The sequence below is a fragment of the Lederbergia citrea genome (genome assembly GCF_018343525.1).
In the GTDB taxonomy this organism is placed as follows: domain Bacteria; phylum Bacillota; class Bacilli; order Bacillales; family Bacillaceae_C; genus Lederbergia; species Lederbergia citrea.
Genome location: NZ_JAGYPH010000004.1, coordinates 115,343 through 173,013, shown reverse-complemented (window position 1 = coordinate 173,013; position 57,671 = coordinate 115,343). Strand labels below are relative to the sequence as shown.

Here is a 57,671-nt window from a genome sequence, read left to right as displayed (position 1 = left end):
TTAATTGTACAAGTACCTGTCATGATCATTTTGGCACTATTTATTTCCGTATTATTGAACGATCGGACATTGAAATTTAAAGGTTTTTTTAGAACGGCAATCTTTTTACCGTGCGTAACCTCTCTAGTAGCATATTCCGTTATTTTTAAATATTTATTTTCGTTAGACGGTCTAATAAATACAATGTTATTGAAGCTTCACTTAATACCTTCTGCAATTAATTGGTTGACAGATCCATATTGGGCAAAAATAACGATTATTATTGCGATCACTTGGCGTTGGACTGGATACAATATGATTTTCTATTTATCAGCTCTGCAAAATGTTGACCAATCTATTTATGAAGCGGCAAAGATTGATGGCGCTTCCCCATTCCAACAATTCTTTAAAATTACTATACCGATGTTAAAGCCAATTATCTTATTTACGTCGATTACATCAACAATCGGTACTTTACAAATTTTCGACGAAATCATGAATATTACAAAAGGGGGACCAGGAAACGCGACTACTTCAATCTCTCAGTATATTTATAATCTTTCCTTTAAATATACGCCGGATTTTGGATACGCAGCGACTGTTTCTTACGTAATCGTGTTCCTCATCGTGATTTTCGCAATTCTTCAATTTAAAGTGGCAGGTGATCGAGATGTTTAATTTGAGAAGAATGTTTGTTTATCTTTTTTTGATCATCGCAACTGTGGTCTCTGTTTTTCCTTTCTTTTGGATGATCATTAGTATGACCAATAAGTCTGTTGACATCACAAAAGGAAGATTACTTCCTGGCAGTCATTTGATGGATAATGTTACTTCACTATTCGGGTCAGTAGATATCGCTTCCGCATTAATGAATTCGGCAAAAGTATCGATTGCAACGACAGTGCTAGGTCTTATTATTGCATCATTAGCTGGTTACGGATTCGAAATATATAGAAGCAAGGCAAAGGATATCGTTTTTAATATTCTTTTATTATCAATGATGATTCCATTTGCAGCATTAATGGTTCCACTCTATCGCATGTTTGGAACCATCACGCAAACAATGCCGTTTATTGGTATCGATACATTATCAGCTGTTGCATTGCCAACGATGACAACTGCATTTTTAATCTTCTTCTTTAGACAAAGCACAAAGATGTTCCCGAAAGAAATGATTGAAGCTGGACGAATTGATGGCTTGAACGAACTAGGAATTTTCTTCCGGATTTTTGTGCCGACGATGAAGACGACATATGCTGCAGCGGCAATCATTACATTCATGGCTAGTTGGAATAACTATTTATGGCCGTTGGTTGTTTTACAATCACCTGAAAAACAAACAATCCCATTGTTAATTTCCAACTTAGGTTCTGGATACTCTCCAGACTTCGGAGTCATCATGACAGCCATCGTCATTGCCACATTACCAACAGCAATCGTCTTCTTCCTCATGCAAAGACACTTCGTTGCTGGAATGATGGGCTCAGTCAAATAAAGAAAATTCGAGTTAATTCGAGCGGTGCCTGTCACGCCCCGAGTTATGTCGAATGCAAAAACTCCCGTTGCACTTTGTTTGCAAGTGCAGCGGGAGTTTTTTATTTGATCTATTTAGCTGTAAACAAGTGGTTTACTGTAATGTTCTATTGTCTGTCTGTTGAGCGGTTCATTATCTGAAAATAGATCAGGCATATCGCGTAACATTTCCATTAGAACTTCGGTTAATAGTTTTGCATCGCATACTCTAGTTTCCGCATCGCCAAATTTACCGATTGTCATTGCTCCGCGATTCACCAAAATTTCGTCTACTTTCCAAAAATGATAGGACCAAGATAAGCCGCAATGTCTCCGGGAAGGGACATCAACTACCGTTCCGTCCTCTAATACGGATTGCAGCGGCTCAAATGTATCTGTCAACCGTCCAGGAATATCGGCCCATTCTTCGATCCCATGAATGAATGTATTTCTTATTAAATCTACTCCAACGAGCATTATCTGTGCATTTCTATCAAGAAGCCTTCCCCATGCTGAATTGCGTGCGCAAGGTGTATCGCAGTATTCATCACCTGTTGTAAATGCAACAGAGCCATTTCCAATCGCAGCAACAGAGTGGGTAGGGTGTGCAGAGCGTACCACGTTTTCACGCTTACGAAACAACTCTGTTAAAATACCAACGCATGTAGGTGAATCTTTAACTGAGAAAACTGGATTATCTGCATTAATATATTTCCAAGTATGAGTAGGTAAAGTAAGCAGCCCGTCCTCCATATATTCTTGAAAAGCATCTAAAACAGTGTCGGCTCTTCCATCAACATCACCAATGCTTTTGTAAGAAGAATGGACCATAAGCGTTCCCTTATTATTAATCCCTAAATCTTTTAAATCTTGAAGTAAACTTTCTTTTGTATGCATTTCCTCATCATGTCCTTTTTTCAGGTAGTAACTCTATTGTAGCTGAATTTTGGAAGTATTACGATAGATTTAGCCGTTCGAATACTTTTACTGAAAAATAATAAGATAGATAGAATAATATAATCGATAATAAAAAGATTGGATGAAAGTGAAGCTCTAAATGTCCGATTGTTTCACGAGTAGTCATTATAAAAATGACTATAGCAAGGCCAAACATAAATCCCGCTGACCTATAAAACAAGCTAAATGGCACATAAATCGCGATGAAAACAAGAGTGATTAATAATGTTGTTATCCACATTTCAAAGGAAAAAAACGCTAAACTCCGGTTAAAAACAAGGGCAAAAAGCGTTGTAACAATCGAAGAGACGAAAAACCAAGCTACAGCAAGTAAGTATTTAGCCCCTATATATTCTTTTCTAGTAATAGGTAGACTAACGACTAAAGGTAGCACTTTTTCTTGCCTTTTTCGATCGACTGATCCGCTGCAAAGTCCCAATGTTAAATAGAAAATCCACATATAATATGGATGCACGAAATTCGCGCCTACAAGCAAAGCAAAAAATAATACAGCTGGGATCAGAATCATATACTCCCATGGTTTTATACTTCTCATATCAGCCTTGATGATATTTAGCATGGCTATGCCTCCTCATAAATCCTTTTTCTCAAAAATCTTTACTGAAAGTAGGTAGGAAAGGCGTGTGATAATCACACTTGCCAATACAAATAAAATATTAGAAAGATAGTCTGTCGGAAAAAGTTCCCATGGCAAAGGTTCACCCGATATGTCATCAATTGTTATAGTCATCATTACAAAAAATCCTAACATAGGGAAAATCATCGTGATACCTGCTGCTATTTGATAGCCAAGTAAAAAGTAGAGTGGATAAAAAAAGGAAATAATGATAAAAGTTACACAAAGCGACAAAATCATACTAGAAATAAATCCGATATTAAATGTATTACCTAAAAGTAAGCTGATGAGAAACGCCATTGTTCCATATAGGACGAAGCCGATTCCCCACCACATGAAAGCCGCCCCGTATTTCGCTTGAACTACATTTTTTCTCGTAATAGGAAGACTCGAAATTAGCTTTAAACCCATTCGATTTGATTCAGCTGTACCGAAATTTGAATAAACGGTTAACCAAATGGCGGCATACGTCACATAAATAACAAGATAATTTACACCAGTTAATGAACTCATATAGAAAGGTAATAAGAAAAACAGTGGAAAAGCATAACCAAATAATCTTTGAGTATATAAATCTTTCAACATTAATTGTTTCATAGGGAGACTCCCCTAACAGTGTAATACATGATGTCTTCAAGAGAAGGGCGCTCAATGTATAATTGCTGAAGAAGGTGTGAATCAGCCTTTTCCAAATTAGTAACGAGTGCTTCAAATCCGACATCTGTTTTTCTAACCCCAACTGGTTCAAGGCTCTCAATATTTTTACACAAATCCCTAGGACCCTTTACAAGTCGATACTCCTTAAAAATCTCATCTTTTTCTTTGCTGAAAATAAGCTCGCCATTATTGATGAATGTAATGTAATCAGCAATCTGCTCTAAGTCTGTAGTAATATGAGTCGAAAAGAAGATAGACTTGTTTTCGTCTTGTATGATCTCTAACAATATATCAAGCAATTCTCTTCGAAAAACTGGATCGAGCCCTGATGTTGGTTCATCTAAAATAACTAGCTCAGGATGATGTGAAAGGGAGATTGCGATCGCAAATTTCATTTTCATCCCCTTGGATAAATGTTTCACTTTCTTTTTCATGGGGAGATCGAATTTAACTGTATAGGCTTTGAAAGCTTTCTCATCCCAATCCCGATAAAAAGGGGCAATAATCCGCTTGTTTTTTTCTAGTGTGAGATCTTCGTAAAAATGGCTATCATCATAAACAAAGCCAATCCGTTGTTTTATTTCTTTCGTATTTTCACTATGAGTAGTCCCGAATAATTTAATTTCTCCATTATCAATTTGCATTAAGTCCATCAAACAGCGAATTAAGGTACTTTTTCCAGCGCCATTTGGTCCAATTAACCCCATAATATAGCCTTTTTTAAAATTAAATGAGACGTTTTTTAATTCAAAATCCTTAAATTTCTTGGAGAGGCCATTAATTTCAATAATATTTTCCATACCATTCACTCCTCATACAATAGCTTTAACATCTGAATGATTTCTTCTATACTAATATTGAAAGTCTTGCTGTCATCAATAATTTCACTCAATTTTTCTTCAATTAACTTCATTTGTTTCTCTTTCAGCAGCTCCTTGTTTTGAGCAGCAACAAATGAGCCTTTTCCGGGAAATGTTTCGATAAAGCCTTCACTTTCAAGTTCGTCATACGCCCTTTTAGTGGTGATGACACTGATTTGCAACTCCTTGGCAAGTTTTCTAATGGAGGGAAGAGCAGACATTTTCGGCAGTTCCCCTCGTAAAATCTGTTCTTTAATCTGCTCTTTGATTTGATTGTAGATCGGCTGATCGTTGCTGTTAGAAATGATGATATTCATGTGAACACCTACATTTTTGATTATTTTTAACTGTTAATAACGAATATACACAGTATGAACAGTTTCGTCAACTGTGTATTTTTCTCAATATTTTGTTATAGTGAAGAAAATATGGGATATGAGGTGAATGGAATGAAATTCGGTACATATCTTAACGGGCAATATAGTGAAGCTGCCAATTATTATGATTTGATCAATCCCTATAACGATAAAGTCATTGCAGAAGTGGCGGATGGAACGGTAAAAGAGATGGAACGTGCCATAAATGCAGCATATAAAGCATTTCAAACGATGAAAAAAATGCCTGCTGTAGACCGTGCTGCAAGTTTATTTAAAGCAGCGGAATTACTGAACGAGAAGAAAGAGGAGTTTGCTAAACTAATCACCGCTGAGGCGGGAAAGCCAATCACTGCCTCACGGGCAGAAGTTGATCGTTCCGTTCAAACGTTACAATTTTCCGGAGAAGAAGCGAAAAAAATTGGCGGGGAGTATATTCCGATGGATGCGGCTGTTGGTGGGGCAGGTCGTGACGCTTATACAATTTTTGAACCAATCGGTGTCATTGGTGCTATTACGCCGTTTAACTTCCCGCTAAATCTTGTCGTCCATAAAGTCGGACCTGCGATCGCTTCCGGAAATTCGATTGTCGTTAAACCAGCCGAAAAAACGCCACTTACTGCTTTGAAATTAGCAGAGTTATTTACAAAAGCTGGCTTACCAGACGGTGCCTTAAATGTTGTACCAGGTGATGGGGCAACACTTGTGAAAGTACTATTGGAGGATGAAAGAGTTCAAAAAATTTCATTTACAGGAAGTCCAGCAGTCGGTAAGGAAATCAAAAACAAGGCCGGCCTTAAAAGGATGACGCTTGAACTTGGAAGTAACTCGGCGTTATACGTGGATGCTTCTGTCAGTGACAAGCTTGCTGAAGTGGTGGATAAATCGGTTGCCGGTGCATTCGCCTATAACGGCCAGGTATGCATCCATACCCAAAGAATTTATGTACACGAGAAAATCGCAGATGAATTTCTGAAGCAATTTGTGGAAAAGACAAAGCAACTTACATTCGGAGACCCGCTTGAAGAGAGTACAATTGTGACTGGGATGATTAACAAAAAATCTCAACAGCGTGTGCTTGAATGGGTGAAGGAAGCAGTTGAAGGCGGAGCAGACCTACTTACAGGAGGAGAAAAACAAGAAAATGGCATTCATCCAACAGTGCTGACAAATGTCAAAGAGACGGATAAAGTCGCTTGTGAGGAAGTGTTCGGTCCTGTTGTGATTATTAATCGAGTGGAATCTTCTGAAGAAGCGCTCGAACTGATGAATGATAGCCAGTATGGCCTCAATGCTGGAGTGTTTACAAATAATTTAAAACAGTCAATGCTTTTCGCTCATGAACTTGAGGTTGGCCAAGTACTGATCAACGATGTACCGACATTGCGTTTTGATCATATGCCATACGGCGGAGTGAAATCGTCAGGTTATGGTCACGAAGGTGTAAAATATGCAATTAGAGAAATGACAAGAATGAAAATGATTAGTTTAAATTATTCTTTTTAGAAAGAAAAAAATCTCCTGCAGACAACTGCAGGAGAACTTCATTTTTCACATATTCTGATCAAAATCATTAGGGGGAACTTTATCAACCCTGTGGGAATCATCAAAATTTAGACCGGTACTAATAAAGTAAGCTAGAAATGTTGCGATTGATCCTAATACACCTACTAAACAAAGGGTAACCCATAAATCCATTCCAATCCCTCCCAATTTGTAAAAATGTATGCTATTCTTGGAGCACTTCCGTGAAAAAGCAAAGAGGCATTATTTGATTTACCCTATTATAACAGGAAATAACGTAAAATTCAGAATATTTATCGCCTTTTTGTAAAAAAAATAAAAATCTCCTGCAGAATAAGTAATCTGCTGAAGATTTTTAAGAATGTTTTTCATTTATTGATTAAAATCATTTTTTGGCAATTCGTCAATTGTGCTGGAGTCACTGGAGTTTAGAGCTGTTCCAATAAAAAAACTGAGAAACACTGCGACTACTCCCATTAATCCTAATAAACCAAGCAATATCCCAAGCTGCATGTAAAATCCCTCCTACATAAATTATTCACGAGGTTGAAAAAAGAAGAGGTATGTATTCTTTTTTCCAGCGGATAAAATACATATAATTGAACATACATTATAGTTAATTATAGGAGAATTAATTCTATTAATCAAAGAAACTTTGTAAAAATAAGCAATACAATGTAAAATTTGTGTCAGAATCATGACTTAGTAAAACATGGGAGGACTGAAACATTGGACAAACAAGTAATCGTATATACAACGGATGATTGTATCGAATGCACATTGGTCAAACAAGTACTCACTCAAGAAGGAATCCCATTTGAGACAAGAAACGTATCTACAAGCGAAAAATATCAAAAAGAAGTAGAGAAGTTCGGTTTTCTCGGAGTACCTGTAACGGTAGTAGAAAATCGAGCCGTAAAAGGATTTACGAATGAATTAAAAGAACTAATTGAAATGGTGAAAAGCAAAAAGTAAAAGCCGTGACTCATTAAGTTACGGCTTTTTCGTTGTTTGTAATTCTTATAGGTCTAGAGTCGTAGTGAAAAATCAACCCCGCGCTTCATTCACTAACTTGAAAATTTTTATAAGATGGTGAAGAAAGTTATGGTAATCCTCCCAAAAATTGCTCATAATGGGAAAGGGATATAATGGAAAAAGTGAAATTTTTAAAAAAGAAAAATAGGAGTAAGGGGGTATGGTTTTATGATTAAATCTGTGATTCGTTTTAGTATGAAAAATGCAGTAGCCTTATTTTTAATGATGCTTCTAATTGTCGGTGGGGGAATTTATTCTTTAAAAGAAATAAATATAGAGAAATATCCGAATGTGGATATCCCTTATTTGACAGTCGTGATTGCCTATCCGGGGGCGTCGCCTGAGCAATCGATGAAAGAAATTGGGGAACCTGTAGAAAGAGAATTAATGAATATTAAAGGTGTGAAAAATGTCTATACCGATGGTGTTGCAAATGCCGTTTATTCCACAATGGAATTTGACATGTCTGTAAAGATGAAGGATGGAGAGCAATTAGTAAGATCGGCAATCGATAAAATAAAGATGCCTGATACAGCAAAAAAACCGGAATTTATTTTACAAGGGCCTGATCAGGATCCAACCATCTTTTCGATGGGGGTTTATGGAGAGGAAAATAGCACCGATGTTCAGAGATTTGTAGCAGATAAGATCATTCCGAGGCTTGAAGTCATTGATGGCGTAAGCAAAGTGGATGTCGGGGGAATTGAAGAAAAGTCTGTTTCCATTCGACTTCTGCCTAAAGAACTTGAGAAAAAAAGCATTACACTGGATGATGTAAAAGCAGCAATCAATACCAACAACTTAAGCATTCCTACTGGTGATCTTAAGCTTTCAGACGAAGTTTTGCCTGTAAGGGTCGGAAAAGAACTTAAAACTCTTGATGATGTGAAAAACATTCGATTATTTACAATGGGGACCCCGTCTGAGCAAGGGGCTATGCCGCAGCTAAAAGATATTAAACTGAGTGAAATCGCTGATATAACGTATGAAAATGAAAACGTAAGCGATTTTACTAGAATAAATGGAGAGCCAGGTGTCCGTTTCGGGATAGTTGCGGAAGGTGGAGCAAATGTCGTTGCGATCGTAGATAAAGTGAAAAAAGAAATGGAAGATATAAAGCTTCCTAAAGGATATAAAGTGGAAACACTTCGTGACCAATCGATAGAGATTAAAGATTCGGTTTACTCTATGCTCAAAGAGGCGTTATTAGGCGCGGCAATGGCCGTCATCGTGACGTTGTTGTTTTTAAGAAATATCCGCTCAACGATTATTGCAGTCATATCCATTCCACTGTCGATATTAGCATCTTTTACAGTCATTAATATGCTTGGATATACGCTGAATATTATGACGCTCGCGGGAATTGCTGTTGCTGTAGGGCGGGTAGTGGATGACTCCATTGTTGTCATTGAAAATGTATTTAGAAGGGTAAGAGCTGCGAAAGACCGCGATGATAAGCTAGTCGAACAGGCAACAAGAGAAGTGGCATCGGCAATTACTTCTTCCACCCTTACAACAGTTGCTGTATTTTTGCCAATGGCTTTTGTGCCTGGTATTGTTGGGAAGTTCTTTGCTCCACTTGCCTGGACAATCGTCATCTCATTACTGTTTTCGTTGATTGTAGCGATTACGATCGTACCACTCATGGCGAGAATTTTCTTATTGGATATTAAACTAAAGGCGCATAAAGAAAATGGTTTGCAAAAAGGATATCGTAAAAGTTTAAATTGGGTTCTGAAACATAGATTAGTTACACTTTTGATGGCCATTGTGCTACTTGGTGGGACTGTAGGACTGATTGCTCCTAAGTTAGGCACGACATTTTTACCTCAGGAAAAAATGACGAACTTTGATGTCAATATCTCTATGGAAAAAGGAACGGCTCCGGAAAAGACAAGTAAAGTAGCAAGTGATGTAGAGAAGATACTTTTAGATAAAGAGGAAGTAAAGCTTGTTAGCACAAGTGTAAGGGGACATTCAGAGTACGCTTCCACATCGTTTGTCGTAAAGGATTCTGTAAAAGATATCGATGGATTTATTAATGATTTGCGTGACCAATTTGCAGATTTGAAGGAAGCAAAGGAGATTACTGTTACTGGGGTGGGGAATTTCGCAGCTGGAGCACAGTCGCAATATGTGCTTGTTGTAAATGGTCCTAACATTAAAGATATTAAAACAGCGAGCCAACAAATTGTCAGCGAACTTAAAGGAATGAAGGGAATGGCTGATGTACATTCTTCCCTTGAAGGTGACAGGCCAGAAATAGAAATAGAACTAAATGAAGAAAAATTAGCCGAAAAAGGGCTCATGCCGGCAATGGTTGGGAAAAGTATTCGTGAGTTTATTAACGGAGATGTTGTAACAACAATGACTCTAGAAGATAAGAGTACAGATGTTAAGCTCGGATTGAAGATGAACGATGTTGTTGAACTTAAAGAATTGGGAGAGCAAAAGATTAATAATGTAATGGGCATGCCTGTTGCGCTTAATGAAGTCGGTAAATTAAAGCGGGTCACGAACAGAACAGTCATTACCCATCTGAATCAAAATGAGTATGTCATGGTTGCTGGACAAATTACCGACGCAAAAGCAGGAGAAGTAACGAAAAAAGCAGATGAATTAATAGCCAAGCTGAATTTGCCTGAAGGCGTAAATTATTATAAGGAAGGCGCAGCAGCTGCGATGGATGAAGGCTTTAAAAATATGGCAATTGCAATTGTAGTCAGCATCCTTTTCGTCTACATGGTAATGGTCATCGCATTTGGAGAAGGAAAAGCACCTTTCGTTATCTTATTCGCAATTCCATTCTCGGTCATAGGTGCATTACTAGGACTTTTTATCGTCAAAGAACCGATCGGAATGCCGGCGATGATTGGGTTGCTTATGTTGAATGGGATCGTTGTCACAAATGCCATTGTTCTCATTGATAAAGTGAAACAAAATGAAAGAACGGGAATGACAACGCATGAATCACTAATCGAAGCAGGAGTGATTCGAATTAGACCAATCTTGATGACAGCAATTGCTACAGTCGGAGCATTATTCCCAATGGCGATGTCTACAAGCGCGGGAATTGTCTCATCATCACTCGCTGTTGTCGTAATCGGGGGATTGACAACATCGACAATGCTCACTCTCTTTATTGTTCCGGTTTTATACAGTCTGTTTAACCCGGTGAAAAAAGAGAAAAATGTAAAGAGGCAAATGCAAACGAGAGCGATATAAGTGTTTAACATTGGAAAGGGAGGAACATTTCTCACTTTATCATTTCGTAAAAACTTTCAGAAAAAAAAGGTGCGAGTTTCAGAATACTGAAACTCGCACCTTTTTTATTTTACGGCCCCGGCAGGAATCGAACCTGCGACGCACGGTTTAGGAAACCGACGCTCTATCCTCTGAGCTACGGAGCCACGTGTTAGCAACACTTTTTTTATTATACAGTACGCTGGTTAAATATTAAAGAAAAAATTACTGGATCCTCAATACTACCCAGGGCTAATCAAGGCGATTGCGCTTTTCTTGAGAGAATCAGGGGAATTCCCCCCCTGAATAAGGAGTTTCCCTGATGGGGAAGAAAAACAATTCATCTTACAATAAAAGCAAGGTAATTTTTGCTATGGAGGAGGAAGAATTATGCAAGCTAAGGTTGCAGCAAATGAAAAAACAAGAAATTCTATTAATAATGCTTTTGCATCTAATTTTGCTAAATCAATGTTTTTATCTGTGAGCGGACTTATTATTTTATCTTTTATTGGTACGAGGATGTTTACTCATGTCGACTTAAATCTGTACGGATACATGGTTGGTACGATCGTATTCATCAGCGGATTCTTTTATCGGTTTATTGCTTGGGGAGAAAGGCCTCCAACGAAAATTTTTATTAAAAAAGGTATCAAATTATTATTTAGAAAATCCACACCAAAAACATCGGTAGAGCATCTTGCTACCCACAAATTTATTTGGAATCGGGGAATTTACCGATGGACGCAACACTTTTTGATCGGCTGGGGTTGTATTCTTTCTTGCTTTGTCACTTTCCCACTCGTGTTTGGCTGGATGTATTTCACGATGGGTGACAATGGCTACTATACAGTTGTAGGCATGGGAATGAATTTAATGACGGTAAAAGCAGATGGCATCATCGCATTTTTCTTTTATAATGCATTAAATTTTACAGCGATTATGGTAATTTCCGGTGTATGTATGGCTATGTATCGTCGGATGAAAAACATGCAGGCAAGAGCTGAGCAAAAATTTGTATACGACTTTTTACCACTATACTTATTACTATTTGTAAGCATTACCGGTTTGGCTTTGACGTTTATGAACGTTTTTTTGCACGGGGCTGGTCAACCAGTGATGTCTCTTATCCATCAATACTCAGTAATCGTCACGTTAATTTATCTTCCTTTTGGGAAGTTGGCCCATATTCCATTCCGTCCATTAAGTGTATTTGCCAAAAACTATCGTGAACATTATCAGGAGCAGGCTCCCTTCAAATGTAAAGTTTGCGGCGATACATATGTTTCGACTGAGCAAACACAAGATGTTGTTGGGGTCCTTTCGGTAAACGACATTAGCTTTCAAACGAAAGAGGGCCATCAATTAGCTGAAATGTGTCTCCCTTGTAGAAGGAAGTATCGCATTGCTCAGTTTTCGGGAATACAGACGCACGAAATCAAATACAAGGAGGCCAACCAAAATGCAAAGGGATAAGTTTTTTAAAGAAATCGAGAATTTAACTCATCCAAATGAAAAGTTAATTAAAACACATTGCAGTTATTGTGGAATGCAATGTGGGATGAATTTACGTGTGAATACGATGACAAATAAAATTATCGGGGTTGAACCTCGTTATGATTGGCCAGTTACATTAGGAAAAATGTGCCCGAAAGGGGTAACAGCATACCAACAAACGAATCATTCGGATCGACTTTTGAAACCACTCATTCGTGATGATGCTTCCTTAAAAGGAACGAAAGAAGGCTTCCGTGAAGCGAGCTGGGATGAAGCGTATGACTTAATTGCGAAAAAGTTCACGGAGCTTCAGAAAGAATACGGAAAAGATTCACTTTCAGTCTTTAGCGGTGTATCGATGACGAATGAAAAATGCTATTTAACAGGGAAGTTTGCGCGAGTTGGTCTCCAAACACGCTACATCGATTATAATGGTCGTTTTTGTATGTCGAGTGCAGCTGGAGGGTTCCTTCGTACCTTTGGAGTAGACAGAGGCTCAACAGTACCTTGGACGGATGTTCATGAAACTGACTGCCTATTTATCGCCGGAAGCAATACGGCAGAATGTCATCCGACCTCAATGTTCCGAGTATGGAATGTCCAGGAAAGAGGCGGTTACATCATCGTCGTTGATCCAAGGGAAACACCACTTGCACGTAGAGCAGATGTACATCTTGACTTAAAACCAGGTACTGACCTTGCGATTGCAAATGGTATTTTAAACTTACTTATTCAAAATGGGTTTGCTGATGAGGAATTTATTAATAATCATACAAACGGTTTTGAAGAAACGAAAGAGCTCGTAAAGGAGTTTACACCTGAATATACGAGCATGATCACAGGAGTGGCACCGGAAAAAATCATTAGAGCTGCCGAGATATACGGAAAGGCTCCGAATGCGATTGTGATGTTCGCCCGCGGTATCGAGCAGCAGCATAAAGGTGTCGATAATGTTTCCGGATATACGAATATGGCGTTAGTCACAGGTAAGATCGGTCGACCTAAATCAGGAGTAGCAACATTTACTGGACAAGGGAATGGCCAAGGTGGTCGTGAGCATGGCCAAAAATCCGATTTGCTGCCAGGTTACAGAAAAATCACGAATCCAAAGCACGTTGAAGAAGTAGCTAAAGTGTGGGGGATTGAGCCTGAAGAAATGCCACAACCAGGTGTATCTGCCTTTGAAATGTTCGAAATGATGGAGCAAAAGACGATTCGTGCTATGTATTTATTATGTTCAAACCCTGCGGTATCAGCACCTGATCTGAACTTTGTCAGAAAAGCGATGAAAAACCTTGATTTTATGGTATGTGCTGACTTTTACTTATCTGAATCCGCCGAATTCGCTGATGTCGTTCTCCCAACCGTTACATGGTCGGAAGATGAAGGAACAGTAACAAACCTTGAAGGCCGGATTATTAAAATTAATAAAGCACAAGAGCCAATTGGCGAGTCAAAGCCGGATTGGCAAATTCAAGTGGAAATCGCAGAGCGCTTAGGGAGAGGGAAATACTTTTCAAATCTGAAAACAGCAAGAGATGTAGCAGACGAATTTAGACTCGCTACAAAAGGCGGCGATGCAGATTACTACGGTGCGACGTGGGAAAAAATTGATAAACAAGATGGGGTCTTCTGGCCTTGTAAAGACGAGAATGACAAAGGGACACCACATATGTTCCTCGATAAAAAATTCTATCATCCGGATGGAAAAGCGAAAATATTTGCACTACCATATCGTCCGCCGGCTGAGGAGCCATGTGAAAAGTATCCGCTTCGTTTAACAACCGGAAGAGTCGTTTACCACTATCTATCTGGAAACCAAACGAGAAGGATTCCGTTTTTACAAGATATGTGCCCTGAACCATATGTCGAAGTGCACCCGGAAACAGCCAAGATATACAACATGGAGCATGAAGAAGTCATTCGCCTCTTTACTCGCAGAGGTGAAGGAAATTATAAGGTGAAAATTACCGAGGCTATCAGAAAAGATACTGTCTTTGTTCCGTATCATTTTGGCCATGATCAATCTATTAACCTATTGACGATCGCTGCGCTTGATCCGCTTTCGAGAATGCCAGAATTCAAGGCATGTGCGGCGCAAATGGAGAAAATTGAAGTAAAAGAAGGTGTACGGAAATGAGTAAAAGATTGTACTTAGAACTTGAAAACTGTATTGGGTGCAGGGCATGTTTAGCTGCTTGTACACAATGTGGCGGCCATGATGAGAGAAACAGGAACTATGTATATGATGTAAATCCATTTGTTAATCGACAAACGATGCCACTTATGTGTCTACACTGTGTAAATCCAGCATGTGCAAGAAGTTGCCCGGCTCAAGCCATTCAAATACATGAAACAGGTGCAGTATTATCAGCGCTCGTGGAAAAATGCATCGGCTGTCAAAATTGTACCATTGCTTGTCCATATGGCATTCCGAAATTCGATACAGAACAAAACTTAATGTATAAATGTGATCTTTGTATTGACCGGACGAAAGATGGTATCCCGCCAATGTGTGCGAGTGTATGCCCGTCCAATACGATTCAATGGTTATCAGATGAAGAGATTGCTAATAAAAAGCAACAATACAATCTTGATAATGATAAATGGGTCACAAGCATGCCTTATCTTGAAGGCGAAACAAATGTAAAAATTAACCTCCCTGGAATTTTACAGGGTGTGGAAAAGCTGTTTTAGGAGGGATGAAAGTTGAACGATAAAAATAATAAAGTCCCCTTTGCCGAAGATAATTACACGCATAATATCAATCGTAATATGGAAAGAAAACTGGATCGACGCGGGTTTATGAAAACTTTGGTCGGAGCTGCAGGTTTATTCGCAGTATCTTCTCTACCTTGGGGAGCAGTTGCTGCCAAGGAATTGATGGGTCTTGACGATAAGGAATATCCTCATAAAAAAATCGTTGATGTAAGTAAAATTGCTGTCGGTGAAGCAGTTGATTTCAAGTTTCCGGCTGAGCATGATAGCGCCATTCTCATTAGGCTCTCAGAGAAAAAGTTTGTCGCTTATCAAAATGCCTGCACGCACCTTCGTTGTCCAGTGTTTTGGGAAAAAGATGCTGGCAACATGATTTGCCCTTGCCATCATGGCGTTTTCGATGCACAGACTGGTGTTCCGACGGCAGGTCCACCAAGAAGACCGCTTCCTGGAATTGAAATAAAAGTGGAAGGCGGCACTGTATATGCTGTCAGGGTGAAGCGTTATGAAGCGTAATTACCTCTTCTTCGCAATCCTTTGTATCATCTTATTTTTAAATATTGTTTTTACACAATATGTGGTACATCAATATTACTTCGAAAATTATTTGAATGTATTAATCTTTTGTGCTCTAAATATCGCGTTATTTCCAATCGCTTTATTCATTTATAAGAAAGATGTGAAGACTCATGAATAGTGAAACATATATTGACTTTTGCTTCATCCGTAATGCCGCCGGTAATTTCGCAGCAGAAATTGATAACCTATTACGAGAGCTCTTTAAAGGGATTCGGCTCAATTGGTATCTTGAAGAAAAGACGGAGGACGGGATGGAGCTTGTAGTTGCAGAAATTAAAGGCATGAGTAGATGGCAATCAGAAGAGGATGCGATTGATTTTATCGAGTCCCATGCAGCGGAAGATTTTTGGGAATACTTGCAAGGATTTCAACTGAATGTATACCCTGCAATGAGAGGATGCGGCAGCTGTGGAACTCATTAATACCGAAGATTTACAACCATTTCTAAAGAGTACAGTCGGGGTCACCATATACGATCATACTTGGGAAGATCAATCTCCAATTACCGGTAAAAGTATCGAGAAACTAGAGACATGTCCGGACGGTACACATTTAAGAATTTACTTTGATAAACTCCGTTTTTTTGCAATACCTCACACCGCGATCGTTTCGATTAGTGAAAAAGAGTGGATCGCTTTTGATCAAGAAGCTTGCTTACATTATGTGATTAGAAAGGAGCGTGGCTAATGTGATTAAAAAAGTCCAATTGCCATTACAAACAATGAATTTGACACTAGGTTTTATGGTATGGGTAATTATCTCATCATTGCTGCCATTTATTAAAGAAGACATTATCATTCCAGCGAATCAGCTTGCACTTGTTACAGCGCTGCCAGTCGTTTTGGGATCGATTCTCCGAATTCCGATTGGATATTATGCGAATCAATTCGGAGCCAGGATTATCTTTTTAATTAGTTTTATTGCCTTATTATTCCCTGTTTACTTTATTAGTGTTGCAGATTCGTATACTGATTTATTGATTGGCGGATTATTCCTTGGGATAGGCGGTGCTGTGTTTTCCGTTGGTGTGACATCATTGCCTAAGTATTATCCAAAAGATCGCCATGGTTTTATTAACGGAATATATGGTGCTGGAAATTTAGGTACGGCGTTATCAGCCTTTGGTGCACCATTTTTTGCAGCAAAATTAGGCTGGAGTACTACCATCCAACTATATCTTGTCATTCTAGCCGTCTTTATTTTAGCTAACTTCTTTTTTGGCGATAAGCATGAAGTAAAGGTGAAAACACCGCTTGTAAAACAAATTAAAGCCGTCTATAAAAATGAAAAACTATGGCTGCTATGCTTATTTTACTTTATTACCTTTGGTTCATTTGTGGCATTCACGATTTATTTACCGAACTTCCTTGTTGCCAACTTCGGTTTAGAGAAAGTGGACGCCGGCATGAGAACAGCTGGATTTATTGTCCTTGCCACTGGGATGAGAACAGTTGGCGGCTGGCTCGCTGATCGATTTAACCCTCTCGTTTTACTAATGTTTGTGTTTGGCGGGTTTACATTTTCAGCCGCACTCCTATCTTTCGCACCATCGATTGCATGGTACACATTTGGCTGTTTAACGATTGCGTTTTGCGCTGGTACAGGAAATGGTGTCATTTTTAAACTTGTACCTATGTATTTCCAACAACAAGCGGGAATTGTGAACGGGATCGTATCTGCGATGGGGGGGCTTGGTGGCTTCTTCCCACCACTCCTATTAACCTTTTTGTTCGGCCTTACGGGCCATTATGCAATTGGATTTATGGCATTATCTCAAGTGGCGTTAGCAAGTTTAATATTAATTATTTGGATGTATTACCAAGATAAAGTCGGGTTTGCCAACCAAGTGATTAAAAATACCGTAGAAGGAATTATGATTACGGATAAAAGAGGGAAAATTATTTCTGTAAATCAGGCTTTTACACAGATTACCGGCTATCTGGAGCAAGATGTGCTTGGAAAAAATCCTAGCGTACTAAAATCTGGTAAGCAAGCACCATCTTTTTATCAAGATTTATGGAAATCAATCGACCAAAAAGGATTTTGGCAAGGAGAAATCTGGAATAAGCGCAAGGATGGACAGCTTTATCTTGAATGGCTGACAATCAGTGCCATTAAAAACGATGCAGGCGACATTGTCCAATATGCAGGAATGTTTAGTGATATTTCCGACCATCGGATGAATCAATTTATATAAGCGAGGAGGCATGAAATGAGCGTACTCCCTATCGAAAAAAAGATTAGTTCTAAAATCATCCAAATCCAAGAAGATGAAATCAAACGAATTGCTGTCGAGCTCCATGAAGGGGTAGGTCAGACACTTTATAGTCTTTATACCGGTTTACAAGTGATTGAATCGGGAATTGATCATCCTGAGATGAAAGATTATGTTGGCGAAATGGCTGGCCTGCTTGAAAAGACTATCCGAGAAATCAGGTTTTTGACCGTCGAATTACATCCACCATCGCTTTCAACATTTGGTTTGGTCGCTGCGTTGAAAAATTACAGCCAACTTTTTACTACGACTTATGGAATCGTGGTCGATATTGAGAGCAACGGAGAGAAAACAAATCTATCAGAACGCGAGAGAATTACGCTTTTCAGAGTGTGTCAGGAGGCATTGGGAAATATCGCAAAGTATGCTGATACAGCAAAAGCAGCCATTCGGTTAAACTGGACTTCGACTAAACTTTTCATCACCATTCAAGATAAAGGAAAAGGTTTTATCATTGAGGATGAGATGAATAAATCGTCAGGTCTCGCCGCAATGAGAGAAAGAATCCACTTGATTGGCGGAGAATGGGCAATATCCTCTACAATAGAGGAAGGGACTATGATAGAGATGTCTCTTCCTCTTTGAGGAATCTATTATTTTCAAGGTTATGAAGGGGGCGCTTGCTTGATTAAAATATTACTTTGCGATGATCATGCAGTTGTAAGAATGGGCTTGAAAATGCTATTAAACAATCATCCGGATATGGAAGTGATCGGAGAGGCCTCGGAAGGAAATGAGGCTATTCAAAAATCATTAGAGCTTCGACCAGATGTGGTTATTATGGACTTAAGTATGCCTCATGGGAAAGATGGGTTGTCGGCTACATCCGAATTGAAAAAATTATTGCCTGATACAGCGATATTAATTTTAACTATGCATGATGATGAGGAATATTTATTCAGAGGAATTCAGGCAGGCGCATCAGGAAGTATTTTAAAAAGCGCACCCCATGAAGAGCTTGTCGCTGCTATTTATTCGGTCTCTGAAGGTAATGCGTATTTACATCCATCTGCTACAAAAAGGCTAATGGAAGAATACTTGGGAAGTGTAAAACTAGGAAATACAGATACTTTCAATCTTCTCTCTGACCGTGAAAAAGAGGTGTTAACCTTAATCGCAAAAGGCTATTCGAATAAAGAAACTGCTGAACAACTTGTTATAAGCGTAAAAACTGTAGAAACACATAAAGCGAATTTAATGGAAAAACTCCAAATGAAAACGAGGCCGGAGCTGGTCGCGATCGCTCTGAAAAAAGGGCTGTTAGGAATATAAAGGATGAGATCAAAGATGGAAGAGCGAGCAGTGAAGCAGATTTGTGAAAAATTATTACTGGAAGTCAACTGTGAATTTGTCGGATTTGCTATCCAAAATAGCCATGGTCCAGATATAACATGGAGAATTGCAGCTGGCAATAGTAATGATAAATACAAGAGAATTACTGTCCGTTATGGAAAAGGAATTGCCGGTAAGGTTATTGCAACAGGCCAACCAATTGAAATTGAAAATTTTCCAGATAATATTTCCGGAAAGGTTCTCGATTATCCAATTATGCTTGCTGAAAAGTTGCTATACGCATTTGCGATGCCTATTCGGATTAAAGGAATTCCAAAAGGTGTTTTATTAGTAGGCAAACGAACGATAAATCCGATTTCTGAAAGTGATCAGCAATTAGTAAAGCTAGCTGCGACCGAAATAGAAGCGTTGTGATTTTAGCACAATTAAACAACTATGGGAGGAAGCAAATGGATAGGAAAGATCCGATAAATGAGTTGACTGATTTTAAATTTGCCCTTGATGCATCCTCAATTGTTGCCATCACTGACCAAAGAGGAAGAATTAAATATGTAAATGATCAGTTTTGTCGAATTTCTAAATATTCGATGGATGAGTTAATCGGCCAAGATCATCGAATTATTAATTCAGGGTATCATTCAAAGGAGTTTTTCCAGAATTTTTGGCGGACGATTGCCTCAGGGAATGTATGGAAAGGGGAAATAAAAAACAAGGCGAAGGATGGCTCCTATTATTGGGTGGATACGACAGTAGTTCCCTTTTTAAATGAACAAGGAAAGCCTTACCAGTATTTAGCCATCCGTCATGAAATTACCCAGCGTAAGAAAATTGAAGAAGAATTGCAAATCATGATGACTAGAATTATTGACGTTCAAGAAGATGAGCGTAAGAATTTATCAAGAGAACTTCATGATGGAATTGGACAAAATTTATACAGCCATCTAATAACAATCAGTCGCTTAAAGACTGAAATAAGCCATCCGCTTTTAGATCAAATGGAAGAAGAAGCAACGAATATTATTGCAGAAGTAAGAGATATCTCATGGGAACTCCGCCCGTCTGTGCTTGATGATTTAGGTTTGATTCCGGCCATCCGCTCTTATCTAGCTTACTTTTCAGAGCATTATCAAATTAATGTCCATTTTGATTGCTATTTGAATCGCCGACTTTCCGCAAATAAGGAAATTGCCATTTACCGGATTATTCAGGAAGCATTAACCAATTCTCGTAAATATGCGGATACGAAAGAAGCTACCGTTACTATCCGTGAAATGGATGATGGGATTCGGATCATGATTGACGATTACGGTAAAGGTTTTGAAATGGATAAAGTAAAACGCGGTGTAGGTCTATTCAGCATGGAAGAGCGTGCTCGTGCTGCAGATGGTGATATTTCGATTCAGTCGGCTAAAGGGATGGGAACAAAAGTAATATTGGAGATTCCGATTTGATTGCAACACAATCGGATGGATGAACCGAACTAAGGTGTCGAAACGCGGTTTGACGTCTTCAAAAGTTGAAACTCAAAAACTGAAGGCGTCCAAATGCGGATAGACGTCGTCAAAGGTGAAAAATCAAAAGCTGGAGGCATCCAAACGAGGATAGACGTCGTCAAAAGTTGAAAAACAAAAACTGGAGGCATCCAAACTAAGATCGACACCTCCATTAATAAAAAGGCTATAAAACTACTTTCTCGAAGAATAAATGAATCCCCTTCATTAAAAGGGGATTCATCTGATAGTTATTTCTTATAACCGTCTACCACTAAATCTAGCTCTCCTGTTACTGGGTCAATTACGAGCCCGTGCACTGGGATTTCATTTGCCATAAGCGGATGATTTCGGATCATGTTGACACTATGGGCAACGCTATCTTCCACGCTATCGAAGCCCTCAAGCCATTTGTCAAGGTCGATTCCTGAGTTCGTAATAATGTCCAGGGTTTCTTTTGAAATTCCGCGTTTTGTCATTTTGTCCAGCATTTGCTGGCTTTCAATGACACTCATACCACAGTCATGGTGGCCAATTACATACACTTCATCTGCTTTCAACTCGTATACCGCAATCAAAAGGCTGCGCATGATACTACCAAATGGGTGGGTGAGAATGGCTCCAGCATTTTTCACCACTTTGACATCGCCGTTCTTCATGTTCATTGCTTTATGAAGGAGCTCGACTAATCGAGTATCCATGCAAGTAAGAATGACGAGCTTTTTGTCTGGAAATTTAGTCGTTGCATATTGTTCGTATAATTTTTCTTCAATGAAATTTTTGTTGTAATCAAGAATTTCTGTTAACAGTGACATCTTTCTCACCCTTTCTCTATTTCTTATTTTACTGAAAAGTTATGAGAAAAAAAAGCAATAAACCCTAATTGACTAATAATGTATACTTCAGTATGATGAAATATGCAATTACATAGCCCTAACAGGAGAGGTTCATAGCGTATACCCTCTATAAAAAACTATGGATGATGAAAATGCACCATATCCATTCGCGATATGGCTTTTTTTATTCTCATATGTTTATGAACCTCCTTCCGCAATGGGTAAAAATAGGAGGTTTTTAATTTGGCTGGAAGAAATGAAGATACATTGCATGACTTATCACTTCTAGGAAATCAGGAAACAAAATATTTATTTGAATATTCTCCAGAGGTGCTGGAATCAATTGATAATCTTCATCCGAACAGGGATTACTTTGTTAAGTTCAATTGTCCGGAGTTCACATCACTTTGTCCACAAACAAGGCAACCTGACTTTGCGACGATGTATATTAGCTATATTCCTGATCAGAAAATTGTCGAAAGTAAATCATTAAAGCTTTATTTATTCAGTTTCCGAAACCATGGTGATTTCCATGAAGACTGTGTGAACATTATCATGAATGATTTAATCAAACTATTGGATCCTCGCTACATCGAAGTGTGGGGGAAATTTACTCCACGCGGCGGACTTTCAATCGATCCATATTGCAACTACGGAAAGCCTGGAACGAAGTATGAGCAAATGGCGGATCATCGTATGTTGAATCATGATATGTATCCGGAAAAAGTAGACAATCGTTAAGGGAGAACTGACTATTATTATTATACCTAAACTGAGCGTTTAGAATGGTATGGTAGATTAGAAAGCATGTGTTAAAAAAACTTTGCACTCCTATGGCAAAACCATTATTCTAAAATAGGAAGTTGGACTCATTTCCAGCTTCCTATTTGTATTAATGGAGGTAGCACAATTGCATCAATTAAAATATTTGTTATTTATATTAGTTGGAGCGAGCAGTTATGGAATTTCCGCTTCCATGATAAAACGAACGATAGGCGCAGGTTTTTCCGCCCAAGAATCAATGGGAGGACAATATTTATTTGGTTTTCTAATGCTAGCTGTAATTTTTCTTTTTACTAAAAAAACGAAAATGACGATCAAACAATCAATTGAATTGTTATTGGTTGGGATGGTAGTAAGTTTGACGAGCATTTTCTATGCCTTATGTTTACGGAGTGTACCTGCTTCACTTGCAGTTGTACTTCTCTTTCAATTTACCTGGATTGGAATCTTAATCGAAGCGATATATCTTAAAAAGCGACCTTCGCGTGCTAAACTTATTGCGATTCTGTTGTTATGGATTGGGACCTTGCTCTCAGGTGGAATTGGTTCACAAAGCTTCGAATGGTCGCAAAATATTGAAGGAATTGTGTTTGGATTATTATCGGCGATTTCCTTTGCTATATTTTTTTTCATAAGTGGAAAAGTTGGGGCGGAAATCCCGGCCATTCAAAGAAGTACAGTGATTTCAGCTGGAGGATTACTACTTGTCTTTTTTACGATTACACCTTTACAGATTATGCATGAGACAGTAGAACATGGATTATGGGAATATGGAATTTTGCAAGGAATATTCGGGATTATTCTACCAGTAGTATTCTTTGCACTTGGAACACCAAAAATTGATTCAGGTACTGCGACTATCGCTGGGGCAGCAGAATTACCTGCAGCAATTTTTGCTGCCATGCTTATTTTAGGTGAAAGCATTTCTATTTATCAGACTGTCGGTATCGTTATTATTATTATTGGTGTGGCTGTTCCGCAAATTAACTTACTTGACATGAAAGGGAAGTGGCGTTTACTACGAGGGTAAGGATTAATCGTAGTATAAATTTTTCGAAAAAATTTGAAACTATTTAAGCCCCTCATCCGTATAGAAATTATCGGAGGGAGGAAGACGATAACAAAGCGGGCATGGTAAAATGAAATTAAAACAATGTAAAGGGATTGATGTCCATGACACTGTTTGGCATGTCGATCGAAACACTCTATCTCACATTGCTTATTGTTTCGGGAAGCTTGACGATTTTATACTTATTTTTTGGTGACGCTTTGGAAGGTCTTGGGGAGGCAGCCGGATTTTTAAGCCCTGTATTGATTCTCGCTTTTATTTCCTTTTTTTCCGCGGGGGGCTATATTCTTGAAAAAGTCACTGCGATTCATAGTTTCATAATTATTGCCATAGCAGCAATCGCGGCCGTTCTTCTCGATATTCTTTTAAATGTATTTGTACTTGTTCCAATGAAATCAGCGGAACAATCGCTCAGCTATACGGAAAAATCACTGGAAGGCCGTGTAGGTAAAGCGATTATCTCTATTCCTGAACAAGGATTCGGAGAAGTGGTGATTGAAAGCTACAGTGGGATGATTTCTAAACCTGCTGCCAGCTTTGAAGATACTCCGATTTCTGAAGGCACAGAAGTGTTGGTCATCGAAGTGAGAAATGGAGTTTTGTATGTTACACCGTATCAGCCAAGTTTTAAATGAAGAAAGATTAAAGGGGGAACTTAAATGATGGAATTTGGGATTTGGATTGTAGTAGGTATTGTTGCATTTATTCTTATCGCATTACTTGGTGTGTTTGTCACAAAATATCGGACAGCAGGACCAGATGAGGCATTGATTGTGACAGGGAGCTATCTAGGTGGGAAAAACGTCCACACAGACGAAGCAGGTAATAAAATTAAAATTATTCGCGGTGGCGGTACGTTTCTACTTCCTGTTTTTCAACAGGCAAAGCCACTTAGTCTATTGTCGAGTAAACTTGAAGTAACGACTCCAGAAGTATATACGGAGCAAGGTGTGCCGGTTATGGCAGACGGAACGGCGATCATTAAAATAGGTGGATCGATCGGTGAAATTGCAACAGCAGCTGAACAATTTTTAGGGAAAACGAAAGATGATCGCGAGAATGAAGCAAAAGAAGTCTTGGAAGGTCATCTACGTTCTATACTAGGTTCGATGACTGTCGAGGAAATTTATAAAAACCGGGATAAATTTTCCCAGGAAGTGCAGCGGGTAGCTTCACAAGACCTTGCTAAAATGGGTCTAATCATTGTTTCTTTTACCATTAAAGAAGTTCGCGATAAAAACGGTTATCTGGATTCATTAGGAAAACCTCGAATTGCGCAAGTGAAGCGTGATGCGGACATGGCAACGGCTGATGCTGATAAAGAAACACGAATCAAACGTGCGGAAGCTGCCAAGGAAGCGAAAAAAGCTGAGTTGGAGAGGGCAACAGAAATTGCTGAAGCAGAAAAAATCAATCAATTGAAGATGGCAGAATTTCGCCGTGAACAGGATATTGCCCGTGCGAATGCTGACCAAGCGTATGACTTAGAAACAGCTCGTGCAAAGCAGGAAGTTACAGAACATGAAATGCAGATCAAAATTATCGAGCGTCAGAAACAAATTGAGCTTGAAGCAAAAGAAATTCAACGTCGCGAACTACAGTACGATTCAGAAGTGAAGAAGAAAGCAGATGCTGATCGTTACTCCGTTGAGCAGTCTGCGACAGCGGAGAAAATGAAACAAATGGCTGAAGCGGATGCCCATCAATACCGGGTGGAAGCGACTGCCAAAGCAGAAGCAGAACGAGTACGTCTAGATGGTGTAGCGAGAGCCGATGCACAACGGGCTCAAGGGGAGTCTGAAGCAGAAGTTATTCGGTTGAAAGGGCTCGCGGAAGCCGAAGCGAAACAAAAAGTAGCCGAAGCATTTGAAAGATTTGGTCAGGCTGCGGTTCTCGATATGGTCTTGAAAATGCTTCCTGAATACGCGAAGCAAGTTGCAGCACCACTTGGCAACATTGATAAAATTACGGTGGTGGATACAGGCGGCAACGGTGAAGGCGGGGCCAATAAAGTGACGGGCTATGCGACGAACTTAATGGCAACAATGCAGGAAACACTAAAAGCATCATCTGGCATTGATGTGAAGGAACTGCTCGAAAACTTGTCGGGTAAGCATAATGTCCGAGAAAGCATCGATGCTTTAACGTATGAAATGCGAGAAAGCAAGCATAAAGAAGAGGCACGTGAAGAGGAGCCTGTTTAAGCAAAAAAGTAAACCCCCGAGAGTTTAATAGCTCTCAGGGGTTAATTTTTTTGATTTCCAAAAAAATGGCGTGGATACTAAATCGGTTTATGTCGCAGCCTTTTGGAGCTTATTTATAAATTTAAGCGAACGTCCAGTTCCGATTGCAACTGATTCGAGTGGGTTTGGTGCAATATGAACAGGAACGATAATTTCTTTACTAAGCCATTCTTGGAATCCGTTCAGGAGAGAACTTCCTCCGGTTAAAACGACTCCACGGTCAACGATGTCGCCGCTTAGCTCTGCAGGGGAATTTTCCAAAGTTGCCCTGATCGCTTCTAAAATATGAAGTAATGATTCTTTTAAAGCATTTTGAATTTCAAGTGAGCTGAGTGTAACTGTTTGAGGCAGTCCAGTCACAAGATCGCGTCCGCGAACGTCCATCTTTTTTTCTTGATGCTCGATTAGCGCGTAGCCAATTTCTATTTTAATTTGCTCGGCTGTTCGTTCTCCAATTAGTAAATTGTAGTTTTTTCTAACATGTTGAATGATATTATCATCCAATAAATCACCGCCGACTCGCACAGTGTTACTTGTGACTACGCCTCCGTACGAAATAATAGCAACTTCAGTCGTCCCGCCGCCGATGTCAACAATTACATTGGCTACTGGCTCTTCAACAGGCAGATCTGCCCCAATCGCTGCCGCAACAGGTTCTTCAATGAGATGCACATTTTTGGCACCACAAGCTTTAACTGCATCATGGATTGCACGTCGTTCCACAGATGTAGCCCCTGATGGAGTGCAAACAACTACATCAGGTTTTCTAAGCGCGAATCCGATTGTTTTCCCTGCTTTTTTCATAATTTCCTTTAGGAGTTGACTCGTAATATCAAAGTCTGCAATGACACCATCACGCAACGGACGGACTGCAACAATATTACCAGGTGTTTTTCCGATCATACTTTTTGCCTCTGCACCGACCGCAAGAACTTGATTTGTTTTTGTGTTAACTGCGACTACTGATGGCTCGTTTAAAATAATTCCCTTGTTTTTTGTATACACAAGTACGTTTGCCGTACCTAAATCAATACCAATTTCTGTATTGGAAAACATAATTTTCACCAAACCTTTGATTTATTTAATAGAAAACCGAAATATAAGTTTATGTACAGTTTTCCATAAGTATAGACAACTTTTTAATAGATTGCTTGCAACAGATTATGGAAATTGAGAAATGTTACAAACATATCACGTTAAATAACGCTTCAAACCGTTGGTACTAAAGGGATTGGGGCTTTGGTGTTCAAACGTCTTGTTATGAAAACTTAACCATTCTGTAAAAAACAAATGTCGACTTTTTTGTAAATAAGAAAAAACAGCCAAAGGAATCCAGCTGTTTATTCATTAATTGAGTTATTGGAAAAAAATGCGGCGAGGTCTTTGCTTTCTTGTTTGCGTATTTTCCGGTGAGCTGCTCTTGAACTTGCTGTTTCATTCAACCAGCGTTCTTCTTCTGTTTCTGGAACTACTTCCGGAACAGGTGTAGGCTTTCCAGTGTCATCTAATGCAACAAAAGTTAAAAATGACAATGCTGCTATTGATTGTTCTCCCGTTAACAAATGTTCAGAAGTGATTTTTACGAATACTTCCATCGAACTCCTTCCAGTCCAGGTGACCATTGCTTTTAATGTGACCGCATCACCAGTCCGAATAGGTTTAATAAAATCAACTGAGTCAGTTGATGCAGTTACAACCATATTTCGAGCAAATTTAACCGCTGCGATCGAGGCCACATCATCAATATACGACATTAATTTGCCTCCGAATAATGTGCCGTGATGGTTCGTATCTGGTGGCAAAACATGGCTTGTTTTAATCGTTACAGTTTCTTTCATAAATTTCTTTGTTGGCTGTTCCATAACTTTCACCTCTAAAAATAATGATCTGTTGATTCAGTATACCACTTTCCCGGTATTGGAAACACGTCTCTATTTTTGTTGAAAAAAGTTTAAATCTATGGTTTAGGTTGAAAATAATAGGGAATAGTAAAACACAGAGATTTACCTAGGACATTCAAAACATGGTTCCTCAAGGATGAATGTATCGTTTTAAGGAAGATTTTCAACTTTTTAATCGAGGGGGAAGACGAGCTATGGACAAGATGACAAGAAGGATTAGATGTAATCCGGACGGTACAGTAGTCTTTAAACGTTGGGACAATACCCTTGTAATAAAAGGAAAATCTGAAACGATTCATGAACCTGAAAATGGTTATATGGAACAGGATGGCATGCGAATTGATTATTATTCCGATTACGCTGGGGAGTTGCAGAACGATCAAGGGATGACGGACAGTACAGATGCTATTGATAAGGGATTGGAAACTGAATCTTACCTCAGTACTTTTGACGACCATTTGATTCACGGATGGGAAACCGAAATAGAATATTAATAAAGGTCAATCATATAAAAAGAGCCCGCATTTTGTGCTGAACCCCATAAGTTAGACTTAAATATTTAAGCAGCTAGTTGACTGGTATGAAGACGGTATTCAACCGGGCTCATGCCAGTCAATTTTTCTTTTATCCGTTCATTGTTATAGTAAAAAATATAATCAGTCACTGCTTGCTTAAGCTCTTCAAATGAGCGATAAACTTTACCATAATACATTTCCTGTTTCATTATGCCGAAGAAATTTTCCATTGGCGAATTATCCAAACAGTTACCTTTTCGGGACATACTTTGAAATATATCATTATCTTTTAGTTTCTTTACATATTTTTTCATTTGATAACCCCATCCCTGATCAGAGTGTATAGTCGTTCGATAGGGGCAATCTTTTGTTATTTCAATTGCTTCATCTAAAGCATCCATGATTGCTTTTGCGTTCGGGCGTTCTGAGAACCGAAAGGATAATATTTCACCATTAAACATATCTAGAAACGGATCTAAATAAGCCTTCTTGATGATTATTTTTCCATTAGAATCGGTCGTGTAGTATTTGAATTCAGATGTATCAGTTGTTAATTTTTGATGTGGAATGCTTGTATTGAATCTACGGTTGACAAGGTTTTTTGAAATCTTACCTACAGTTCCTTTATAAGTACTGTATTTACGAGATTTGCGTGTGTATGATGTACAAGTAATACCAAGTTTATTGGTAATCCGTAGGATTTTTTTGTGATTTACGATATAACCTTTTTTACGCAATTCCAAATCAATTCGGCGATAGCCGTAATTTCCATTATGTTTGTCTACAATATCTTTGATAATCTTTTCAATCTCTTCATCTGGATTTGGTTCAATAAATCGTTTTTGCCAATACATATAGGTTGCCTTTGGAAAACCTGTTGCTTCAAGGATAACAGCTAATTTGAATTCTTTTCTGAGTTCGTGGATGACCCTAGATTCTGTTTTAGCAGTCGGCTCGGAATATTTATCCCTAAAGCTCGGAGCTTTTTTAAATAGGCATTCTCCGCACGAAGTAATTCTATTTCTTTTAAAAGTTGTTCTTCCTTCGTCAATTTCTTCTCATTCTTTTTCTTCTTTGGTTTGTTGGACATTGATGGACGCCCCTTTGATTTAGAGAGCCCTTCAATGCCTTCTTTTTGCCATTTTCTCAACCAGTCATGAACCATAGGCGGGTCAGTAATGCCAAATTTTCTAGCAACTTCTTCAAAGGAATCTCCTGTTTTTACCTTATAGTTTATGACATCTATTTTAAATTGAACAGGATAATTCGTATTTACCTTTTTAGTAGCCAAGCCCTGTTTCCCAAATTGTTGGAACGCACTGACCCATTTTCTTATATTCGTTTTACTTCGAATTCCAAATCTAATGGCCAAGGAAGCATATCCACCTTCGCCAGCTAAATAAGCGTCAACCACTTTTTGTTTGAATCCTTCATCATATTTGACCATAAAAAACACCCCAAAAGTTAGATTTGGTTCGTCTAACTTTTGGGGTGCACATCATTTCAATTTGCTGGGCTCTTTCCTTATCAACATTTAAAATGCCCAATCACCTTTACGGAAGATTGGCTCGGCTTCACCTGTTTCTGTAATGCCGTCAATATCCATCTCAGCAGACCCAATCATGAAGTCCACATGGGTGATACTTGAATTCAGTCCATTTTCTGCGAGTTCTTCTTGAGTCATTTGTTTTCCGCCTTCTAGACAGAACGCATAGGCGCTGCCAATTGCAAGGTGATTAGAGGCATTTTCATCAAATAAAGTATTATAAAATAAAATATTTGATTGTGATATTGGTGAATTAAAAGGGACGAGTGCTACTTCACCTAAGTAGTGCGAACCTTCATCTGTTTCAACAAGCTGTTTTAAAATTTCTTCGCCTTCTTTTGCTTTCACATCAACGATGCGGCCATTTTCAAACGTTACCGTAAATTCATCGATGATATTTCCTCCATAGCTTAAAGGCTTTGTACTTGAAACATAGCCGTTTACCCCATCTTTATGAGGGACGGTAAAAACTTCCTCGGTCGGCATATTAGCCATAAATTCATGCCCTTTTTCATTTACGCTTCCAGCCCCAGCCCACAGATGTCCTTTTGGCAATTCAATCGTTAAATCTGTGCCAGGCGCTGTATAATGAAGCTTTTTATAGCTTTTCTTATTTAAATATTCCACCTTCTCATGAAGGGTCTCGTCATGTCTTTTCCACTCATCAACAGGGTTGTCAAGGTCCGTTCTTGTTGCTTTGAAAATGGCTTCCCAAAGTTTTTCGACCTGCTCTTCCGGTGCTGCATCTGGAAATACTTTTGCAGCCCAATCTTTAGACGGAGTAGCAATCACTGTCCAACTGACTTTATCAGATTGTATATACTGGCGATACTTGTCCAACGCCTGGCCTGCGGCTTTTTGGAAATTGGCTATGCGCTTCGGATCTACGCCTTTTAAGAGGTCCGGACCAGAAGAAACAACAGACATAAATGCTGCACCGTTTTCCGCCAACTCTTCCATTTCACGTGCACGCCATTTCGGATATTCTTGGAATGCTTCGTCGGGAGCTAAATCATATTTTAGTCTGGAAACTACATCATCATTCCAGTTGACAATTACATTCTTTGCCCCAGCTTCATAGGCTTTTTTTACGACAATTCTAATGAATTCTGCATTATCTATTGTTGTATTGATCGCAAGCGTTTGTCCCACCTGCACATTCACACCGACTTTAACTGCAAGTTCAGCATATTTTTCGAGTTTTTCCTGGAAATTGGACATAAGCACTCTCCTTTAATTTGTTCAGAATCTTCTAATCCATTTTAACAAGACATATGAAGAATGCCAATTAACAACACACCATATAAAACTAATGTCCTCTTTCCTAAAAGAAAAGAGGACATTAGTTTTTATCTATGCCTAGCAACATACGGTAACCAAGGGGATCTGATACGAGGTCGGCGATCGTGTATTCATCGAGGACAGCCAAGTAGGCAGTAAGTGCACGACCGAGAGCATGTTTTAAACCGCAAACCGGCGAAATAACACACGGGTTTGGACTATCTCCAAAGCAAGGAACGAGTTTAAAATCATCCTCTGTCTTACGGACAATCGCACCGACATTAATTTCTTCAGGTGGAAGGGCAAGCCTAATTCCACCGCCTCGGCCACGAATCGTAATGATAACCCCCATTTTTCCAAGTTCATGGATGACTTTCGTTAAGTGGTTCCTCGAAATGTTATATGCTTCTGCAATTTCGGTTATATTGGATATTTCATCTGCCCGTTTGGAGGCTAGATAAATTAATACGCGTAAAGAAAAATCTGTATAATTTGTTAATCTCAATTTCATCACCTGCCTCTCATTTAATTATACAACTTTAAAATGGATAATAACGATAGATAGGCTTATTTAAGCTGTTCGTGACCATTCAAAGGAGATTTTGTGACAGCTTTTTTAAACATGCATTCAATTTATATCTTTAAAAAAGATCCTAGTGTACACTAAAGGTGTATTTAAAATACATCTTAAAAAGGAGTCTTTAAAATGGCACTTTCGAAAAAAACAATCGACATTATTAAATCGACTGCACCAGTATTAGAAGTTCACGGTGTAACAATTACATCAGTTTTTTATAAAAATATGTTTGCAAATCATCCGGAATTATTAAATATATTCAATCATTCTAATCAATCACAAGGCCGCCAACAAACAGCTTTAGCGAATATGGTATATGCAGCTGCTCAAAATATCGATTGTCTCGAATCATTGCTTCCAGCTGTAAAAATGGTTGCTCATAAACATCGTGGCTTAGGTGTTAAGCCTGAACACTACCCAATCGTTGGACAACATTTGCTTGGAGCTATTAAGGAAGTACTTGGCGACGCTGCTACAGATGAAATCATTGATGCATGGGCTGATGCCTATGGAGTCATTGCTCAAGTATTTATCGATGTCGAAGCTGACATGTATGAAGCGGCGGAAGAACAGGCAGGAGGTTGGGATGGTTTTAAAGAGTTTACAGTTGCCGACAAAGTGAAAGAGAGCGATGTTATTACTTCTTTCTATTTAAAAGCAGTAAACGGAAAAGCTATTCCTACTTTTAAACCTGGGCAATATATTACCGTTCGAATTCATATTCCAGGTGAAACATACGCCCTCAATAGACAATATAGTCTTTCGTGTGCACCAGGCCGCGATTATTTTAGAATTTCGGTTAAAAGAGAAGCGGATTTCAAACCGAACGGAAAAGTTTCTAATTTCTTGCATGACCATATATTTGTTGGCGATAAAATTGAAATTAGCGCTCCAGCAGGAGATTTCTATTTGGAAATTGAGGAAGATGCGCCTCTTTCATTGATTAGCGGTGGGGTTGGCCTTACACCTATGATGAGTATGCTGGATGCAATAGTTAACACTAATTCAAACCGGAAAGTAACTTTTATTCATTCAGCAAGAAATGAGGCATTACATGCGTTTGCAGCTGAAGCTATGGAAATGACGGAAAAGCTTGCAAACGGAGAAATATACTATGGCTATGAAAACCCAATAAACGCTGCAGGAATTCATCATTTTACAGGTTACATCAGCCAAGAATTTTTGGCAGAGAAGGTAGATAAAGATACCATCTGCTATATATGTGGTCCAGTCCCATTTTTGAAAAATGTCGTGAATATGCTCGCTAGTTTGGGCATTCCCGAAACAAATATCCGTTATGAATTTTTCGGTCCAGCGATGGCTTTGGAAAAGGAAAAGCAAGAAGCAAAATAATGAAAAATTATTAAAAAGTCCAGGGACGGCCACATTGGCACGTTCCTAGACTTTTGTTTTTTACTTAATTGGATAAAGCTGTTTTAAGACCTTCGATATTTTTATTCATAATGCTAAAGTAGTCTTCCTGATTTTTAAGATCATTTTCCGTAATATATTCCAAATTATGCAACGTAATAGCTTTTGTTCCGGTTTCTTTTTGAACCGCAACCGCAACCTTTGTTAATGGATTTTGATCATAAATAATATATGAAATATTATGCTCTCTAGCTGTTTCAATAATGGTTTGTAACTGTTTTTGCGAAGGTTCATTTTCAGGGCTTAATCCCGAAATGCTGATTTGTTTAATGCCATATCGATGTTCCCAGTAACCATATGAAGCGTGGGAAACCAAAATTTCCTTACGATCGGAAGCTTCGATCGTTTCCTTTAAATTTACATCAAGTTGTTCAAGCTTCAATTTTAAATCAGCGTAATTCTTCTCAAACTCTTCTTTTGCAGAAGGCATGGATCCAACTAGGGCATCTTTAATATTTTCGGCCATTTTGCTGGCATAGATTGGATCTAACCAAATATGTGGGTCTTTATCATGGTGATGATGTCCATCGGGATCTTCACTTGAATGATCTTCATCGTGGCCATGTTCATGTCCGCTTTCGTCGTTTCCGTGATCATGATGATCTCCTTCGCCACTCAATAATTCAATACCTTTAGAGGCTTCTACCATGGTTACCTTTTCCTTAGATAAAGTCTTTTTCGTTTTATCAATAAAAGATTCAAGACCAGCCCCATTGTAAATAAATAAATCAGCATCAGCGATTTCCATCATCAATCTCATCGTCGGTTCGAATGTATGAGCATCCGCTCCCGCAGGATATACGCTTTTTACCTCCACATGCTTTCCGCCAATTTTCTTCGTAAAATCCTCAATCGGAAAAATCGTAGTGAAGATTTTTAGCGTTTCAATGTCTTTGTTAGTCTCTAATGGTGGATTCGGTTGATTCGTATTACACCCGCCTAGAAATGCAGCAGTAAGTAATGCAAATATAAAAAAGATAGATTTTAATTTCATAGTATTCCCCTTTATTTTCAATAAATCGTAATCGTTACGATTTGTATAATATAATAAAAAATGAAAGTTGGCAAGAGGGGAGTTCTTTAAAAGAGATAGACCAGCCCGAAATTCCATGTGTGTATGGAACACAATTCATGATCACTATTTTATTCCTATGAAGACAGCTTTATGTTTTTTGAATAGTAATCTGTCTTCATACATCCCCAATGAAGACAGCTTTATCCTTTTTGCATATTACTCTGTCTTCATGAACGAATGCCCCTATCCAGTATCGTGAAATCGTTGCTGTATCTATTCCTGTTAGCAGGCTAAGCTTCAGGATCGAAAGCTAGCGTTCTTTTTTTCAAGATACCAAAATTTTCACTGCTCCTTATTGACATTATCAATCTCCTATTTCAATATTAACAACAGGTGTTGACTTATTTTCAACGGTTTTAAATTGGATAAGCACATTTAGTCAATTTGAACAATACCATGTAAAAAAATATAGGGAGTGTTTTTTAAAATGACGATTTGGGCGACATGGCTTATCATTTTGGCATTTGCTGTTTCATCAAGCATAGATAATTTAGGAGTAGGAATTTCTTATGGTATTCGAAACATCCACATTCGAATAGGTCCAAACTTTATGATTGCTGTCATCTGTTTTCTTTTTAGTATGGGGGGAATTTCATTTGGACTTTGGCTCTCAAATATTCTTCCTGGCATGCTTCCTGTAATCTTCGGGTCGTTCTTACTGTTTGTTATCGGGATTAGAATTATTTTATTGGCTGCCCCTCGAAAAAAAAGGACGCCAACTGTAAATAGTAAACAATCCCGAAGCATTGCAGGTATATTAAAAAATCCTGAGTTAGCGGATGTTGATCAGTCAGGGGAAATTGGTTGGGGGGAAGCTGTGCTTCTCGGCATTGCATTATCGGCGAATGCACTTACTAATGGTCTAGGTGCCGGTTTGCTTGGTTTATCACCACTTGCTATTTCTTTAACAGCAGCAATTGGCAGTTTCATCAGTGTATGGGCGGGTGTGAATTTAGGAGTCAAATTAGCAAATGTTCGGATTGGTTCTTTTACTGTAGGGCAATTTGGAACCGTGTTAAGCGGAGTTATCATTCTAGTAATCGCTATTACAGCATTCATTTAGTCTAGGAATTTGGTAAATAGGGGAGTTATTTTAAGGAAATGGTTTTCTAGTTGTATTGGGATATTCAAGGAACCCACATGCGACTCCTGGATATATTACAATAAAAAGACGAGTAGTATGCCAAAAGGTCATTTATTCATTAGCCTTCATAAGGATAATGAACAAATGGCCTTAAGTAGAAGTTGGAATAAATAAAGCGAATGCGATATTTGTTGACAATTTGTCAACAAATATGTATATTCGATACAAATACCTGTAACAGCTAATACAATAGCTGGCTTAAGTTTGGAAATTTATTGGGTATTGTATTGACAACTGTAACCATCCTCATTAATTCATTTAGAAAGGAAAAGAGCTCATGTCTGAAGAAAATCATCTCGGTTTGATGTTAAGAGAATTATTGAATAAACGTTCGTTGTCAATGCGTAAACTTAGTGAACTCACTGAAATTGATACAGCTACGATCTCGCGGATTATTAATGGTAAACGAAAAGCAAATCTACAACACTTAGAAAAATTTGCTGACTGTCTTGAGGTTCCCATAACAGAATTATTTGAGGCAGCAGGTTATCCGATTGAAAAGAGGCAGGAAAAATCACAATCTGAAATTCAAACATCTGTTAAGGTAATTGAAAATTTTCTCGAATCCTCTAATTTATATGATAAAAAGTTTAGTATCGCAAGTGTAGAACAGAAACTTACTAGTTACGGGCAATATTCAGAAACAGAAGAGGGGAAGGATACGATTCTTAATAGCTTTGATGAAAAGCTTCAGAAAGTTGGGAGCATAGGTCCGTTTATTTGTCACTTGAAGGATTTATTTAAGAAATTTCGTCTAAGGAAGGGTACTCCATATGAACTGGCCATAATTGGGAGTGCATTATTGTATTTTATTATCCCAGTCGATGTTATTCCGGATTATATATTTCCTATCGGCTATTTGGATGATGCTATCGCTGTACAAATCGTTTTAAATTTACTCTCTGATTGACATTTGGCACTACTATATACATTGGTTTTTTATTTTAGGAATAGGTGGTAACTTTCATGGAAAGTAGACAAAAAAAGCCAACTACACGCAAATGGCTTAGAAATCTTTTTATATTTTTTACTTTATTAATAATAGCTGTAGGCACGTATAGTATTGTTCAATATAATAAAGGGTTATCTGTGGCAAAAGAAGGTCCATATAAGGATGATGGAACGACATTTGAACCCTTCGAAGGACCCGAACCGCAATTTGGAGAAATAAATATTCTATTAATAGGAAGTGACTCAAGAGGCGATGACCGTGGAAATTCTGATACCCTCATGATTGCTCACTATAATCAGAACACTCATGATATGAAAATTGCTTCCGTCATGCGAGATACGTATGTCGATATTCCTGATCATGGAAAGCATAAAATAAACGCAGCTTTTGCCTTTGGTGGACCAGAATTATTAAGGAAAACGATCAAGCAAAATTTTGATATTGATATTAATTACTATGCAGTGATAGGCTTTGATGGGTTTCCAAAAATAGTCGATGTCCTCGCACCCCACGGAATTGAAGTTGATATCCCATATGAAATGTCTTATGGCATTGGTATGACCTTACATCCAGGTAAACAAGTTTTGCATGGAAAGGAATTGCTAGGTTATGTTCGATTCCGCCAAGATCGCTTAAGTGATTTTGGACGGGTAGGACGTCAACAAGAGGTTATGTCAAAGCTAAAAGAGCAGGCTGTAAGTATTCATAGCTTGGTGAATCTGCCCAAAATGCTTGGTATCGCAGATCCATACATTGATACAAATGTAGAGACGGGAACACTGCTCGCCATTGGCAAAGGTTTAATTGCTGGGAAATCTAAACAAATGGAGACGGTTAGAATACCTATTGAAGATTCTTTTGTGAATGAACGAGTTGACATAGGTGCAGTTCTTAGTATTGATATTGATAAAAACAAGCAGGCTTTAAAGGAATTTCTATCTTCAAGCGAAGAACTTGCATCACAATAATCTGTTTTCAGAAATATAATGATAATACCACTTGATAAAGTTTAATGTTTAATCTTATAGTATATGAGCATAAAATAATATTTCCTCGTTAGGTGAGGCTCCTGTATAAACATAAGCCACTGCCCAAAAACATCGAGAGATGCCAATGGGTAGAACAGGTCTTGTCGACTTAAGGCATGACATAATGTGGCTGAGCGAATGCTCTACGTTGTACAGTGCTAAAACTCAACAGGGGGGCTTTTTTTTGATCCTCCTTGATGTTTATTAAGGAGGATTAATTATTTTAAAAAGCGATATTTAAGGGGGTGATAATGGATGGATGATGAACCGGATAATAACTTGTTAATCTTGTTACTTCAATTGAGGGTAAGTGAGTTTGAAGGATTTTTTCACCATTCATTGTCACTAAAATTACGATGGCATTTACCCTCATAACTATTAAAGCTTACAACTATTGGGGGTAATCATAATGACAGAAGAATTAAAAAATGTTCTAGCTGAATTTGATCAGCTTTCTTTCCATGAATTTATCGAAAAATATCAACCATATGATTTGGCTGAAATGGTAACAAATCTTAATTACGAAGATCAAATTGCATTTTTTGAAACAGCTCCACAAGATTTAGGCGCCGAAATTATCGAATTCCTTGAGCCAGAATTGCAATATCGGATCATGGATCATTTAGCGGATGACTCCACCATCACGTTACTTAACGACATGTCGAGCGATAAAGTAGTGGATTTGCTGTTAGCAATTCACCCGCACCAAGCAAAAATATTAATGGAATTTTTGCCAGAAGATTACCGGGAAAAAATCAAAACCTTAATGACGTATGAGGCGAACACAGCGGGAAGCCTTGCAACTGTTGATTATATTGGCGCTCGAAAATCTTGGACCATTGATTTTACTTTGCAGCATATTCGAAAAGTTGGCCATGATGCGGAACTCGTTTCCTATATCTATGTCATTGATACACATGGAAAATTGGTAGGTGTCGTTTCCCTGAAAGACATTATTTTACAAAAGCCAACTACTACACTTGAGGAAATTATTAAAGAAGATGTGATCTCTGTTTCCGTTGAGATGCATCAAGAAGAAGTTGCAGATATTTTGACTAAATATGATTTAGTGGCAATTCCCGTATTAACAAAAGATCATCGTATGATCGGTATCATCACTGTTGATGATTTAATCGATGTTATTCATGAAGAGGCCACTGAAGACATTCAGAAACTTGGGGGGAGTCAGCCTTTAGTCGAACCTTATTTTAAAAACTCCGTCTGGAGTGTCTTCCGAAAACGGATCGGCTGGCTGCTTATTCTATTTGTTGCGGAAGCTTATACAGGGAATGTCCTGAGGCATTATGAAGATACTCTTGAAGAAGTAATAGCTTTGGCGTTCTTTGTTCCTCTGTTACTCGGGACAGGTGGAAACACAGGTACACAGACAGTTACGACATTGGTTCGTGCTATGGCAGTAGGAGAGGTACAGTTTAAGGACTTTTTTAGGGTAATGCGGAAGGAGATTACTACAGGAGTTTTTCTAGGGCTTGCCATGGGAATTGTTACTCTTATCCGAGCTCAAATACTAGGGGTTGGCTTTGATATTGGAACTGTTGTTGCCATTACAGCTATTTTTATTGTCATTTGGGCTTCATTCGTTGCAGCGATATTGCCTTTGATTTTGCATAAATTGAAGGTTGATCCTGCCGTTGTATCTGGACCATTTATTACAACTTTTGTCGATGGAACAGGGCTGATTATTTATTTCACACTGGCAAGGGTGATGTTGAACTTATAATTCAAAGCCCGCAGTTTGCTACTAATTTATATAGTAAATTGCCGGTTTGAAAAATGGTGCATCACCATGTATATTTTACTAGGTTAAAAAAAGATAGAAATTGGCATGTTAGGAGAGGCATTATGAATCTTGATTATAAAATTTTTGAAATGGTTAATCGATATGCGGGACAAAGCAATTTGCTTGATCAAATAGTCATTTTATTTTCTAAATTTGGTCCAATTTTATTTGGGATGGTATTTATATGGCTTTGGTTTTCAAAATCGGGGAATAAATATCTAAATAGACAAATAGTATTGTATGCATTAACGATAACAATTATTGCGCTTGGGGCGAACAAAATAATTGAAATGTTATATTATCGACCCCGTCCATTTGTTACCCATGCGGTAAATTTACTAAGTGACAAATCGAGCCTAGACCCATCTTTTCCAAGTAATCATTCCGCTGGATCATTTGCCCTAGCATTTGCTCTTTTCTGGAAACGGAGAAAGATTGGTATTGTTTTATTAGTTGTTGCAGTTTTTATGGCTCTTTCAAGACTTTACATCGGGGTTCATTATCCACTAGATGTAAGTGCTGGTGCAATCATAGCCTTCATAGTTACTTTCGTAGTAATGTCGCAAAGTCGTTTGCTTGAACCGTTTTATAAGAGGATCATTCATATCTTTAGTAAAAAAGATTTTAAACAAAAATAAATATCAGGTCCATTTATTGCCACATGTGCTGGGATTATACTCGATATTTATTTCATGATTAAGCAGCAGCCCCCTCTTCTGATATTTTCGAGAGGTGGCTGCTGCTTTTTATTGAAAGACTTTTTAACGTTTTTCCGAAAGAAGTCTCCCTCTTCAAGCGTGTGAAGGGCGTAGCCCAACAGTAAGGGGGAATTTCGGTTGGGCGCTAGCCCAAAGCTATTTTTTGTGTTACGATTAGAACATACATTCGCGTAAGGTGGGTGATTTGATATGGCCAAACAAAATAAAGCATATAAGTTTCGATTGTATCCAACTAATGAACAGGCGTTACTTATACGTAAAACTTTCGGTTGTGTTCGATTTGTCTATAACAAAATGCTAGCAGAACGAAAAGAAACATATGAAAAGTACAAAGACGATAAAGAAACATTAAAAAAGGTGATGCGGCCAACTCCTGCCAAGTACAAAAAAGAATATGAATGGCTAAAAGAAGTGGACTCTTTAGCGCTGGCTAATGCACAGTTAAATTTAGACAAGGCTTATAAATCTTTCTTCAAGGGGAATGCCAAATTTCCAAAATTCAAAAGCAAACGACACAGACAAAGCTACACAACGAATGTCGTAAATGGAAATATTGTGTTATTGGATGGTCATATCAAATTACCTAAACTCAAAATGGTCAAAATAAAACAACATCGAGAGATTCCTTCCGAACACAAAATTAAATCCTGTACTATTTCCATCACTCCGTCAGAAAAATACTACATTTCCATTCTCACAGAATACGAAAAAGATATCATGAGCAAAGAAATTCAAAAAGTCGTCGGATTAGACTTTGCTATGGACGGGTTGTTTGTTGACAGCGAAACAGGTAAGAAAGCCAATTACCCCCGTTTCTACCGACAAATGCTTGACAAATTAGCCATAGAGCAGCGTAAGCTTTCTCGTAAAAACAAAGGCTCTTCAAATTGGAATAAACAACGTATTCGAGTGGCTAAGCTCCAAGAGAAAGTCGCAAACCAGCGTAAGAATTTCCTCCATCACAAATCAAAAGAATTAGTAACAATCTTCGATGCAGTCATCATTGAAGATTTAGATATGAAAGGAATGTCACAGGCATTAAAATTCGGGAAAAGTGTAGCTGATAATGGATGGGGAATGTTCACCTCTTTCTTACAATACAAACTAAAAGAACAAGGAAAACAACTTATCAAAATAGACAAGTGGTTTCCATCTACTAAAAATTGTTCGAATTGTGGCTCAATAAGAGAGATGGCGTTATCAGAACGCACCTACCAATGTGATTGCGGACTAATTCTCGATAGGGATTACAATTCAGCACTCAATATCAAAAAAGAAGGTATTCGCTTATTAGCATCTGTCTAATATAAATATAAACTCTTGGAACAAGAGGGTTAGCTTGGTCAATTTCTTCAGCTACTAAAAGTGGCGATTACCCAAGAAGCCCCCACTTCAAGCAACCCCGTAAGGGTGATAAGTGGTGGGTAGTTCACTCAGTTAGTTTGCATTAAAGCATATTGCCATGTATATTTTAATAGGTTAATGAAAAGGTGAACACACAACTAGGGGGATAAGCATGAGTAAATTAGTTAAAATATTTCTTACCGCTGTAGCAATGTCGGCTTTATTATTGGTGACAGCTTGCGGCAGTGGAAGCAAAAATAATGAAAACGGCAGTAAAGGAAATGAAAAACAGGAAAAAACAGCTTGGGAAAAAATCGAAGAAAAAGGCGAGCTTGTTGTCGCAACATCCGGTACACTGTTTCCAACTTCTTATCATGAACAAGAAACAAATAATTTAACTGGGTATGATGTGGAGATTGTAAAAGAAGTAGCGAAACGATTAAATCTTGAAGTGAAGTTTGTGGAGATGGCATTTGATGGTATGCTGACGTCACTAAATAGCGGGACAGTCGACGCAGCCGCCAATGATATCGGCGTGAATGAAGAGAGAAAAGATAAGTTTTCTTTTACTGATTCTTACAAATATTCATTTGGAAGTGCCGTTGTTCGTAAGGACGATTTATCAGGAATTAAAACTTTGGAAGATTTAAAAGGAAAAAAAGCAGCAGGTGAATCGACCACGGTTTATATGAAAATTGCTAGAGAATACGGTGCGAAGGAAGTCACTTATGATAACGCAACGAATGAGCAATATTTACGTGATGTTTCTATTGGAAGAACAGACGTCATTTTGAATGATTATTATTTGCAAAGTCTTGCTCTCACTGTATTTCCTGAATTAAATATTACGATCCATCCTGATATTCGCTACCGTCCAAGTGAGGCAGCGATGATTTTGAAAAAAGGTAATGAAGATGTCATCGAGAAAATTAACGGAGTCTTAGCGGAAATGCGCGAAGACGGAACGATTTCAGAGCTGTCGAAGAAATTTTACGGTGGAGCTGACGTATCAGTAAAGCAAGACCTAGATTTTGAATAATAGGGAGGATAAAAGTGGGCGATATTCAATGGCAATATATATTTGATGTTCCACTTGCAATTGAATCCTTTCCGTTTATATTTCAAGGCATTTGGTACACTTTACTCATTTCATTTGCCAGTATGGCGATAGGACTTGTTATCGGATTCTTTTTAGCACTTGGCAGAATATCAAAATATGCGATATTAAGATGGCCGACCCGCATTTATATTTCATTTATGCGTGGAACTCCAATGCTTGTTTTTTTATTTTTACTTTACTTTGGCCTTCCGATGGTCGGGATTCAGTTTAATGCATTAACATGTGCATTGATTGGTTTCAGTTTGAATAGTGCAGCGTATATGGCTGAAATTAATCGTTCAGCGCTTGCGGCTGTCAACAAGGGTCAATGGGAAGCAGCTAAAGCTCTTGGTTTACCGTATTGGAAAACAATGAGGTTAATTATTATTCCTCAAGCAACGAAAATAGCTGTCCCGCCACTCTCAAACGTCTTGCTAGATTTGATAAAAGCATCATCATTAGCAGCGATGATTACTGTTCCTGACTTATTTCAACGTGCAAAAATCGTTGGCGGCAGGGAACTTGACTATATGACGATGTATATTTTGGTAGCATTCATTTATTGGGGGACCTGTTCTATTGTTGCTGTCTGGCAAGATAGGCTCGAAAAAAAATATCAATATACAGACTAAAAGAGAAGCCTCGTGCTTCTCTTTTTCATATCTTTAAAAATTATCATTGAAATTTGCTTGAATCTGTCGATATATACATTAAGAACATATATAAAGTTTAGGGTGAAGCGAATGGATAAAACATCACTGATCGGAACAATTCTTGGGCTAATAGCGGTAGGGGTAGGAATGGTGCTTAAAGGTGTGAGCCTGTTTGCATTGGTTAACCCAGCTGCAATTTTAATTATTTTAGTAGGGACAGCAGCAAGTGTGATAAGTGCATTTCCCTCAGCAGATATAAAAAAGATCCCAAAGCTCTTTGGAATCATTTTTAAAGAAAAGAAATCAATCCAACCGAAAGAATTAATCCTAGATTTTTCTGAACTAGCTCAATTGGCAAGAAAAGAAGGGTTACTGGCATTGGAAGCTTCAATTGAAGATATCGACGATTCGTTCATGAGAAATGGTTTAAGTCTCGCAATAGATGGCCAAAGTGCTGATTATATTAGGGATGTTTTGAATGAAGAAATCGATGCTATGGAAGAGCGACATTCAACAGGTGCATCTATTTTTTCACAAGCAGGTACATATGCACCAACACTTGGGGTTCTTGGGGCGGTCATCGGACTAATTGCTGCACTGGGGAACATGGATAATACAGATGAACTTGGCCGTGCCATTTCCGCGGCTTTTGTTGCCACAATGCTTGGAATCTTCACAGGTTATGTCTGGTGGCATCCGTTTGCCAATAAGCTAAAATACAAATCCAAAGAAGAAGTAAAGTTAAAAGAAATGATGGTCGAAGGCATCTTATCAATTCTAGAAGGAGAAGCGCCTCGAATCATTGAGCAAAAGCTAGCATCGTATCTCCCAGCCTCAGAGCGAAAGGAAATATTTGAGGAAAGCGGTGAAGCTCAAAATGTCTAGGCGTAAGAGAAAAAAAAGAGATGAGAATCATTCCGACGAATCTTGGCTTCTGCCTTATGCCGATTTATTGACATTGCTTTTGGCACTGTTTATTGTTCTATTTTCCACAAGTTCAGTTGATGCACAGAAATTCCAGCAACTATCGCAAGTTTTTAATGGAATATTCCTGGGGGGGACAGGCCCGCTTGATTATCAGCAACCGATTGAAAGTGATGAGCATAGTAAGGATCAACCGAAAAAATCTGAAGAAGTCACTGAAAATAAGGAAGCGCCTGATGAAGTGGATGATAATGAAGGAATCAAAGAGTCTATTGAATCTATCCTTGATCTTGAAGATCAAAAGGAACTTGAAGCAATCCAATCGAAAATCAATGCTTATATTCAAAAAAATGATTTTCATAATAAATTTGATACATCGTTAACTACTGAAGGGTTATTGCTTACGATTAGAGATAACGTACTCTTTCAATCAGGTCGGGCGGAAGTGCGAAAAGAAGACGAGAAAACTGCAAGAGAGCTCGCGGTTTTACTCGAAATGGAACCACCTCGAAACATTATCATCAGCGGACATACCGATAATGTACCAATACGGACAGCTGCCTATCAATCCAATTGGGAGTTAAGTGTCATGCGGGCGGTCAACTTTATGAAAATCCTCTTAAAAGATGAAAAGTTGGACCCTAAATGGTTTAGTGCTAAAGGATACGGGGAATTTCAGCCAATTGGTAACAATGATACTGATGTAGGCAGAGCGCAAAACAGACGTGTAGAAGTATTGATTCTTCCAAGATTGAAAACAGATGAATAGAAAAAAGGCGCGGCATATAATATAATGCTGCGCCTTTTTTCATTGTACATGGATTTCATGCTGCAATTCTTCCTTCTGTTTCTTTTGATTTTGAAATCTTCCGTGCAGTACAAAATACAATCCGAGACATCCAATAATAAAGAACGATAAAAGAAGATATAAATTTGCGTAGCCTAAGCTGATTGCGGTGATGCCTAACAAATAAGAACCCAGCCCAATGCCCGCATCGTAAAAGGTGAAGAAGGTTGCGGTAGCCATTCCCCGGCTAGTAGGTGATGCACCGCGGATAGCGATTGTTTGAAGTGCTGGTGTTAATGTTCCGAAACCAATACCGATGAAAACGCCAGATAATAAGAAAGTGAATGTGCTGGTAGACTGGCTGAGAATCATTAATCCGATGGCGGAACTAAGAATCGCAGGATAGATAATGAAATTTTCACCATATTGGTCGAACCACCTACCTGTAAATGGTCTTGAAGCTAGTAAAAAAACTGCATACACGACAAAAAAGTAGCTAGCGGCTGTTAGGAGATCAAGCTCTTTAGCATAAACTGAAACAAACGATAGAATGCCGGCGTATGCAATGGCTAACATACCGCCAACAATGGAGATAGGAAGCGCGCTTTTTTCGAATAAATTTTTAAAGGAGAAAAATGTTTTACTCACTAATTCTCCAGGATGAATCTTAGGGATGGAAATAAAAACAACCGAAATGATTGCTAACACACTAAGCAATGTACATACGATGAACATATTCGTAAAACTTGTAAATTGTACTAATGTCAGTCCTAAAAAAGGACCAATTACCATAGCGAGATTCATGAAGGTTGCATAATAGCCCATTCCTTCACCCCGTCGTGACTCTGGGACTAAATCGGCTACAATCGTACCAGTTGCCGTTGTTGCCATTCCGAACCCAATGCCATGAAAAAAGCGCAAGAAAAGCAGTGGAGTTAATGAATGTGAGAAGATATAAAAGAATGTGGAGACTAAAACGATTGCTAATGCAATAGCGAGCATCTTTCTTCGTCCCATTCGTTCAATCCAAATACCTGATAAGGGTCGGATAATGACAGCCCCGATGAGGAAGATGGTGACAACAAGACCAATTTCCGCGGCATTGCCACCTAACTGGTCCATTGTATAAATAGGTAATGTTACGATAAGTAAATAAAACGCTAAAAATAAAAAGAAACTCGACATCGAGACACCGAGGAAGTTTTTTGTCCAAAGCGGTTGTTTATTCAATTGCGGTCACTCCTCTTCTTTCAAGTTGGTCATCATTTGCTGAAAAGTAATTTGAATAATCTTTTGGCTATCTTCAGGGATGGCATCCATTACTTGGGCTTCAAACTTTTGAATCGCTTCTTTCCATAACGGATACATTTCGATCGCTTTATCCGATAGCTGGATCATTTTTTCCCGTTTATTTCTACCATTCGTTTTCAGAACCCATCCAGCTTCTTCTAACCTAGTAATCGTTCTTGTCATGGTTGGGGCTTCGACATTTAAGTAATGGCAAAGTTCAGCTTGCGTGCTCGGACCGTTATTTTTCAAAAGGTAAATGACTGTCCACTGTGCGCTATAAAGGTCAAGATCAGCTAGCTGTTCATTCATCTTTTTTGATAATTGTCTCGTTACCTGAAAAAATTGGTGGAAAAACTCATGATAATCGGTCATTATATCCTCCTGAGAAAAATACTTACCTAGCTAACTATATCGTATTTTGGCAGAAATGTCTATGATCATATCGAGTGTGGACAGTATTTTTTAATAGGTATATATAATAACCTTTGGGAAAATTAGTGTTTTATCATTTCATAGAAGGGAAGATATAGAGTAGAGAAAACCTAAAAGGAGATGGATATATAATGGGCAAAAAGATAGCAACTTTAATTACGGATATGTTTGAGGACTCTGAATATACAGATCCCGCTGATGCTTTTAAAGAAGCTGGACATACCGTTATTACAATTGAAAAAGAAGCAGGCAAGACTGTTAAAGGAAAACAGGGAGAAGCAAATGTCAACATTGATAACGGTATTGATGAAGTAAAACCGGATGAATTTGATGCATTGTTTCTTCCAGGAGGATTTTCACCTGATCAGCTGCGGGCGGATGATCGATTTGTCACCTTTACAAAGGCTTTTATGGATGCAAAGAAGCCGGTTTTTGCCATTTGCCATGGTCCGCAGCTATTGATTACCGCAAAAGCATTGGAAGGAAGGAAAGCAACAGGATATAAATCAATCAAAGTGGATATGGAATATGCAGGTGCAGATTATAAAGACGAGGAAGTGGTTGTCTGTTGCAACCAGCTTGTAACGAGCCGAACACCTGATGACCTCCCCGCATTCATCAAAGAATCCCTCAAATTACTTTAAAGAGAAAAATGGGCTGTTTTCATGCAGTCCATTTTTTTGCGCAAATTTTTCCTAATTATGTTAAAATTATCTAAAAATAAACATGATTGAAAAAGGATGCATATGAAGGGAATACTCTTGTTAATTGGGGCGTATTTATTAGGTAATATCTTAACTGGATACGTTTTAGCAAAATTTTTTTATAACAAAGACATTCATCAAGAGGGAAGTGGAAATGTAGGCGCCAGGAATGCGGGCAGGCTGTTCGGCAAGAAAGCTTTCGTCATCACATTTTTGGGGGATGCTTTAAAGGGGGCGTGCGCTGTACTGTTCGCTAAGTGGTTAGGACTTGCTTTTGATTGGCAGCTACTTATCTTGTTTACAGTGATTGTTGGTCATGTTTTCCCCCTTGTACTTCATTTTAAGGGAGGGAAAGGCATGTCGACATACATTGGCGGCATGTTGACATTCCAGCCACTTTTATTTTCCGCATTTGCAGGCGTCTTCATCATTTTTTATTTCATTTTTAAGAGCTTTACTTCAGCGGGAATGGCTGCGGTAGCTGTACTGCCTATTATCTTGATTATTTTTTCGTTTGAGCTGCCTGTGATCATCAATGCTTGTTTGCTTTCAGCTATTGTTATTTTTGCACATCGGCATAACATAATAGAGAAAATCATAGAAAGGAAAATCAGCTGATGAGCTTTATTTATAAGATTGCTAACCAACCATCAGAGTTTGAGCAAATTATCGAATTGAATTATCGGACATTCGTTGAAGAAATCCCTCAACATGAAGAAAACGATTCACGAACTTTAATAGATAAGTTCCATGAAGAAAATACATATATCATTTGCTTGAAAGGAGAGCGGGTGATTGGCATGATCTGCGTACGTAGCAATCGGCCGTTTTCACTTGATAGCAAAATTGGTAATGTAGAGAATCATTTACCTGTGGAAGTGGAAAATCCTTGTGAAGTTAGATTGCTTGCAGTTGACGCGGCCTATCGAAATGGACGAGCGTTTTTAGGACTTGTTCAGGCGCTGATTCGATTCTGTTTGAAACTAGGATACGATGCGGCACTTATTTCGGGAACTACACGAGAGCAAAAGCTTTACGAACAAATGGGCTTTAAACCATTTGCTTATTTAACCGGAAATGAAGATGCCGCTTTTCAACCGATGTATCTGACAAAAGAAACGTTTGATGCCGGTATCGCTGGGAGACTATTAAAGGAACAAGTAAACTTTCTGCCTGGTCCCGCAACGATAGCAGCTGAAGTGAGCCAAGGGCTGTCTACAGTCCCGTATTCTCATAGATCAAAAGAATATGAGTCTAAGTTAAAACTTGTGAAAGAGCAATTGAAATCGCTCGTAAATGCTCGCCATGTCCAGCTGTTGCATGGTACAGGAACTCTGGCTAATGATGTGATTGCAGGTCAATTAAGACAACTTGGAGGAAGAGGGTTGATCCTCGTAAACGGTGAGTTCGGTGAAAGGCTAGTCAATCATGCAGAACGGTTCGGACTTCTTTTTGATACGATTGAAGTAGAATGGGGGACAACTTTTTTAGAAGAGGAAGTGAAAGCGACCTTAACACAAGGGAATTATGAATGGATGTGGGCTGTTCATTGCGAAACATCAACTGGCGTACTGAATGATATCGACATGTTAAAGGAAGCCTGCAAGGAATATGGTCTCAAGCTGAGCATTGACTGTATTAGTTCAATCGGAGCTGTTCCGATAGATTTGGAAGGAGTATCATTTGCATCAGGTGTGAGTGGAAAGGCTCTGGCAAGCTATACTGGTCTATCATTCGTTTTTCATGATGAAGTGGTAAAGCCGGCAAATAATCTACCAAGATATCTTGATCTAGGGGCCTATTCAGCAGCAGATGGGATTCCTTATTCTCAATCATCCAATCTATTGAATGCACTGGCCGGAGCATTAAAAAGGTATAAAAACCCTGATATCGTTTATAAACAAATTGCAAACCGTCATCGCTTCATTAGAAATGGTTTAGAAGAAGCGGGGCTTACAGTGTTATCGAAAGAACAATATTCAGTCCCGGCAATCATGACGGTTGTATTGCCGGTTAGCCAAAGTGCAAAGCATCTAGGGGATAATTTGTATTTAAATGGTTTCAGTCTTCATTATGAAAGTTCATACTTACAACAAAAAAACTGGATTCAAATTTCATGCATGAATGATGTAGGGGAAAAAGACATGAAAAAGATGCTAGGAACACTCAAAGGGCTTTGTAATATGCACAATGAGGCATCGGTTAGGTGAAATTATTTTAATCCTCGTTCGAAATTTTACTGGAATTACTTTTTATAGATAATAAAACCCAAAGGTGTATTACTCCCTTTGGGTTTGGTATGATTTAAGATTTTCTCAATCTTCCCAGCTCTTCAACAATAGCCTGCATTTCATTGGGGCTGAAAGTTCCTTTTTTCATGACCAATTTATAGATATCATGAAGGTCTTCATACATTTCTGAATTTACACTCTCCGGGTTAATCGCACCGATATTTACCATCCTTAATTTTGAAATAATTTGATTCATCATAAATTCGATATTTTCTCGTGTGTTAATTGATAAATCCACGTAATTTCATCCTCTCATTTATATATATTTTTTTATTCTTTCATACGATTGGTGCATTCATTTTTTCGGTTAATTTCGTCATTAAAGAAAGATATTAATAATCCTGTAATAGAAGGATAGGTGGTTGCCTGACCAAATCCACTTAATTTTCACTAAATTAAGGTAAGTTTTAGACACGCTAGTGATTGATTATAACATGGACTAACTCATTCTTCCAATGAATATGGAGATCTTAATCATGCTTAATATATCCAGCATCAGAAACGCGTACCGATAATCAATCGGTACGCGTGTTTTGAATGGAATTTTTTTTGATCTGTTTTAATATAATTCATTTTGCAGTGTAACAGATGTAGCGCAAGCTGTAATTGTTATATAAAATCCCATATTTATACAATGTGTACGCTTTGTGTCGTTGATGAAACAGCAATACGAAGGTCATAATACAGAGTTACTAATTTTGTAACTAAACTTTGTTCAAATGTTCACAAATGAATTTCGTTCTCCAGCTATACTGAAAGGAGAATGAAATTTGGAGGGATGCCCTTTATGGATCCATTAATACTTGCAAGAATCCAATTTGCTTCCACTACATTGTTTCACTTTATATTTGTACCCTTATCTATTGGATTAGCGTTACTGATCGCAATTATGCAGACGATGTATGTCATTAAAAAAGAAGAAGTATATTTAAAGATGACGAAGTTCTGGAGTATCTTCTTCCTGATTAACTTTGCTGTCGGTGTCGTAACTGGAATTTTTCAAGAGTTTCAGTTTGGCATGAACTGGTCGACTTATTCCCGCTTCGTCGGTGATATTTTTGGTGCTCCATTAGCATTGGAAGCACTGCTTGCTTTCTTCATGGAATCAACATTTATCGGCTTATGGGTATTTGGATGGAATCGGCTCCCTGAAAAAATCCACTTAACTTGTATTTGGCTCGTTTCAATAGGAACGATGCTATCGGCGTTTTGGATAATGGCTGCCAATTCCTTTATGCATAATCCTGTTGGTTATGTCTTGCAAAATGGACGTGCAGAGATGAATGATTTTGTCGCCTTGCTTACGAATGAAAAGCTATGGGTTGCTTTTCCTCATACTGTGCTTGGAAGTTTTGCGACTGGAGCTTTCTTTATTATTGGTGTAAGTGCATGGAATATTTATAGAAAAAGAGATATCGATTTATTTAAGCGCTCGATGAATGTTTCATTAGTGATCGGATTAATCGCGGGACTCGGGATCGCCTTTAGCGGACATTCTCAGGCAACGTATTTAATGCATGCCCAACCAATGAAAATGGCTGCCGCTGAAGGGTTATGGGAAGACAGTGAGGATCCGGCTGCATGGACGCTAGTGACAAATATCGATGTTAAAAATAGAGAAAGTAGCGGCCGTATTGATATACCTTATTTATTAAGTTATTTAGCATATGGGAAGTTTGAAGGAAAAGTGGAAGGGATGAACACGTTACAGGAAAAATATGTTCTAAAATATGGCGATGGAAACTATGTGCCTCCTGTTAAAACAACGTTTTGGAGCTTCCGAATCATGGCCGGAACCGGCGGAGCATTGATCTTATTAAGCGCGATTGGCTTATTTTTATCGTATCGGAAAAAGATTGAACAAAGTTCAAAGTATCTAAAATTAATGGTACCTGCTATATTTCTACCGTTTATAGGCAACTCATTTGGATGGATTATGTCGGAAATTGGCCGTCAGCCATGGGTTGTGAATGGTTTAATGAAAACAGCGGACGCGGTTTCACCGAACGTATCAGCAGGAAAAGTTTTATTTTCATTGATTACTTTCTCAACGATTTATTTAATACTAGGAACTGCCATGGTATTTCTGTTTATAAGAGTGATTAAACAAGGACCACATGAAAAAACAAAAGAGGATATTTCAACTTCGGATCCTTTTGAGACGGGAGAGTTACAATATGCAGCTAAGTGAGATTTGGTTTGTATTAATTGGCGTCCTCTTTGTTGGGTTTATGTTTCTTGAAGGGTTTGATTTTGGTGTCGGAATGAGCACAAAATTTCTCGCTAAAAATGAAGTGGAAAGACGAATGCTCAACCATACGATTGGTCCGCTGTGGGCGGCGAATGAAGTTTGGCTTATCACAGCTGGAGGAGCGATGTTTGCTGCTTTTCCCCACTGGTACGCTACTTTATTTAGTGGCTATTATCTTCCATTTGTCGTGCTATTACTCGCGTTAATTGCAAGGGGCGTTGCCTTTGAATTTAGAGAGAAAGTGCAATCGGAACGATGGGTAAACACATGGGATTGGTCGATATTTCTCGGGAGCATTTTACCGCCATTTTTATTAGGTGTGTTATTTTCAAGTTTAATTAAAGGCTTACCGATTGACGCAGACATGAATATGCATGCAGGCTTCTTTGATATTGTGAATGTTTACACAGTTGTAGGTGGACTTGCTTTCGTTACATTGTCGTACTTGCATGGCTTAATGTTTATTTCATTGAAAACAACAGGGTCTCTTCGCCAAAGGGCAAGCAGAGAAGCGCAGAAATGGTATGCGATTAGTGGCGGCGTTATTATATTATTTACGATCTTAACAGCCGTCTATACAGAGGCTTTTTCAGAAAAAGGATCGATCTTAATCCCAATGTATACGCTTGTCATTATACTATATGGCGTACTGTTCTCGCTTTTGCGCAATAAAAAAGAAGGACTTAGTTTTACAATGACAGGAATTATTCTCATTATTATAACGTCGTCCTTTTTTATCGCGTTATTCCCAAATGTTATGATCAGTTCAACAGAATTGGCGCATAATATAACGATTTATGAAGCGGCATCTGGCGACTATTCTCTACGTGTCATGACCTTTGTCGCGGCAACGATGATTCCGATTGTACTTGCCTATACGATTTGGAGTTATTATGTATTCCGTAAACGTGTGACGAAAAAGGAGCATTTAGAATACTGATGGATAAACATCTGTTTCACTACAAAGGTAGTAAACGTGTGATGGCCTTCGTCGGTTTGCTGACACTCGGTCAGGTAGCCGCGATCATTTACCAAGCTTTATATCTATCAAAAGCCATTACACAAATGTTTCAAGGGGCTGTTTGGTCAGCGATCCTGCCTTCGTTTTTTACGTTTCTTGCAGCCTACGCTTTACGCCATTTACTGCAATGGGGAAAAGAGAGACTTGCTTACAAGTTTGCTGATCGTACTGCGCTTTCATTTCAAGAATTACTCATTAGAAAAGTGTTTGACCTTGGTCCCCGCAGTATTGGAAAGCATGGATCAGGCAACTTAATTACGCTTGCTTTGGAAGGAATCCCGCAATTCAAAACGTATTTGGAATTATTTATTCCGCGTTTTATGTCAATGGGGATTATTCCATTTGTATTATTCCTTTATATTTTTGCGATCGATCGGATTTCCGGGATTATTCTTGCGGTTGTAATGCCGATTTTGATTGCCTTTTTAATTTTGCTCGGTTTTGCTGCGCAAAAACAAATGGATGCACAGTTGGATACGTACAAACTATTATCACGCCATTTTGTTGATTCACTACGTGGTCTCGTCACATTAAAATATTTAGGACGAAGTAAATCACATCAAAAAGCAATTGAAATTGTCAGTAATAAATATCGAATTGCAACGAATCGTACACTCCGCGTCGCATTTCTGTCTACTTTTTCATTAGACTTTTTCACAAGCTTGTCCGTGGCAGTGATTGCAGTCGAGCTTGGACTGCGGCTTATCAATGGTCATATCGGGCTTGAAGCGGCCTTAGCCATTCTTATATTAGCGCCAAAATATTTCTTGCCTGTCCGCGAGCTTGGCAATGATTATCATGCAACGATGGATGGGAAAGAAGCTGGTGAACAAATTCGCGAATTATTGGCGGAAAAAACGAGCGATCAAACTGATTTCTCACCTACTCTTGCACAATGGACTGAAAGTAGTAGGTTGTCTTTCGAGCATGTAAGTAAACGATCGGATGAAGAACGAACTATTTTACAACGCATCAAATTTGAAGCAAGTGGCTATCAAAAAATTGGTATCGTCGGTGCTTCAGGTGCAGGTAAATCAACATTGATAGATTTACTATCTGGGTTTACCCAACCGACAGCCGGAAAAATATTAGTGAATGGGAATGACTTGGAGCACTTATCGATCCCGGCCTGGCAAGAGCAGCTGACCTATATCCCACAGCATCCATATATCTTTTCCGGAACAGTTGCTGAAAATATTAGTTTTTACGAGCCGAACGCAGGGAGAGCAGATATTGAACGCGCAGCAGGCATAACCGGACTGAACGAGTTGATCAGCCGTTTTCCGAATGGCTTCGACGAAAAAATTGGACAAGGTGGCAGGGCATTGAGTGGTGGGGAGGAGCAGCGGATTGCACTGGCACGGTCATTACTGCAAAATCGCTCGATTCTATTATTCGACGAGCCTACTGCCCATTTGGATATTGAAACCGAACAAGAGATCAAAGAGATGATCCTGCCCATCTTAGAAAATAAACTAGTGTTTTTCGCTACCCATCGTTTGCATTGGATGAAGAATATGGATCTTATTTTGGTATTAGAGGCCGGTCAAATTGTTGAAATGGGTACGCATGAGCAGCTGATAGGAAAATCAGGTGCATATGACCAGCTGATTCAGGCACATAGAAGGGGAATGAAGGAATGAATTTATTTCAAACCTATATAGCGCCATATGTAAAAAAATACAAAAAGCTCATAACAGTGACCATTATCTTAGGGGTTTTATCCGTATTATCTGCAGCGATGTTGACATTTACTTCGGGATATTTGATCTCGAGGGCATCGGAAATGCCAGCGACCATTTTACTTTTATATATCCCAATCGTTGGTGTTCGCACATTTGGGCTATCCCGCGCTGTCACTCGCTATTTGGAACGCTTGGCTGGTCATAACGCTGTCTTGAAAATCTTATCTGAGATGCGCGTAAAATTATATGGAATGCTAGAGCCACAAGCTTTAATGATCCGCTCGCGCTTTCAAACTGGAGATTTACTCGGCGCATTAGCGGATGATATTGAACATTTACAAGACGTATATATTCGTACCATCTTTCCAACAGTGATCGGCCTATGTTTATTCATTTATGCCATTACAATGTTAGCGATCTTCGACTGGTTATTTGCGATTTGGATGGCACTCTGTTTAAGTATCATCGTGTTCGTTTATCCAGCTTTATCTTTATATATATTGAAAAAACGACAGCGCGATGCCAAGCAGAAACGCGGGCATTTATATCGTACATTGACGGACGCTGTATTTGGCATTAGTGACTGGATGATTAGCGGGAAAAAAGAACGATTTATCGCCGAATTTATGAAAGAGAGCCGAGCAAGTCATAAGATCGAAAAAAAGTTAGCTTATTGGAGTCAATCTCGTCAGCTACAATTGCAAATGATCTCTGGTTTGATTTTATTAATGGTTGGAATTTGGGCGGGTACGGCTGCGCAGCAAGGGGAGATTCTGCCTGCTTATATTGCAGCATTTACGTTAGTGACCTTGCCAATCCTAGAAGGACTTATCCCACTTTCCCATGCAATAGAACGGATTCCAGCTTATCAAGAATCGTTGCAACGGATTGAATCGATTCAGCAGTTCGTTCCTGAAGAGGAAGCAAGTAAAGGCATTGTGCAAATGTCCGAAAAAGCCGATATTTTGATCGAGAACGTAAGCTATCGTTATGAAAGCGAGCAAGAAGATGCACTACACCAACTGTCATTATCGATTCCTTCTAGGCAAAAAATAGCGTTGCTCGGGAAAAGCGGGGCAGGGAAATCAACATTATTACAATTATTACAAGGAGCGTTTCCACCAACCACCGGTGAAATTTTCATAAATGGCCAAGCCCCAATAGAATATCGGGAACAGATTTACGACATGATGGGTGTCTTAAATCAAAAGCCCTATTTATTTGCGACAACAGTTGAAAATAATATTCGGTTAGGAAATCAGCAAGCGTCAAAAGAAGAAATTGAATATGTCATTAAACAAGTAAAGTTGGACCAATATATTCATTCTCTTCCTAACGGATTAGAAACACAAATGGAGGAAACGGGACAGCGGTTCTCGGGTGGGGAAAGACAGCGGATTGCGTTAGCGAGAATTTTATTGAAAGACACACCCATTGTCATCTTAGATGAACCGACAGTTGGCTTAGATCCGGAAACAGAGTATGAATTGATTGATACCATTTTGACTAGCTTGCAAGATAAAACGATCATTTGGATTACACATCATTTAATAGGCATCGAACGAATGGATAAAATCCTTTTTTTAGATCAAGGTCAAATTGCCATGCAAGGAACCCACGAGCAGTTAATGAGCGCGAATCAGCGCTATCAACAATTATATAAGCTCGACCGAGGTGCAGATTAAACACTTTCCTGAAGGAAGTTTGTCAATTGAAAAAACCTTTCCCGTGTTACCAGGAAAGGTTAAAAGCTTATGCGATTTTTTTCAATTGTTTTTTTTCTTCCTGAATAGCTTTTAATACTTTTCGTGTTTCGAGGACGACTACCCCGGAGAGTCCGAGCAAGCCGATTAAGTTAGGAATGGCCATTAAGCCGTTCATGATATCAGCGAATGCCCAAACAATTTCCAACTTAATAACAGCTCCAACGAAAACTGCGATAACGAAAAGGAGTCGATAATATATGACGACTTTTGCATTGAATAAATAAGAGAAACACTTTTCTCCATAATATGACCACCCAATAATTGTTGAAGAAGCGAAGAAGAGGAGGCCAAGTGCAACGATAATTGAGCCGGTGTTGCCAAGGAAATGGGCAAAAGATGCAGATGTCAATTCTCCAGCTTTTGTCGTTCCGTCAGAATAAATGCCTGCCATGACGATTGTAATGCCGGTAATAGAACAAATGACAAGTGTATCTATAAATACTTGTGTCATTGATACTAATGCCTGGCGACCCGGCATATCTGTTTTGGCTGCTGCAGCAGCAATTGGAGCAGAACCAAGACCTGCTTCGTTAGAAAATACACCACGAGCAACCCCGTAGCGGATAACAGCACCAACTGCCCCACCTGCAACAGCTTTTCCAGTAAAGGCATCGGAAAAGATGACGCCAACAGCAGCAGGAATTAAATCAACATTCATCACTAAAATAATAAGTCCACCAATCACATAAAACACTGACATAAAAGGTACAAAAAATGCGGTTACCCTGCCGATACTTTTGATACCACCAACAATCGCAAGACCAGCAAAAATAACTAAAATCAAACCAGTAACCCATTCTTGAATATTAAAAGTTGATTTTACAACACTAGAAACAGCATTGGATTGAACAAGATTACCGATTCCAAATGCAGCAATGGCGCCGAAAACAGCAAACATAACTCCGAGCCATTTTTGCTTTAATCCACGCTCCAAATAGTACATCGGCCCGCCTGACATTTCGCCTTTTTCATCAACAACCCTGTACTTTACTGCTAATATGGCCTCTGCATATTTCGTTGCCATTCCAAAGAGCGCCGAAAGCCACATCCAAAGAACCGCACCAGGTCCACCTAATAGAACAGCGGTGGCAACACCAACGATATTACCTGTTCCAACCGTTGCTGCAAGCGCTGTCATTAACGCCTGAAAATGAGAAATATCTCCGTCGGAATTCTTGTCCTGTTTAAAACTAAAAGCAAGTTTCAATGAATAAGGGAGGAGCCGTAATTGCAAGAAACCGATTCTGATCGTGAGATAGATTCCAGTTCCTACAATCAAGATGAGCAGGGGGACTCCCCATACATGCCCACTGATTGTTTCCAATACTTTTAAAATCTTTTCTGAAATAGTTGGATCCTTCATACTTTCCCTCCTTTTTTAATCTTGCATATACTTTAAATATTCCGAAATAAATTCCCGTATGTCAAGCTATATTATTAAAGAAAGTATAAATAATGTTTTACCTTGTGATAGAAAGGTAAAACATATAGCAAACAAACCGGCTATTTATAGAGATATGAGGTGGCAAAAATGGGCAAAGGAAGATTAAAGTTTCGCAAGAGTAAAAATAAGTTTATGAATTTTGTAAAGCCATTAATTGCTAAAATAATGGATAATGATGTAACTGGAATGGCAGCACAGTTAGCCTATTTTTTCCTACTTTCTTTATTTCCACTTCTAATATTTATGATCACGCTGCTTCCGTACACACCACTCTCACAGGAAGATATTTTTCATTTAATCAAAGATTTTGCGCCAACTGAGACGTTTACAATGATTCAAAAAACGATTAATGAAATTATGAGTAATCGCAGTGGAGGCCTATTGTCAATCGGGATTATCGGTACAATATGGTCGGCGTCCAATGGTATGAATGCTTTAATGAGGTCATTAAA

Annotated in this window: 59 protein-coding genes, 1 tRNA gene, 1 pseudogene and 2 riboswitches (2 of these 63 running past the window's edge); of the genes and pseudogenes, 41 read left to right on the top strand and 20 right to left on the bottom strand. The window is 38.7% G+C overall.

Going from position 1 to position 57,671, the window contains the following annotated elements:
* Window positions 1–657 carry the 3' portion of a carbohydrate ABC transporter permease gene (locus tag KHA88_RS18040; protein ID WP_346729074.1) on the top strand. It extends 219 nt beyond the left edge of the window, so the window shows 657 of its 876 coding nt (coding positions 220–876); its start codon lies off the left edge, out of view; the stop codon is at window positions 655–657.
* A complete protein-coding gene (locus tag KHA88_RS18035; RefSeq protein ID WP_213099666.1) occupies window positions 650–1,474 on the top strand; it encodes a carbohydrate ABC transporter permease in 825 nt (274 codons plus the stop codon). The genes KHA88_RS18040 and KHA88_RS18035 overlap by 8 nt, the downstream gene beginning before the upstream one ends.
* Before the next feature lie 113 nt (window positions 1,475–1,587).
* Here the strand turns inward: KHA88_RS18035 and KHA88_RS18030 are convergent, their stop codons facing one another.
* From KHA88_RS18030 to KHA88_RS18010, 5 genes are read right to left on the bottom strand one after another with little or no spacing between them, the layout of a single operon-like run.
* Window positions 1,588–2,388, bottom strand: coding sequence for an AAC(3) family N-acetyltransferase (locus KHA88_RS18030; protein ID WP_213099667.1), 801 nt, complete (start codon window positions 2,386–2,388; stop codon window positions 1,588–1,590).
* A 58-nt stretch (window positions 2,389–2,446) separates the two neighbouring features.
* Window positions 2,447–3,028 (bottom strand): ABC-2 transporter permease, encoded by a 582-nt coding sequence (locus tag KHA88_RS18025; protein WP_213099668.1) that lies wholly within the window; start codon window positions 3,026–3,028, stop codon window positions 2,447–2,449.
* A gap of 12 nt (window positions 3,029–3,040) precedes the next feature.
* Window positions 3,041–3,682, bottom strand: coding sequence for an ABC-2 transporter permease (locus tag KHA88_RS18020; RefSeq protein WP_213099669.1), 642 nt, complete (start codon window positions 3,680–3,682; stop codon window positions 3,041–3,043).
* Window positions 3,679–4,542, bottom strand: coding sequence for an ABC transporter ATP-binding protein (locus KHA88_RS18015; RefSeq protein ID WP_213099670.1), 864 nt, complete (start codon window positions 4,540–4,542; stop codon window positions 3,679–3,681). The genes KHA88_RS18020 and KHA88_RS18015 overlap by 4 nt, the downstream gene beginning before the upstream one ends.
* Window positions 4,543–4,547: 5 nt before the next feature.
* Window positions 4,548–4,919 (bottom strand): GntR family transcriptional regulator, encoded by a 372-nt coding sequence (locus KHA88_RS18010; RefSeq protein ID WP_213099671.1) that lies wholly within the window; start codon window positions 4,917–4,919, stop codon window positions 4,548–4,550.
* 132 nt (window positions 4,920–5,051) lie between these two features.
* Here KHA88_RS18010 and KHA88_RS18005 point away from each other — a divergent pair, with 132 nt between their 5' ends.
* On the top strand, window positions 5,052–6,482 hold the full coding sequence (locus KHA88_RS18005) for an aldehyde dehydrogenase family protein (RefSeq protein ID WP_213122622.1): 1,431 nt from the start codon (window positions 5,052–5,054) through the stop codon (window positions 6,480–6,482).
* A gap of 45 nt (window positions 6,483–6,527) precedes the next feature.
* Here KHA88_RS18005 and KHA88_RS18000 read toward each other — a convergent pair whose 3' ends face one another.
* Complete coding sequence (locus KHA88_RS18000; RefSeq protein ID WP_213099673.1) at window positions 6,528–6,674, bottom strand: hypothetical protein; 147 nt, start codon at window positions 6,672–6,674, stop codon at window positions 6,528–6,530.
* Window positions 6,675–6,872: 198 nt separating this feature from the next.
* Window positions 6,873–7,013 carry a hypothetical protein gene (locus KHA88_RS17995; protein WP_213099674.1) on the bottom strand — a complete coding sequence of 47 codons (141 nt, stop codon included), beginning with the start codon at window positions 7,011–7,013 and terminating at the stop codon, window positions 6,873–6,875.
* A gap of 216 nt (window positions 7,014–7,229) precedes the next feature.
* Between KHA88_RS17995 and KHA88_RS17990 the strand changes: the two genes are divergently transcribed.
* Window positions 7,230–7,475 carry a glutaredoxin family protein gene (locus tag KHA88_RS17990; RefSeq protein WP_213099675.1) on the top strand — a complete coding sequence of 82 codons (246 nt, stop codon included), beginning with the start codon at window positions 7,230–7,232 and terminating at the stop codon, window positions 7,473–7,475.
* A gap of 228 nt (window positions 7,476–7,703) precedes the next feature.
* Window positions 7,704–10,760: an efflux RND transporter permease subunit gene (locus KHA88_RS17985; RefSeq protein ID WP_213099676.1), complete on the top strand. Its 3,057-nt coding sequence runs from the start codon at window positions 7,704–7,706 to the stop codon at window positions 10,758–10,760.
* A 112-nt stretch (window positions 10,761–10,872) separates the two neighbouring features.
* On the opposite strand, the gene KHA88_RS17980 is transcribed toward KHA88_RS17985, so the two are convergent.
* A tRNA-Arg gene (locus tag KHA88_RS17980) sits at window positions 10,873–10,945 on the bottom strand.
* A 223-nt stretch (window positions 10,946–11,168) separates the two neighbouring features.
* On the opposite strand from KHA88_RS17980, the gene KHA88_RS17975 reads away from it, so the two are divergent.
* From KHA88_RS17975 to KHA88_RS17920, 12 genes are read left to right on the top strand one after another with little or no spacing between them, the layout of a single operon-like run.
* Window positions 11,169–12,251 (top strand): hypothetical protein, encoded by a 1,083-nt coding sequence (locus tag KHA88_RS17975; protein WP_213099677.1) that lies wholly within the window; start codon window positions 11,169–11,171, stop codon window positions 12,249–12,251.
* Window positions 12,238–14,412: a molybdopterin oxidoreductase family protein gene (locus KHA88_RS17970; protein WP_213122621.1), complete on the top strand. Its 2,175-nt coding sequence runs from the start codon at window positions 12,238–12,240 to the stop codon at window positions 14,410–14,412. The genes KHA88_RS17975 and KHA88_RS17970 overlap by 14 nt, the downstream gene beginning before the upstream one ends.
* Window positions 14,409–14,969, top strand: coding sequence for a 4Fe-4S dicluster domain-containing protein (locus KHA88_RS17965; RefSeq protein ID WP_213099679.1), 561 nt, complete (start codon window positions 14,409–14,411; stop codon window positions 14,967–14,969). The genes KHA88_RS17970 and KHA88_RS17965 overlap by 4 nt, the downstream gene beginning before the upstream one ends.
* Window positions 14,970–14,981: 12 nt before the next feature.
* Window positions 14,982–15,506 (top strand): QcrA and Rieske domain-containing protein, encoded by a 525-nt coding sequence (locus tag KHA88_RS17960; RefSeq protein WP_213099680.1) that lies wholly within the window; start codon window positions 14,982–14,984, stop codon window positions 15,504–15,506.
* A complete protein-coding gene (locus KHA88_RS17955; RefSeq protein WP_213099681.1) occupies window positions 15,496–15,687 on the top strand; it encodes a hypothetical protein in 192 nt (63 codons plus the stop codon). Before KHA88_RS17960 ends, KHA88_RS17955 begins: the two co-directional genes overlap by 11 nt.
* The gene (locus tag KHA88_RS17950) at window positions 15,680–15,991 is read left to right on the top strand and encodes a hypothetical protein (RefSeq protein ID WP_213099682.1); all 312 of its coding nucleotides are present in this window, start codon (window positions 15,680–15,682) and stop codon (window positions 15,989–15,991) included. The genes KHA88_RS17955 and KHA88_RS17950 overlap by 8 nt, the downstream gene beginning before the upstream one ends.
* Window positions 15,978–16,256: a hypothetical protein gene (locus KHA88_RS17945; protein ID WP_213099683.1), complete on the top strand. Its 279-nt coding sequence runs from the start codon at window positions 15,978–15,980 to the stop codon at window positions 16,254–16,256. Before KHA88_RS17950 ends, KHA88_RS17945 begins: the two co-directional genes overlap by 14 nt.
* Before the next feature lies 1 nt (window position 16,257).
* Window positions 16,258–17,766, top strand: a complete 1,509-nt coding sequence (locus KHA88_RS17940) for an MFS transporter (RefSeq protein ID WP_346729075.1) — start codon at window positions 16,258–16,260, stop codon at window positions 17,764–17,766.
* Window positions 17,767–17,781: 15 nt separating this feature from the next.
* Window positions 17,782–18,429 (top strand): sensor histidine kinase, encoded by a 648-nt coding sequence (locus tag KHA88_RS17935; protein ID WP_213099684.1) that lies wholly within the window; start codon window positions 17,782–17,784, stop codon window positions 18,427–18,429.
* 39 nt (window positions 18,430–18,468) lie between these two features.
* A complete protein-coding gene (locus KHA88_RS17930; RefSeq protein WP_283247456.1) occupies window positions 18,469–19,116 on the top strand; it encodes a response regulator in 648 nt (215 codons plus the stop codon).
* Between the two features lie 15 nt (window positions 19,117–19,131).
* Window positions 19,132–19,551 carry a GAF domain-containing protein gene (locus tag KHA88_RS17925; protein ID WP_249313314.1) on the top strand — a complete coding sequence of 140 codons (420 nt, stop codon included), beginning with the start codon at window positions 19,132–19,134 and terminating at the stop codon, window positions 19,549–19,551.
* Between the two features lie 35 nt (window positions 19,552–19,586).
* Entirely contained in the window at window positions 19,587–20,588 is a 1,002-nt protein-coding gene (locus KHA88_RS17920) for a PAS domain-containing sensor histidine kinase (protein WP_213099686.1), read from the top strand.
* A gap of 290 nt (window positions 20,589–20,878) precedes the next feature.
* Here the strand turns inward: KHA88_RS17920 and KHA88_RS17915 are convergent, their stop codons facing one another.
* Complete coding sequence (locus KHA88_RS17915) at window positions 20,879–21,442, bottom strand: beta-class carbonic anhydrase (RefSeq protein ID WP_213099687.1); 564 nt, start codon at window positions 21,440–21,442, stop codon at window positions 20,879–20,881.
* Between the two features lie 121 nt (window positions 21,443–21,563).
* A riboswitch (PreQ1 riboswitch) is annotated at window positions 21,564–21,610 on the top strand.
* Between the two features lie 96 nt (window positions 21,611–21,706).
* Here KHA88_RS17915 and queF point away from each other — a divergent pair.
* The 4 genes from queF (at window position 21,707) to floT (ending at window position 25,519) form a co-directional block, all read left to right on the top strand.
* On the top strand, window positions 21,707–22,204 hold the full coding sequence (gene queF, locus KHA88_RS17910) for a preQ(1) synthase (protein ID WP_213099688.1): 498 nt from the start codon (window positions 21,707–21,709) through the stop codon (window positions 22,202–22,204).
* A gap of 169 nt (window positions 22,205–22,373) precedes the next feature.
* On the top strand, window positions 22,374–23,276 hold the full coding sequence (locus KHA88_RS17905; protein ID WP_213099689.1) for an EamA family transporter: 903 nt from the start codon (window positions 22,374–22,376) through the stop codon (window positions 23,274–23,276).
* Between the two features lie 143 nt (window positions 23,277–23,419).
* Window positions 23,420–23,950: an NfeD family protein gene (locus KHA88_RS17900; RefSeq protein WP_213099831.1), complete on the top strand. Its 531-nt coding sequence runs from the start codon at window positions 23,420–23,422 to the stop codon at window positions 23,948–23,950.
* Window positions 23,951–23,974: 24 nt separating this feature from the next.
* Window positions 23,975–25,519, top strand: a complete 1,545-nt coding sequence (gene floT / locus KHA88_RS17895; RefSeq protein WP_283247455.1) for a flotillin lipid rafts scaffold protein FloT — start codon at window positions 23,975–23,977, stop codon at window positions 25,517–25,519.
* Between the two features lie 87 nt (window positions 25,520–25,606).
* Here the strand turns inward: floT and mreBH are convergent, their stop codons facing one another.
* Both mreBH and KHA88_RS17885 read right to left on the bottom strand, forming a co-directional pair.
* Window positions 25,607–26,614, bottom strand: coding sequence for a rod-share determining protein MreBH (mreBH, locus tag KHA88_RS17890; protein WP_213099690.1), 1,008 nt, complete (start codon window positions 26,612–26,614; stop codon window positions 25,607–25,609).
* Window positions 26,615–26,898: 284 nt separating this feature from the next.
* A complete protein-coding gene (locus KHA88_RS17885) occupies window positions 26,899–27,420 on the bottom strand; it encodes an acyl-CoA thioesterase (RefSeq protein ID WP_213099691.1) in 522 nt (173 codons plus the stop codon).
* Between the two features lie 233 nt (window positions 27,421–27,653).
* On the opposite strand from KHA88_RS17885, the gene KHA88_RS17880 reads away from it, so the two are divergent.
* Window positions 27,654–27,953 (top strand): hypothetical protein, encoded by a 300-nt coding sequence (locus KHA88_RS17880; RefSeq protein ID WP_213099692.1) that lies wholly within the window; start codon window positions 27,654–27,656, stop codon window positions 27,951–27,953.
* 65 nt (window positions 27,954–28,018) lie between these two features.
* On the opposite strand, the gene KHA88_RS21060 is transcribed toward KHA88_RS17880, so the two are convergent.
* From KHA88_RS21060 to KHA88_RS17865, 4 genes and pseudogenes are all read right to left on the bottom strand, one after another.
* On the bottom strand, window positions 28,019–28,990 hold the full coding sequence (locus tag KHA88_RS21060) for an IS3 family transposase (protein ID WP_346729206.1): 972 nt from the start codon (window positions 28,988–28,990) through the stop codon (window positions 28,019–28,021).
* Window positions 28,991–29,127: 137 nt separating this feature from the next.
* Window positions 29,128–29,421 (bottom strand): annotated as a pseudogene (locus tag KHA88_RS21355) (transposase); the annotation flags it as partial.
* Window positions 29,422–29,508: 87 nt separating this feature from the next.
* Window positions 29,509–30,741 (bottom strand): aminopeptidase, encoded by a 1,233-nt coding sequence (locus KHA88_RS17870; protein ID WP_213099694.1) that lies wholly within the window; start codon window positions 30,739–30,741, stop codon window positions 29,509–29,511.
* Window positions 30,742–30,862: 121 nt separating this feature from the next.
* Window positions 30,863–31,306 carry an Rrf2 family transcriptional regulator gene (locus KHA88_RS17865; RefSeq protein ID WP_213099833.1) on the bottom strand — a complete coding sequence of 148 codons (444 nt, stop codon included), beginning with the start codon at window positions 31,304–31,306 and terminating at the stop codon, window positions 30,863–30,865.
* Between the two features lie 201 nt (window positions 31,307–31,507).
* Between KHA88_RS17865 and hmpA the strand changes: the two genes are divergently transcribed.
* Window positions 31,508–32,731, top strand: coding sequence for an NO-inducible flavohemoprotein (gene hmpA, locus KHA88_RS17860; protein WP_213099695.1), 1,224 nt, complete (start codon window positions 31,508–31,510; stop codon window positions 32,729–32,731).
* Window positions 32,732–32,795: 64 nt separating this feature from the next.
* Here the strand turns inward: hmpA and KHA88_RS17855 are convergent, their stop codons facing one another.
* Entirely contained in the window at window positions 32,796–33,803 is a 1,008-nt protein-coding gene (locus tag KHA88_RS17855) for a metal ABC transporter substrate-binding protein (RefSeq protein WP_213099696.1), read from the bottom strand.
* Window positions 33,804–34,311: 508 nt separating this feature from the next.
* Between KHA88_RS17855 and ytaF the strand changes: the two genes are divergently transcribed.
* The 10 genes from ytaF (at window position 34,312) to motB (ending at window position 44,317) form a co-directional block, all read left to right on the top strand.
* Entirely contained in the window at window positions 34,312–34,947 is a 636-nt protein-coding gene (gene ytaF / locus KHA88_RS17850; protein WP_213099697.1) for a sporulation membrane protein YtaF, read from the top strand.
* A gap of 358 nt (window positions 34,948–35,305) precedes the next feature.
* Window positions 35,306–35,938, top strand: coding sequence for a DUF1232 domain-containing protein (locus tag KHA88_RS17845; protein WP_213099698.1), 633 nt, complete (start codon window positions 35,306–35,308; stop codon window positions 35,936–35,938).
* A 56-nt stretch (window positions 35,939–35,994) separates the two neighbouring features.
* Entirely contained in the window at window positions 35,995–36,948 is a 954-nt protein-coding gene (locus KHA88_RS17840; protein ID WP_213099699.1) for an LCP family protein, read from the top strand.
* Window positions 36,949–37,025: 77 nt separating this feature from the next.
* Window positions 37,026–37,189: riboswitch (M-box (ykoK) riboswitch) on the top strand.
* A 228-nt stretch (window positions 37,190–37,417) separates the two neighbouring features.
* Complete coding sequence (gene mgtE / locus KHA88_RS17835) at window positions 37,418–38,749, top strand: magnesium transporter (protein WP_213099700.1); 1,332 nt, start codon at window positions 37,418–37,420, stop codon at window positions 38,747–38,749.
* A 122-nt stretch (window positions 38,750–38,871) separates the two neighbouring features.
* Window positions 38,872–39,447 (top strand): phosphatase PAP2 family protein, encoded by a 576-nt coding sequence (locus tag KHA88_RS17830; RefSeq protein ID WP_213099701.1) that lies wholly within the window; start codon window positions 38,872–38,874, stop codon window positions 39,445–39,447.
* Between the two features lie 270 nt (window positions 39,448–39,717).
* The gene (locus tag KHA88_RS17825) at window positions 39,718–40,833 is read left to right on the top strand and encodes an RNA-guided endonuclease TnpB family protein (RefSeq protein WP_213099702.1); all 1,116 of its coding nucleotides are present in this window, start codon (window positions 39,718–39,720) and stop codon (window positions 40,831–40,833) included.
* Window positions 40,834–41,044: 211 nt separating this feature from the next.
* On the top strand, window positions 41,045–41,911 hold the full coding sequence (locus KHA88_RS17820; protein ID WP_249306218.1) for a transporter substrate-binding domain-containing protein: 867 nt from the start codon (window positions 41,045–41,047) through the stop codon (window positions 41,909–41,911).
* A 14-nt stretch (window positions 41,912–41,925) separates the two neighbouring features.
* Window positions 41,926–42,603, top strand: a complete 678-nt coding sequence (locus KHA88_RS17815) for an amino acid ABC transporter permease (protein WP_213099703.1) — start codon at window positions 41,926–41,928, stop codon at window positions 42,601–42,603.
* 111 nt (window positions 42,604–42,714) lie between these two features.
* The gene (gene motA / locus KHA88_RS17810) at window positions 42,715–43,509 is read left to right on the top strand and encodes a flagellar motor stator protein MotA (protein ID WP_213099704.1); all 795 of its coding nucleotides are present in this window, start codon (window positions 42,715–42,717) and stop codon (window positions 43,507–43,509) included.
* Window positions 43,502–44,317, top strand: a complete 816-nt coding sequence (gene motB / locus KHA88_RS17805) for a flagellar motor protein MotB (protein WP_213099705.1) — start codon at window positions 43,502–43,504, stop codon at window positions 44,315–44,317. Before motA ends, motB begins: the two co-directional genes overlap by 8 nt.
* A gap of 39 nt (window positions 44,318–44,356) precedes the next feature.
* Here the strand turns inward: motB and KHA88_RS17800 are convergent, their stop codons facing one another.
* Complete coding sequence (locus KHA88_RS17800; RefSeq protein ID WP_213099706.1) at window positions 44,357–45,565, bottom strand: MFS transporter; 1,209 nt, start codon at window positions 45,563–45,565, stop codon at window positions 44,357–44,359.
* Window positions 45,566–45,571: 6 nt separating this feature from the next.
* Window positions 45,572–45,997, bottom strand: coding sequence for a MarR family winged helix-turn-helix transcriptional regulator (locus KHA88_RS17795; protein WP_213099707.1), 426 nt, complete (start codon window positions 45,995–45,997; stop codon window positions 45,572–45,574).
* 191 nt (window positions 45,998–46,188) lie between these two features.
* Between KHA88_RS17795 and KHA88_RS17790 the strand changes: the two genes are divergently transcribed.
* From KHA88_RS17790 to KHA88_RS17780, 3 genes are all read left to right on the top strand, one after another.
* A complete protein-coding gene (locus tag KHA88_RS17790; protein ID WP_213099708.1) occupies window positions 46,189–46,701 on the top strand; it encodes a type 1 glutamine amidotransferase domain-containing protein in 513 nt (170 codons plus the stop codon).
* 117 nt (window positions 46,702–46,818) lie between these two features.
* The gene (locus tag KHA88_RS17785) at window positions 46,819–47,379 is read left to right on the top strand and encodes a glycerol-3-phosphate acyltransferase (RefSeq protein ID WP_213122620.1); all 561 of its coding nucleotides are present in this window, start codon (window positions 46,819–46,821) and stop codon (window positions 47,377–47,379) included.
* Complete coding sequence (locus tag KHA88_RS17780) at window positions 47,379–48,971, top strand: aminotransferase class V-fold PLP-dependent enzyme (protein WP_213122619.1); 1,593 nt, start codon at window positions 47,379–47,381, stop codon at window positions 48,969–48,971. The genes KHA88_RS17785 and KHA88_RS17780 overlap by 1 nt, the downstream gene beginning before the upstream one ends.
* 94 nt (window positions 48,972–49,065) lie before the next feature.
* Here KHA88_RS17780 and KHA88_RS17775 read toward each other — a convergent pair whose 3' ends face one another.
* The gene (locus KHA88_RS17775; RefSeq protein ID WP_213099711.1) at window positions 49,066–49,290 is read right to left on the bottom strand and encodes a DUF1128 domain-containing protein; all 225 of its coding nucleotides are present in this window, start codon (window positions 49,288–49,290) and stop codon (window positions 49,066–49,068) included.
* A 549-nt stretch (window positions 49,291–49,839) separates the two neighbouring features.
* Between KHA88_RS17775 and KHA88_RS17770 the strand changes: the two genes are divergently transcribed.
* From KHA88_RS17770 to cydC, 4 genes are read left to right on the top strand one after another with little or no spacing between them, the layout of a single operon-like run.
* Window positions 49,840–51,243: a cytochrome ubiquinol oxidase subunit I gene (locus KHA88_RS17770; RefSeq protein WP_213099712.1), complete on the top strand. Its 1,404-nt coding sequence runs from the start codon at window positions 49,840–49,842 to the stop codon at window positions 51,241–51,243.
* Window positions 51,230–52,243: a cytochrome d ubiquinol oxidase subunit II gene (cydB, locus tag KHA88_RS17765; protein ID WP_213122618.1), complete on the top strand. Its 1,014-nt coding sequence runs from the start codon at window positions 51,230–51,232 to the stop codon at window positions 52,241–52,243. The genes KHA88_RS17770 and cydB overlap by 14 nt, the downstream gene beginning before the upstream one ends.
* Window positions 52,243–53,967, top strand: a complete 1,725-nt coding sequence (gene cydD / locus KHA88_RS17760; protein ID WP_213099714.1) for a thiol reductant ABC exporter subunit CydD — start codon at window positions 52,243–52,245, stop codon at window positions 53,965–53,967. Before cydB ends, cydD begins: the two co-directional genes overlap by 1 nt.
* Window positions 53,964–55,694: a thiol reductant ABC exporter subunit CydC gene (gene cydC, locus KHA88_RS17755; RefSeq protein ID WP_213099715.1), complete on the top strand. Its 1,731-nt coding sequence runs from the start codon at window positions 53,964–53,966 to the stop codon at window positions 55,692–55,694. The genes cydD and cydC overlap by 4 nt, the downstream gene beginning before the upstream one ends.
* A 67-nt stretch (window positions 55,695–55,761) precedes the next feature.
* Here the strand turns inward: cydC and KHA88_RS17750 are convergent, their stop codons facing one another.
* Window positions 55,762–57,138 (bottom strand): alanine/glycine:cation symporter family protein, encoded by a 1,377-nt coding sequence (locus KHA88_RS17750; protein WP_213099716.1) that lies wholly within the window; start codon window positions 57,136–57,138, stop codon window positions 55,762–55,764.
* Window positions 57,139–57,306: 168 nt separating this feature from the next.
* Here KHA88_RS17750 and KHA88_RS17745 point away from each other — a divergent pair, with 168 nt between their 5' ends.
* Window positions 57,307–57,671, top strand: the start of a protein-coding gene (locus tag KHA88_RS17745; RefSeq protein WP_213099717.1) for a YihY/virulence factor BrkB family protein. Its footprint extends 496 nt past the window's final position; the window shows 365 of its 861 coding nt (coding positions 1–365); it begins with the start codon at window positions 57,307–57,309; the stop codon falls past the right edge of the window.

What these genes read in the sequence shown, in the direction of transcription:
- KHA88_RS18035 (WP_213099666.1), top strand. Translation starts at nt 650, where the DNA reads ATGTTTAATTTGAGAAGAATGTTTGTTTATCTTTTTTTGATCATCGCA.
- KHA88_RS18030 (WP_213099667.1), bottom strand. Translation starts at nt 2,388, where the DNA reads ATGCATACAAAAGAAAGTTTACTTCAAGATTTAAAAGATTTAGGGATT.
- KHA88_RS18025 (WP_213099668.1), bottom strand. Translation starts at nt 3,028, where the DNA reads ATGCTAAATATCATCAAGGCTGATATGAGAAGTATAAAACCATGGGAG.
- KHA88_RS18020 (WP_213099669.1), bottom strand. Translation starts at nt 3,682, where the DNA reads ATGAAACAATTAATGTTGAAAGATTTATATACTCAAAGATTATTTGGT.
- KHA88_RS18015 (WP_213099670.1), bottom strand. Translation starts at nt 4,542, where the DNA reads ATGGAAAATATTATTGAAATTAATGGCCTCTCCAAGAAATTTAAGGAT.
- KHA88_RS18010 (WP_213099671.1), bottom strand. Translation starts at nt 4,919, where the DNA reads ATGAATATCATCATTTCTAACAGCAACGATCAGCCGATCTACAATCAA.
- KHA88_RS18005 (WP_213122622.1), top strand. Translation starts at nt 5,052, where the DNA reads ATGAAATTCGGTACATATCTTAACGGGCAATATAGTGAAGCTGCCAAT.
- KHA88_RS18000 (WP_213099673.1), bottom strand. Translation starts at nt 6,674, where the DNA reads ATGGATTTATGGGTTACCCTTTGTTTAGTAGGTGTATTAGGATCAATC.
- KHA88_RS17995 (WP_213099674.1), bottom strand. Translation starts at nt 7,013, where the DNA reads ATGCAGCTTGGGATATTGCTTGGTTTATTAGGATTAATGGGAGTAGTC.
- KHA88_RS17985 (WP_213099676.1), top strand. Translation starts at nt 7,704, where the DNA reads ATGATTAAATCTGTGATTCGTTTTAGTATGAAAAATGCAGTAGCCTTA.
- KHA88_RS17975 (WP_213099677.1), top strand. Translation starts at nt 11,169, where the DNA reads ATGCAAGCTAAGGTTGCAGCAAATGAAAAAACAAGAAATTCTATTAAT.
- KHA88_RS17970 (WP_213122621.1), top strand. Translation starts at nt 12,238, where the DNA reads ATGCAAAGGGATAAGTTTTTTAAAGAAATCGAGAATTTAACTCATCCA.
- KHA88_RS17965 (WP_213099679.1), top strand. Translation starts at nt 14,409, where the DNA reads ATGAGTAAAAGATTGTACTTAGAACTTGAAAACTGTATTGGGTGCAGG.
- KHA88_RS17955 (WP_213099681.1), top strand. Translation starts at nt 15,496, where the DNA reads ATGAAGCGTAATTACCTCTTCTTCGCAATCCTTTGTATCATCTTATTT.
- KHA88_RS17950 (WP_213099682.1), top strand. Translation starts at nt 15,680, where the DNA reads ATGAATAGTGAAACATATATTGACTTTTGCTTCATCCGTAATGCCGCC.
- KHA88_RS17935 (WP_213099684.1), top strand. Translation starts at nt 17,782, where the DNA reads ATGAGCGTACTCCCTATCGAAAAAAAGATTAGTTCTAAAATCATCCAA.
- KHA88_RS17925 (WP_249313314.1), top strand. Translation starts at nt 19,132, where the DNA reads ATGGAAGAGCGAGCAGTGAAGCAGATTTGTGAAAAATTATTACTGGAA.
- KHA88_RS17920 (WP_213099686.1), top strand. Translation starts at nt 19,587, where the DNA reads ATGGATAGGAAAGATCCGATAAATGAGTTGACTGATTTTAAATTTGCC.
- KHA88_RS17915 (WP_213099687.1), bottom strand. Translation starts at nt 21,442, where the DNA reads ATGTCACTGTTAACAGAAATTCTTGATTACAACAAAAATTTCATTGAA.
- KHA88_RS17900 (WP_213099831.1), top strand. Translation starts at nt 23,420, where the DNA reads ATGACACTGTTTGGCATGTCGATCGAAACACTCTATCTCACATTGCTT.
- floT (WP_283247455.1), top strand. Translation starts at nt 23,975, where the DNA reads ATGATGGAATTTGGGATTTGGATTGTAGTAGGTATTGTTGCATTTATT.
- mreBH (WP_213099690.1), bottom strand. Translation starts at nt 26,614, where the DNA reads ATGTTTTCCAATACAGAAATTGGTATTGATTTAGGTACGGCAAACGTA.
- KHA88_RS17885 (WP_213099691.1), bottom strand. Translation starts at nt 27,420, where the DNA reads ATGGAACAGCCAACAAAGAAATTTATGAAAGAAACTGTAACGATTAAA.
- KHA88_RS17880 (WP_213099692.1), top strand. Translation starts at nt 27,654, where the DNA reads ATGGACAAGATGACAAGAAGGATTAGATGTAATCCGGACGGTACAGTA.
- KHA88_RS17870 (WP_213099694.1), bottom strand. Translation starts at nt 30,741, where the DNA reads ATGTCCAATTTCCAGGAAAAACTCGAAAAATATGCTGAACTTGCAGTT.
- hmpA (WP_213099695.1), top strand. Translation starts at nt 31,508, where the DNA reads ATGGCACTTTCGAAAAAAACAATCGACATTATTAAATCGACTGCACCA.
- KHA88_RS17855 (WP_213099696.1), bottom strand. Translation starts at nt 33,803, where the DNA reads ATGAAATTAAAATCTATCTTTTTTATATTTGCATTACTTACTGCTGCA.
- ytaF (WP_213099697.1), top strand. Translation starts at nt 34,312, where the DNA reads ATGACGATTTGGGCGACATGGCTTATCATTTTGGCATTTGCTGTTTCA.
- KHA88_RS17845 (WP_213099698.1), top strand. Translation starts at nt 35,306, where the DNA reads ATGTCTGAAGAAAATCATCTCGGTTTGATGTTAAGAGAATTATTGAAT.
- KHA88_RS17840 (WP_213099699.1), top strand. Translation starts at nt 35,995, where the DNA reads ATGGAAAGTAGACAAAAAAAGCCAACTACACGCAAATGGCTTAGAAAT.
- mgtE (WP_213099700.1), top strand. Translation starts at nt 37,418, where the DNA reads ATGACAGAAGAATTAAAAAATGTTCTAGCTGAATTTGATCAGCTTTCT.
- KHA88_RS17830 (WP_213099701.1), top strand. Translation starts at nt 38,872, where the DNA reads ATGAATCTTGATTATAAAATTTTTGAAATGGTTAATCGATATGCGGGA.
- KHA88_RS17825 (WP_213099702.1), top strand. Translation starts at nt 39,718, where the DNA reads ATGGCCAAACAAAATAAAGCATATAAGTTTCGATTGTATCCAACTAAT.
- KHA88_RS17820 (WP_249306218.1), top strand. Translation starts at nt 41,045, where the DNA reads ATGAGTAAATTAGTTAAAATATTTCTTACCGCTGTAGCAATGTCGGCT.
- motA (WP_213099704.1), top strand. Translation starts at nt 42,715, where the DNA reads ATGGATAAAACATCACTGATCGGAACAATTCTTGGGCTAATAGCGGTA.
- motB (WP_213099705.1), top strand. Translation starts at nt 43,502, where the DNA reads ATGTCTAGGCGTAAGAGAAAAAAAAGAGATGAGAATCATTCCGACGAA.
- KHA88_RS17795 (WP_213099707.1), bottom strand. Translation starts at nt 45,997, where the DNA reads ATGACCGATTATCATGAGTTTTTCCACCAATTTTTTCAGGTAACGAGA.
- KHA88_RS17790 (WP_213099708.1), top strand. Translation starts at nt 46,189, where the DNA reads ATGGGCAAAAAGATAGCAACTTTAATTACGGATATGTTTGAGGACTCT.
- KHA88_RS17780 (WP_213122619.1), top strand. Translation starts at nt 47,379, where the DNA reads ATGAGCTTTATTTATAAGATTGCTAACCAACCATCAGAGTTTGAGCAA.
- KHA88_RS17770 (WP_213099712.1), top strand. Translation starts at nt 49,840, where the DNA reads ATGGATCCATTAATACTTGCAAGAATCCAATTTGCTTCCACTACATTG.
- cydB (WP_213122618.1), top strand. Translation starts at nt 51,230, where the DNA reads ATGCAGCTAAGTGAGATTTGGTTTGTATTAATTGGCGTCCTCTTTGTT.
- cydD (WP_213099714.1), top strand. Translation starts at nt 52,243, where the DNA reads ATGGATAAACATCTGTTTCACTACAAAGGTAGTAAACGTGTGATGGCC.
- cydC (WP_213099715.1), top strand. Translation starts at nt 53,964, where the DNA reads ATGAATTTATTTCAAACCTATATAGCGCCATATGTAAAAAAATACAAA.
- KHA88_RS17750 (WP_213099716.1), bottom strand. Translation starts at nt 57,138, where the DNA reads ATGAAGGATCCAACTATTTCAGAAAAGATTTTAAAAGTATTGGAAACA.